This is a genomic window from Ruminococcus sp. 1001136sp1_2201st1_G3_2201SCRN_220225, assembly GCF_040924365.1.
Lineage (GTDB): Bacteria > Bacillota > Clostridia > Lachnospirales > Lachnospiraceae > Blautia_A > Blautia_A faecis.
In genome coordinates this window covers 1-46682 of the sequence record NZ_JBCOME010000034.1, presented here as the reverse complement: position 1 = coordinate 46682, position 46682 = coordinate 1, and the positions used below count along the sequence as shown (strand labels likewise).

At 42.7% G+C, this 46682-nt stretch carries 44 protein-coding genes, 1 tRNA gene and 2 pseudogenes; 8 read left to right on the top strand and 39 right to left on the bottom strand.

The window, feature by feature from the left end; all coding sequences use genetic code 11:
* From AB5642_RS11970 to AB5642_RS11905, 14 genes are all read right to left on the bottom strand, one after another.
* The coding region (locus AB5642_RS11970; RefSeq protein WP_368371643.1) for a recombinase family protein at positions 1–1234 on the bottom strand (1234 nt) is incomplete at its 3' end.
* Positions 1231–1353, bottom strand: a complete 123-nt coding sequence (locus AB5642_RS11965; RefSeq protein ID WP_255610631.1) for a hypothetical protein — start codon at positions 1351–1353, stop codon at positions 1231–1233. The genes AB5642_RS11970 and AB5642_RS11965, both read right to left, overlap by 4 nt.
* A gap of 168 nt (positions 1354–1521) precedes the next feature.
* The gene (locus AB5642_RS11960) at positions 1522–1758 is read right to left on the bottom strand and encodes a hypothetical protein (RefSeq protein ID WP_118581393.1); all 237 of its coding nucleotides are present in this window, start codon (positions 1756–1758) and stop codon (positions 1522–1524) included.
* Between the two features lie 63 nt (positions 1759–1821).
* The gene (locus AB5642_RS11955) at positions 1822–3192 is read right to left on the bottom strand and encodes a DUF4832 domain-containing protein (protein ID WP_173718591.1); all 1371 of its coding nucleotides are present in this window, start codon (positions 3190–3192) and stop codon (positions 1822–1824) included.
* Positions 3189–3860 (bottom strand): DUF4956 domain-containing protein, encoded by a 672-nt coding sequence (locus AB5642_RS11950; protein WP_118581390.1) that lies wholly within the window; start codon positions 3858–3860, stop codon positions 3189–3191. The genes AB5642_RS11955 and AB5642_RS11950 overlap by 4 nt, the downstream gene beginning before the upstream one ends.
* Before the next feature lie 106 nt (positions 3861–3966).
* A complete protein-coding gene (locus AB5642_RS11945) occupies positions 3967–4695 on the bottom strand; it encodes a polyphosphate polymerase domain-containing protein (protein ID WP_173718592.1) in 729 nt (242 codons plus the stop codon).
* Positions 4685–6490, bottom strand: coding sequence for a CotH kinase family protein (locus AB5642_RS11940; protein WP_237925810.1), 1806 nt, complete (start codon positions 6488–6490; stop codon positions 4685–4687). Before AB5642_RS11940 ends, AB5642_RS11945 begins: the two co-directional genes overlap by 11 nt.
* Entirely contained in the window at positions 6477–7946 is a 1470-nt protein-coding gene (gene pelG / locus AB5642_RS11935) for an exopolysaccharide Pel transporter PelG (protein ID WP_173718593.1), read from the bottom strand. Before pelG ends, AB5642_RS11940 begins: the two co-directional genes overlap by 14 nt.
* Positions 7927–9351 carry a GT4 family glycosyltransferase PelF gene (gene pelF / locus AB5642_RS11930; protein ID WP_173718594.1) on the bottom strand — a complete coding sequence of 475 codons (1425 nt, stop codon included), beginning with the start codon at positions 9349–9351 and terminating at the stop codon, positions 7927–7929. Before pelF ends, pelG begins: the two co-directional genes overlap by 20 nt.
* Before the next feature lie 84 nt (positions 9352–9435).
* Positions 9436–11277 (bottom strand): DUF2194 domain-containing protein, encoded by a 1842-nt coding sequence (locus tag AB5642_RS11925; protein WP_202017093.1) that lies wholly within the window; start codon positions 11275–11277, stop codon positions 9436–9438.
* A complete protein-coding gene (locus tag AB5642_RS11920) occupies positions 11253–12158 on the bottom strand; it encodes a hypothetical protein (RefSeq protein WP_173718595.1) in 906 nt (301 codons plus the stop codon). The genes AB5642_RS11925 and AB5642_RS11920 overlap by 25 nt, the downstream gene beginning before the upstream one ends.
* Positions 12155–14269 carry an NAD(P)-dependent oxidoreductase gene (locus tag AB5642_RS11915; RefSeq protein ID WP_173718596.1) on the bottom strand — a complete coding sequence of 705 codons (2115 nt, stop codon included), beginning with the start codon at positions 14267–14269 and terminating at the stop codon, positions 12155–12157. The genes AB5642_RS11920 and AB5642_RS11915 overlap by 4 nt, the downstream gene beginning before the upstream one ends.
* A gap of 330 nt (positions 14270–14599) precedes the next feature.
* Complete coding sequence (locus tag AB5642_RS11910; RefSeq protein ID WP_173718597.1) at positions 14600–15325, bottom strand: hypothetical protein; 726 nt, start codon at positions 15323–15325, stop codon at positions 14600–14602.
* Positions 15326–15620: 295 nt separating this feature from the next.
* Positions 15621–16361 (bottom strand): DUF3825 domain-containing protein, encoded by a 741-nt coding sequence (locus tag AB5642_RS11905; protein ID WP_118581369.1) that lies wholly within the window; start codon positions 16359–16361, stop codon positions 15621–15623.
* Between the two features lie 300 nt (positions 16362–16661).
* Between AB5642_RS11905 and AB5642_RS11900 the strand changes: the two genes are divergently transcribed.
* The 4 genes from AB5642_RS11900 (at position 16662) to rfbD (ending at position 20953) form a co-directional block, all read left to right on the top strand.
* Entirely contained in the window at positions 16662–17858 is a 1197-nt protein-coding gene (locus AB5642_RS11900; protein ID WP_118581366.1) for a methyltransferase domain-containing protein, read from the top strand.
* 195 nt (positions 17859–18053) lie between these two features.
* The gene (gene rfbA, locus AB5642_RS11895; RefSeq protein WP_118581363.1) at positions 18054–18950 is read left to right on the top strand and encodes a glucose-1-phosphate thymidylyltransferase RfbA; all 897 of its coding nucleotides are present in this window, start codon (positions 18054–18056) and stop codon (positions 18948–18950) included.
* Between the two features lie 27 nt (positions 18951–18977).
* On the top strand, positions 18978–19997 hold the full coding sequence (gene rfbB, locus AB5642_RS11890) for a dTDP-glucose 4,6-dehydratase (RefSeq protein WP_021926781.1): 1020 nt from the start codon (positions 18978–18980) through the stop codon (positions 19995–19997).
* A 14-nt stretch (positions 19998–20011) separates the two neighbouring features.
* Entirely contained in the window at positions 20012–20953 is a 942-nt protein-coding gene (rfbD, locus tag AB5642_RS11885; RefSeq protein ID WP_173718598.1) for a dTDP-4-dehydrorhamnose reductase, read from the top strand.
* Between the two features lie 153 nt (positions 20954–21106).
* Here the strand turns inward: rfbD and AB5642_RS11880 are convergent, their stop codons facing one another.
* From AB5642_RS11880 to AB5642_RS11865, 4 genes are read right to left on the bottom strand one after another with little or no spacing between them, the layout of a single operon-like run.
* A complete protein-coding gene (locus tag AB5642_RS11880; protein ID WP_173718599.1) occupies positions 21107–22087 on the bottom strand; it encodes a DUF4203 domain-containing protein in 981 nt (326 codons plus the stop codon).
* 21 nt (positions 22088–22108) lie between these two features.
* A complete protein-coding gene (locus AB5642_RS11875) occupies positions 22109–23353 on the bottom strand; it encodes a transglutaminase domain-containing protein (RefSeq protein ID WP_173718600.1) in 1245 nt (414 codons plus the stop codon).
* Between the two features lie 9 nt (positions 23354–23362).
* Positions 23363–24874 carry an AAA family ATPase gene (locus tag AB5642_RS11870; protein WP_173718601.1) on the bottom strand — a complete coding sequence of 504 codons (1512 nt, stop codon included), beginning with the start codon at positions 24872–24874 and terminating at the stop codon, positions 23363–23365.
* Entirely contained in the window at positions 24871–25029 is a 159-nt protein-coding gene (locus tag AB5642_RS11865) for a DUF6783 domain-containing protein (protein ID WP_308768409.1), read from the bottom strand. The genes AB5642_RS11870 and AB5642_RS11865 overlap by 4 nt, the downstream gene beginning before the upstream one ends.
* Here AB5642_RS11865 and AB5642_RS11860 point away from each other — a divergent pair.
* Positions 24961–25167, top strand: a complete 207-nt coding sequence (locus AB5642_RS11860; protein WP_308768481.1) for a DUF6783 domain-containing protein — start codon at positions 24961–24963, stop codon at positions 25165–25167. The genes AB5642_RS11865 and AB5642_RS11860 overlap by 69 nt on opposite strands.
* Here AB5642_RS11860 and AB5642_RS11855 read toward each other — a convergent pair.
* On the bottom strand, positions 25127–26587 hold the full coding sequence (locus AB5642_RS11855; protein WP_173718602.1) for a VWA-like domain-containing protein: 1461 nt from the start codon (positions 26585–26587) through the stop codon (positions 25127–25129). The genes AB5642_RS11860 and AB5642_RS11855 overlap by 41 nt on opposite strands.
* Positions 26584–27471 carry a leucine-rich repeat protein gene (locus AB5642_RS11850; protein WP_173718603.1) on the bottom strand — a complete coding sequence of 296 codons (888 nt, stop codon included), beginning with the start codon at positions 27469–27471 and terminating at the stop codon, positions 26584–26586. The genes AB5642_RS11855 and AB5642_RS11850 overlap by 4 nt, the downstream gene beginning before the upstream one ends.
* Before the next feature lie 130 nt (positions 27472–27601).
* Between AB5642_RS11850 and pduL the strand changes: the two genes are divergently transcribed.
* On the top strand, positions 27602–28240 hold the full coding sequence (gene pduL / locus AB5642_RS11845; RefSeq protein ID WP_173718604.1) for a phosphate propanoyltransferase: 639 nt from the start codon (positions 27602–27604) through the stop codon (positions 28238–28240).
* A gap of 226 nt (positions 28241–28466) precedes the next feature.
* On the opposite strand, the gene AB5642_RS11840 is transcribed toward pduL, so the two are convergent.
* Positions 28467–30671, bottom strand: coding sequence for an NlpC/P60 family protein (locus tag AB5642_RS11840; RefSeq protein WP_237925816.1), 2205 nt, complete (start codon positions 30669–30671; stop codon positions 28467–28469).
* Positions 30672–31015: 344 nt separating this feature from the next.
* Entirely contained in the window at positions 31016–31612 is a 597-nt protein-coding gene (locus AB5642_RS11835) for a zinc dependent phospholipase C family protein (RefSeq protein ID WP_118581340.1), read from the bottom strand.
* A 411-nt stretch (positions 31613–32023) separates the two neighbouring features.
* Between AB5642_RS11835 and AB5642_RS11830 the strand changes: the two genes are divergently transcribed.
* Positions 32024–33457 (top strand): polysaccharide deacetylase family protein, encoded by a 1434-nt coding sequence (locus AB5642_RS11830; RefSeq protein ID WP_173718606.1) that lies wholly within the window; start codon positions 32024–32026, stop codon positions 33455–33457.
* A gap of 202 nt (positions 33458–33659) precedes the next feature.
* Here the strand turns inward: AB5642_RS11830 and AB5642_RS11825 are convergent, their stop codons facing one another.
* The 3 genes and pseudogenes from AB5642_RS11825 to AB5642_RS11815 form a co-directional block, all read right to left on the bottom strand.
* Positions 33660–34586 carry an SH3 domain-containing protein gene (locus AB5642_RS11825; protein ID WP_227199258.1) on the bottom strand — a complete coding sequence of 309 codons (927 nt, stop codon included), beginning with the start codon at positions 34584–34586 and terminating at the stop codon, positions 33660–33662.
* A 52-nt stretch (positions 34587–34638) separates the two neighbouring features.
* Positions 34639–34710, bottom strand: a tRNA-Arg gene (locus AB5642_RS11820).
* A 137-nt stretch (positions 34711–34847) separates the two neighbouring features.
* Positions 34848–34943 (bottom strand): annotated as a pseudogene (locus tag AB5642_RS11815) (DUF6783 domain-containing protein); the annotation flags it as partial.
* Here AB5642_RS11815 and AB5642_RS11810 point away from each other — a divergent pair.
* Positions 34899–34994, top strand: a pseudogene (locus AB5642_RS11810) (DUF6783 domain-containing protein); the annotation flags it as partial. The pseudogenes AB5642_RS11815 and AB5642_RS11810 sit on opposite strands and share 45 nt — an antisense overlap.
* A 222-nt stretch (positions 34995–35216) precedes the next feature.
* Here AB5642_RS11810 and AB5642_RS11805 read toward each other — a convergent pair.
* The 14 genes from AB5642_RS11805 to AB5642_RS11740 all read right to left on the bottom strand — a co-directional run.
* A complete protein-coding gene (locus AB5642_RS11805; protein WP_173718608.1) occupies positions 35217–36452 on the bottom strand; it encodes a site-specific integrase in 1236 nt (411 codons plus the stop codon).
* 82 nt (positions 36453–36534) lie between these two features.
* A complete protein-coding gene (locus AB5642_RS11800; RefSeq protein ID WP_118581334.1) occupies positions 36535–36714 on the bottom strand; it encodes an excisionase in 180 nt (59 codons plus the stop codon).
* A 259-nt stretch (positions 36715–36973) separates the two neighbouring features.
* Positions 36974–37600 carry a single-stranded DNA-binding protein gene (locus AB5642_RS11795; protein ID WP_173718609.1) on the bottom strand — a complete coding sequence of 209 codons (627 nt, stop codon included), beginning with the start codon at positions 37598–37600 and terminating at the stop codon, positions 36974–36976.
* A gap of 35 nt (positions 37601–37635) precedes the next feature.
* Positions 37636–39789, bottom strand: coding sequence for a PcfJ domain-containing protein (locus tag AB5642_RS11790; RefSeq protein ID WP_173718610.1), 2154 nt, complete (start codon positions 39787–39789; stop codon positions 37636–37638).
* Between the two features lie 25 nt (positions 39790–39814).
* Complete coding sequence (locus AB5642_RS11785) at positions 39815–40948, bottom strand: hypothetical protein (protein WP_173718611.1); 1134 nt, start codon at positions 40946–40948, stop codon at positions 39815–39817.
* A gap of 62 nt (positions 40949–41010) precedes the next feature.
* The gene (locus AB5642_RS11780) at positions 41011–41991 is read right to left on the bottom strand and encodes a DUF5688 family protein (protein WP_173718612.1); all 981 of its coding nucleotides are present in this window, start codon (positions 41989–41991) and stop codon (positions 41011–41013) included.
* Between the two features lie 46 nt (positions 41992–42037).
* On the bottom strand, positions 42038–43039 hold the full coding sequence (locus AB5642_RS11775; protein ID WP_173718613.1) for a DUF5688 family protein: 1002 nt from the start codon (positions 43037–43039) through the stop codon (positions 42038–42040).
* 82 nt (positions 43040–43121) lie between these two features.
* Positions 43122–44147, bottom strand: a complete 1026-nt coding sequence (locus tag AB5642_RS11770; RefSeq protein WP_368371642.1) for a DUF5688 family protein — start codon at positions 44145–44147, stop codon at positions 43122–43124.
* Positions 44144–44671 carry a hypothetical protein gene (locus AB5642_RS11765; protein ID WP_118584265.1) on the bottom strand — a complete coding sequence of 176 codons (528 nt, stop codon included), beginning with the start codon at positions 44669–44671 and terminating at the stop codon, positions 44144–44146. Before AB5642_RS11765 ends, AB5642_RS11770 begins: the two co-directional genes overlap by 4 nt.
* Before the next feature lie 2 nt (positions 44672–44673).
* Positions 44674–45369, bottom strand: coding sequence for a Cas9 inhibitor AcrIIA9 family protein (locus AB5642_RS11760; RefSeq protein ID WP_118584266.1), 696 nt, complete (start codon positions 45367–45369; stop codon positions 44674–44676).
* Positions 45370–45387: 18 nt separating this feature from the next.
* Complete coding sequence (locus tag AB5642_RS11755; protein ID WP_118584267.1) at positions 45388–45795, bottom strand: hypothetical protein; 408 nt, start codon at positions 45793–45795, stop codon at positions 45388–45390.
* Positions 45785–46042, bottom strand: a complete 258-nt coding sequence (locus AB5642_RS11750; protein ID WP_227199254.1) for a hypothetical protein — start codon at positions 46040–46042, stop codon at positions 45785–45787. Before AB5642_RS11750 ends, AB5642_RS11755 begins: the two co-directional genes overlap by 11 nt.
* 100 nt (positions 46043–46142) lie before the next feature.
* Positions 46143–46520, bottom strand: coding sequence for a DUF4313 domain-containing protein (locus tag AB5642_RS11745; RefSeq protein WP_173718615.1), 378 nt, complete (start codon positions 46518–46520; stop codon positions 46143–46145).
* Positions 46495–46682 (bottom strand): hypothetical protein (locus AB5642_RS11740; RefSeq protein WP_207746652.1); only part of this gene is annotated, 188 nt, incomplete at its 5' end. The genes AB5642_RS11740 and AB5642_RS11745, both read right to left, overlap by 26 nt.

Genomic DNA, 46682 nt, shown 5'->3' with positions numbered 1-46682 from the left:
GTTGCTGGTATTTAATCTTTTTTTCCAGCTGTTCGTACTTTTCCAAATTCTTCTTTTGGTTTTCTTCCAGACTTTCCTTCAAAAGCTGCATGAAAGAATCCGTAATCTCCCTTTCCTGATCTAGCAGGATTTCTTTTCCTCCGGACCTTTCCAGAAGAAGAAACAATTTTTCCTCTTCCAGATGGATATTGGCACAGCCGCCTGGCTTTTCCTCCTTTTTTCTCCCCTGTTCCAGATAAGTTTTACATTTCCATTCATGGATTTTATGGTTTTTTCCCTTTCTTGTTGTCCGGTAAAAAGGAGCCCCGCACAAACCACAGACCAATTTTCCGCTAAACACATGCTTTCCCGGATTTACTCCAAAGCACCTGGCCGTTCTCTCCTGGTTTCCGACAAGTTTCTTTCTTTTGTCGATTTCTTCATTGGCAGCCTTCCACAGTTCTTCTGACACAATTGCCGGAATCCGGTTTTCATAAATATAAAACTGTTCCTGTGGATTTTTTACCACCTGCCTGGTATCAAAATCATAATGCTTCCGGTTCATGACCACAGTACCTTTATTGACAGGATTTCGGATCATACGGCGGATATCAGAATCGGTAAAAAAACTTCCATTTCGTTTCCGCACACCGTCCTCCCGCAGAATCCGGGCGATACATCTGCTGCCAAGACCTCCTGCACAAAGCTCATACATTTTTCTTTTCACCTGTGCCTCTTCCTCTATGAGCACCAGACTTTTATCGGGCAGCTTCCGGTAGCCATAGGTATTGGAAGTAAGCATCAGGGCACTTCCAGTCTTTTGCCGGTTCCGGTGGGCGTTATTGATCTTACGGCTTAATTCCCGGCTATATTCCTCTGCCAGAATTGCCTTGATTCCAGTGATCAGACTGTCATCTGCACTGTAAAAACGGTTTTCCAGATAGAGATACAGCCGTTTGCCACAAGTCACGAGACGATCCACAAAAACATACCAGTCCTTTGTATTTCGCATCAGTCTGTCCTGGGATTTTATCACCACAATCTCAAATTTATCTCTAAGAAGGTCAGAAAAAAGCCGCTGGTACTGTTCCCGTCCCCGGGTGCTGGTACCGGACCTGCTTTCTATATATTCATCCTCTAAGGACCAGTTCAGGCGGCAGACGCATTCTCTTGCCTCCGCCGCCTGTCTTATAAGCGCATCCTTCTGGCACTCCTCTTCTGTACTGCACCGGCAGTAGATCACTGCCCTGGTCATAAAGTGCCACCGTATTTTTCTATTTTTTCCTTCAAAACCAACAATTCAGCTGAGGTAATCCATTTTTCCTCTGCAAGAATATCTGCGATTTTCTTTAATAATTCCTTTTTCTCTGACAATTTTAAATTTTCCTGATTTTTCCGGTTGGTAACAGACCGTGGAAAAACGGATGTGCACTGCTCTTCTTGCTCCCAATTTAAGGATTCCGCCAGACTCATACTATCAACTCCGGTTTTCATGCCTTATGGTATAATATGCAGTTCTTCCTGTCTCTGCCGTAATTTTTTCTATCTTCCAGGCGGATTGTCCAGCATATGCCACTCCCACTCCGGATCAATAACGGCATCCGCACTTTCCATAACTGCACAATCCTTATCACAGCCATCCACTGCACAGGAACAGGCCATACCCGCTTTCTCAAAATGCCCTGGCACACCTTCATAACGCACGCACCATAATCCACGGTAGTGCATCCGTTTACACAGGCCATATTCATACTCGTATTTCACTATTTTTTCTGACATTTCTCTACCTCTTCCAACTTTTTATTACCGGTTCTTCCGAAAGCAAAGGGACCGAAAGCCACTCTATTTTTCCTTCTGCCATAGTATATTTCTGCCATTCTGATAAGCACATTCCATTGCCAGCCTTACGCCAGGCTTTTCTGTCATGGGATCTTCAATTCCCACAGACAGAGCATATCCCTCCTTCAAAAGTGCCGGAATATCCCGGGTTTCAAATACAGTCCGAGTAATAAGCTGTGTATCTGGTAAAACAGAAGAAAGAAGCATATTGATTTCAGTCTTCTCCACTGTATTTCCAGAGGGATCCTCCAGATACAGATATACCGGCCATTTTTTGTAAAGCGGAGCAACGCCGTCATTATTCCAGGTCAGGCACAGGCAATCTTCCTGCCCCTCCCTTTTCCAGGCAGCTTCTGAGATCCACAGGCGGTACCCCATATTCAAAAGCACTTTGTCATAGCCATCTTTATACTGACTGTCTGCATATTTCGGACCTAAAAATGTAGTGTGAGACTTCCGGACCAATTCTACAGTCTGTTCCAGATCTGTCACCAGCATCTGTTCCATGGAAACAGAGCTGGTAAATTCACCGCCCGATGGAGCTGTCTTCCAGAAGTCTGGCAGACTGCCAAGCGCATCTTTCTCCTCTGCCTGTCCATAATCTCCACCTTCCTGAATCCAGGTCAGCCATTCTTCTGTGGACTCTTTATGCCCGGTCATATCATTATAAAGCCCCATTCCATAAGCTTCTGCAATATGAAAAGGTCTTCTCATAAGCATGTTTACGCCGGGAAAAGCTTCCAGCCAGGGCATAATATACTGGTTTCTTACAGCTTCCTCAGGGATTCTCGTAATCCCATCGCTGTAATTTACATGCCACTCTCCCCAATGTCCAAGACTTCCCAGCTCAATATAACTGATCAGCCCGTCTTTTCCAAAATGCTCTCCAAGGGCTTTGATTGCCTTCTCATGCTCTTCTATAAAAACCTTATTGTTGTAATCCGGTGAATATCCTTTTCCATATTCACCGTCATACCAGGTTCCGTCTTCCCCCGTCTTCTCATACAGCCACCGGGGGATATCCATATGTTTCTCATCACCTGGAATGTCACAGACAAAACGAAGGATCAGATGCTTTCCTTCTTTTTTCCACCTGTTTATCTGGTTTTCCTCTTCTATGGAATCCCAGGCATACACCCCTTCTTCCGGCTCTAATTCTGCCCAGGTAATGTCCATATACAAAAGCGAAATATCCTCTGACACATTCTCATACCAGGCACTTGGTGCATATCCCATAAGCGGATTTCCAAAAATCTCCTGGGATTTCTGAAACTGCTTTTTGTTTCCATTTCCGGAAGACCACCATTGATAACCTGCGCCAGCTGCCAGAATGACTATCAGAATCAGCAACATTGCTGCCAGAATCTTTTTCATCCGTGATATTCCCCATTATACTGAATCAGAGTGACATCTTCTACATCTTCAATGCTGCGGATTTTTTCCATAAAATCCATGTCATTTTGTCGGCAGTACAATTCCACTGCCATCTCTGTTTTTTCTTTGCGCATGGTCTTGGATTTGACAAAATACTTTCTTTTTCCAAAGCAGCGGATTACCTCATCCCCTGCCTGGTCTCCTGTATAGTGGATCACTGCAATATAGATTTTTCCTCTCTGCTGTTTGTGATAAAACAATACAATCATCAGGATCATAATCGCAGCCGCCAAAAGCGCCAGGACATACATTCCCGCTCCAGCCGTAATTCCTGTGGTGATTGCCCAAAACAAATACAAAAGATCCATAGGATCCTTAATTGCTGTACGAAAACGGACAATGGACAACGCTCCTACCATACCAAGTGAAATTACCACATTGGTACTGATAGCCAAGGTTACCATACAGGTAAGCACTGTCATTCCAACCAGAGTAACAGCAAATGTTCTTGAAAAAACAACTCCTGCGTAAAACTTCCGGTATACCAGATAGATCAGCGCCCCTAACAGCAGAGCCGCCGCAAGAGCTGTGAGAATCCCCGGAACATCATAATTGGTAAACGCTCCGGATTCCAGAACTGATTTTTTGATCATGTCCTTTACACTCATAAAAAATTCCTCCACTTATCTCTTTGTGCTTTTTTGTAATTATTCAGAAGGCAGTATTTTGCGAGATATTTTTTGTGAACATAGTTCACAGTTATACGTTTTCTTTTTATGTCTCATACCAGTACTCGAATCCATTCATATACCTGGTTTTCTCATAACAGAGTACATATTTGGAAACTGCTGTAAATTCCGCTGCTGATGGTGGCAGAACATCGCGTAAAAGCTGGGGAAGCATTTCTGTAAACTTCACTTCCAGAATCAGTTTTCCAGGTTCCAGCACAGACACCGCAGGCAATCCAGGATCAAAAATATCATAACTGCCAATAGCCGCTCTCACATCCGAATCAAAGGTGATCCTTACCGTTCCGGCATCCAGGATCCAGGGAATCCGTTCGTAATCCACAATGGTCCTTGGCCGCATCATATTGCAGGTACATTCTATATAAAATTCCCGGCATAGAGAGTGGGGGCTGCGCAAAAGGAACGCATAATCCCCCTTCAGGATTTTCTCCACCTCTCCTCTTGTAAGCGGTGCACTCTCTTTGTAAATATAACTTCCAAACTTCTTTTTCCGCTCCAGTTTGATAAATTTGTCATTATTGTTATAAATCCGGATCCTGTATTTTTTTCGCATCAGTACCCCGGCTTCCTTTTCCGCGTATGCACTGCTCCAGTAATCGTCAAAATACAGACTGCGGATGTAATATCCCCCTTCCCCGGCATGGGGATCCGGCTGCAGAAATGGCTTCAGCCTAAGCGTAAGCATTTCTTTTTCACTGGTACTGATCAGATACTTCCATTCATTTCGAAATGCTTCCCTGCTTTTATTCCTCATAAATATCTTCCTCGATCTGACCATCTTCTGTTACATAGATGCACTTCATGCCATACTGCTTTCCTTCATCTGTAACATAATAATCAAAAGCATCCTGCGTATTTCCTTCTTCGTTGGCTGCACGCACACGGATAAAATACTGTCCAGCTTCCGGAAGCTCCAGCTCCGTTTCCGGGATCAGAAGGCCATCCTGTGTATAGATCACATCCTGAAAAAGATAATCTTTTGCGATCTCTACAGAATAAGTAATATCCTCCGCGTCAAAGGAATAGGAATTATCCCAGTTTATTTTCATTTTATTTCCCACTGCGGCAGGAACACCAATGTAAAACGGCATGGGCTTACTAAGACTTTCTACATAGAGCTGATAATTTTTTTCTATTTCTTCCGGAAGTGCTGCAGCAAGCTCATCATATTGTTCACTGGTAAGAGGTGCATAAAACACATCCGGCATCTCATAAAGATACGGCTTCACCACAGTCTTGTATTTTTCAATCATAGTGCCCAGTCTCTCTTCACTGAGATATTCTTTCAGATCCAGAATCGCTTCGTCCAGCTTTTCCCGGAAACGCTCTGATTTCAGACATCTCTGGAACAGTACATTTCCCCAATAGTTACTAACGCCGGATTCCCAGCTTTTCTGATCACTAAAACCGGTTATCTTATATTCAGGTCTCATCAGACTGCCATCATTATCCCAGGGAATAAAATACCAGATATCTGAGTTTAATGGACTATATAAATACACGTTTCGGTTCTGGGTATCCACATTTCCCATCAAAATCTGAAATCCCATCCAATATGTAATATTTTCCTCATCAAAGTATTCTTCCAGAACCGTATCAATTGGAATACTGTAGTCATTTACTGCTTCAAGCATCTGAATCAGTTTCCTATGATCGGTACTTCCCTTTATCTCCAGCAATTTTTCAAAAGCAGCACTGTCATAGGATGGATCATCCTGGAGTTTTATCACATCTTCATATCTGTAAAATTCAAAAGAATTAATTTTATACAGCTGTCCATTGGAATCCAGTCCATGATTCTTCAATCCAGTCTTATTCAGCTGCTCTACCTGGGTATACAATCCATAATCCTCAAATTCAGCGTCAGCAGAACCATCTGTAGTATCTTTTACATACAGGTGGACGAACTGTGTTCTCAGACTGATCAGCTGTGGAATGCCCTTCAGCAGGTCATAGGCAAGCTTGTTTCGAAACCGCATTCCTTCTGTCATATGCTTGTTCAAATTAATGGTTCTCTGTCCGCGCCAGGTTCCTTTATTTTTCTTCAGCTCAATCTTATAGTTTTTCTGGGCATTGCGGCTTGAAGTCTGCCCACGGATCTGTACCGTGGCATTAGGAACATTCTCCCCATATCCTACCATTCCCTCTGTCGGACCATTTTCATCCCCTATCTGCAAAAGTGCAGCCGCCTGATATCTGTCCACTCCCATCTCTTCATAATCATAGACAGAATAACTATTGATTTCTTCCCATGTATGATCTGTATTTTCTGAAGAATTCCCCTTTGAAACAGTGAGGTACATGGTAACCACGCTGGTATCGTCATCGTTTTCATAAAGACTGTCCTTATCTCTTAAATGAACCTGGTCAATATCCCGGGAATCTGCTTTTTTTATCTCCTGTGACGCTTCCGTTGCTGCCTGTTCTTCTGTATCTGTGCTCTCATTTTTTTCTTCCGGCACTACATCTCCATTCCCTATACAGCCTGCGAATAAAGACATGGTCATACTTCCGGCAAGAATACATGCAAGTTTTCTATATTTTTTCACTATTCTGACTCCTTTCCAGTTTTTCGCTGAGGAAAAAACCAAGTCTGGAAAACTTTCCTCTTCTTTCCCTGGCCACCACAGGCTGTACACTCAAAATATAATAGGGCAGCCTCTTTGTGTAATAGTCCAGACGAAAGGCTGCAATCAGAAAAAACACTGCGCTGCCTGTGAGAAACCCGAAACCATAATATACTCTTGGAAAAAACAGGGATATTACTGTAAACAGCACAGTTCCTCCTGCAAAACATCCAGAGGCCGCCAGCGCTCCTTTGTAATCTGTAAAATATAAAAGCAACAGAAGCATGGTATTTGCCACCGCATAAATGCCATATCCCACACAGAGGGTTCTGAAATACCCTTCCATAAGATCGTTAAATCCAAGCGGCACATACTCCAGGAGCAGTCCGCCAAGAGAAATAGCAAGTGCTGTAGCAAGGAGCTGCTTCAAGGCCGTGTATTTCAATTCCACATTCAATACCTTTAACATTTCCTCACCTGCCTGGGTAATATCTCCTACAGCACCTTTATCATTAAATAAACTGTAGTAGTTTTTATATTTCGGATAAAAATTCACCTCCACAGAAACCACAAAGTTTACTGTTGTTACCAAAATCGTAAGAAATGCCACAAGAGCTGGCACATCATGGTAGGGTGCACCAACAAACAGTCCCTGCACCTGTACCTGAAGCGGTCCGACCCACATGATCACCAAATGGGCAAACAGTCCAATATTGATAAAAAAACCGGTAAATGCCAGAGGCAGAAACTGATCCACCCATCTTAGGAAAAGGAAGGCACCCTTTTCCCCTTGTGGAAAATACTGATACAAAAGGATCACATCCCACAAAAGCATCACTCCGTATCCCACAGCCACTGCAATCAGAAGAGCTTCCACATGGGGAATTCCCAGCATCAGCAATACCCAGCCGGATATAAATGTGATCACAATAGCAGCTGTAAATGACAGCATGATTCCTCTGTAATCTTTTATTGCAGTGATATAACTCATTGCATTCCAGGTAACGGTCAGCTCTCCAAAAAGCCACAGACACAGCAATCCGTCCAGAAGTCCTGCTCCGGAAAAGATAAGGAAAATTCCATACAGGATCCCGCCGGCCACCAGCATGATCCCTGTAGAGCCCCAGAAAGAAGGCAATACCATATCGTATTTTTCTTCGTACAGCATATCCGCAATAAACCTGGTAACTACCATAGACAAAAAACTGGTAACTGTCAAGGAAAACAAAAGGGTATACGTGATCATACACACCAGAAGTTCCCGGCTGTGTCTGCTGCCTCCTGTTTTATCACAAAGATACATAACGCCAAGAAGCAATACAATTCCAAGAAGCATCGGACCGGTACATACGACTCCCGCATATCCGTAAGCTCTGAAGGAAGCAAAAAGTCCCTGTCTGTTAAACAGTTTTTTTAGTTCAAATCCGATTCCAGCCATTCTTTTGTATCACCTCCTCATAAAGCTCCCGGTACAGACGGATCATGCGTTCCTGTCTGTAATAAGCCTTTACCCGCGCCTGTCCGTTTTTCCCCATACGAAGCCGCCTGCTTCTGGATTCACACATTTTCTCCATGGCAAGAGCCAGTCCGTCACGGTACATAGGTGCCACATAATAACCTGCCTTTCCATACACATCCTCTTCCTTTCCCTCCAGAAGTTCCCGACAGCAGCCTACATCTGTGGTAACACAGGGACGTCTTGCAGCAAAGGATTCCAGCACAGACAGGGGTTGTCCTTCTGAAATGCTGGTAAGGATGGTAAAATCCAGTTTCTCCATATATTTTACAATGTCCACACGCCCTGTAAATATAATGTTTTCCAGCTTCAGCTGTTTCACCAGCTCGTAACACTCCTGTGCATATTCTTCATCATCGACTCCTCCCATAATGTGAAGGCGTACATTTTTTACATGTGCAGACAGTTCAAAAAAAGCGTAGATCATGGTCTTGATATCTTTGATAGGAGCAAGCCTTACTACTGCTCCAATATCCACCCAGCCATCCTCTTCTTTCAGGGGGATTCCAGACAACCTGTCATAGTCGATCCCATTTTCGATAACCCGGCACTTCCCAGGTGCACAGCCCATCTGAATCTGAGTGCGCATTGCATTTGTAAAAAGACAGGTCACACGAAATGCCCTCTGATAGATCATATCTGACAGCATATAAAAGAAAGCAATCCACTGTTTCTTAAAGGATGGAACCACCCACTTGGCACGGATGATCTCCTCCTCTCTTTCCCGTGTATAAATTCCATGTTCTGTAAGAAGAACATCCTTTTTGTGCACATAACCGCCCAGACAGGCCAGAAGTCCGCCGTACCCGGTACATATGGCATGATACACATCCGCCTCTGGCACTTCACTTCCCATAAGATACAGAACAGGAAGGAGCATGGAACGCATGGTGTGAAAGGCATCTGCAAAAGCAATATACGGATACTGTTCTTTACAGATTTTTATAAGGAGATCAAGGAAAGTCTCACTTTTCAAAAAAGCCATAGGGTTTAAATGTTTATCATGATACAAGGAAAACAGCGTCTCCCAGTCCGGTCTCCTCATCTGCATCAGCTCGCTCAGACTTTCTAGTTCTTTTTCGGAAAAAATATGGGACATTTTCCCCTTTTCTTTCACCTGGAGAGCATCATCCAGAAAAACCTCATGAACCTCCACAACATTCTCTGGAAGTTCATAGACAAATTTTCCTCTTTTTTCTGCATTTGCCCCAATAACCCAGAGCACAAATTCATGCTCCTGCATCTGATTGATATACTGGTGCATCCATGTAGAAACACCGCCGAACACATAAGGATAACACCCTTCCAAAACCAGACAGATTCTCACTGTTTTCTCCTTTTATCTGCATTTTCAATACATATGTTTATGTTACCAATAGTAAAAGACCTTTTGACACTGCTGTCATTATATTTATTCGAACTCAATGTACACATCTTCCTGTTCTGCGCTCAGCAGATACAGATTCCCAGCAGCCTGAGTCAAGTCTCCACCAGTCACACGCACCGGAGTTCCTTTATTCATTCTCACCATCAGATACGCCTGATCGTAAAAATTTCCCAGATGAAGATGCACTTCCTTGTCTGTAATGTCTTTCTCCACGGTCAGGGCATCATATCTTTCAATGGCACCGGATAACTGGGAGCCTGTAAGATTTCGGAGTGCCGGTGCTGCTTCATTCAGCCAGGTCATGTACTCATCCAGACGGTTTTTCAGCTTTTCCCAGCCAAGGGCAGCGCCTCTGTCCTCATCCAGAAGGTCATCCGGATGCATAAAATGTGTATTTACAAAATGCATATTCAACTCAGACAAAGCAGCCATCTGCATATAATCGTCAATGATCGCACCGGAAATAATACGCGGCTGTTCTACGATTCCATCTTCAGCCACTTCAAACTCCTGCACATAAGCATAGTCGCCGGAAAAATAATTGCTGGCAATAGTACGAATCTTGGGATACAGGGAACCCAGCAGTTTCCTTCCCGCTTCTGACAAAACATTAGAAGGAGGAACATAAACAGACATGGTAGTCTCCGGAAACATTTCCTTTCCAAAATCCATCAGCTCTTTCATTGCTTTTTCCATGGCAGAAAAGCTTGTCCAGGTCTTATAGGGAAGTGCATCTCCATAATCCGTGTCTGACAGGCTGAGCGGCTGATGATTATAACCGTGATAACCCAGTTCCCCGCCCTGATGAAGGATCATATTTCCAAAATACTGGAACCGCTGTACATCATCCTGGCGTTCCGTCTCTCCGTCTGTTTCATCCTCATAATTTTCTATTATAACTCCTGTATATTGCACATTGTGAGCCGTAGCAAGGGCGATCATATCCGGCCACCAGATATTGGTATAGAAATCCGCAATACTGGTGCCATAATCCCTTTTTATATAAGTTCCATCTCCATTTGGAACTGGGGAGGGAAAATCATCCAGATAAAAGACGGATCCGTTAATCACCGGATATACCCCCACATCTGTAAGAAGACTGTAGGATGCAGCAAAAAAGCCTCTGAAAGCTTTTTCATAAAACCCAAAATTATCTACTACAAACTTTCCGTTTCCATAATCAGCTTCCCAGATCAAAGGAATGCCTGACGTATCATCCGCCCAGGCGTATACCCTTGCACGCTGACTCAGCTCCACTGCCCAGGCCGATTCGTAGCCGTCTGTGACTTTGTATGCTTTTCCTCCTCCGACGAGAAACCCACTGTCGAAATAAATGCTGTTTACCATGGCTTCTGTGTAACCCGAAGATACAATTCCAAGCTTCTGCTCAATAAGGGATACATAAGTATCTTTTTGAAGAGTAAGGGCGAACATGGCACTTCCGCCTTCTTTTACCCAGTCGCTGATCTTCAGCACATTTTCTTTCAGCGGACTTAAATCGCTTAAAAGAACGACCACAGTCTCATAATCAGACAGATCATCCGGTATACTTTCATGATTTACATCAACCAGATCAGTACCCACCTTCATGTCCTTAAAGATCTGCTCGAACTGGATCCACGCCATGGTGCTGTTCGCCTGACTGCTGTCTGTAAGAACAAGGCAGGTTGGCTTTAGTGTCTTTATCGCAGTTTCTTCCGTAACCACTTTATCTGCATCCAGATAAGTCAGTTTCTTTGCCTTTTCCCGGTAGGACAGACCGGATCGTTCTGCAAACAGAATGGCTCCTATAAGCAGAAAACAGCCCAGGATCACCAGAATTCCCTTAAATTGAAAAGCTTTCACTTTTTTGATCCATCCAGCCAAAATCCCAGTGCCTCCTTTCCTCTGGAAGAAAGATAGATATGCTCTTCCTTCAATGCCTGTAAGCTCTGTTTCAGTTCTTTCCCCATTTTCCGTTCTGCCAGATACCGAATTTTCCAGATCCAGTATTCTTCACCTCTGTGCCAGTTCTGATCCATGATTTTCAATACTTTTTCTGCCAGAAAAAAATCCCTTTGCACCATAAGATTTTCCATCAGGCAGACACAGGTATGGAGATTCACCTTTTGTTCCAGCTGTTTTAACAAAAGCTGGGTATACTGGTTTCTGTAAATCTGTTCCATCTGCTTCTCCATAAAGCCCTGACTCAGATATTCTTTCAGGAAATCACAGTACTCCTCCAGAATAACAGGATCATCTGGATCATTCGTATATTTTTTCTCAATTTTTTGTAATCTGTAATCATATTCTTTGGACAGTTCCACCATGGCTGTAATCGCATAATGGACTACCTCCACATCCTCATTCATTCGTGCCTGCTTTAATAATTCCACATATTCCCCCGGGTTATCATTCAGAACGTTCATGATCAGTTCCCGGCGCCTGGAAGGGTCATTCAGAAGAAGAGCCTCCTCCAGAGGAACCACATCCCTGTCATTTTCCTCCATGGCCGGAAACATGTTCTTATAAATTTCCTCGTTAACCCTGAGCTTTTCAACTCCCACTGTTTTCACCTGATCCGTACCGGAAAAAAGCTGAAAATGTATGAGCAGGACACACACCGGTCCCCAGACTGGTACAAATACGGCAAGAGACAGCATGTACATCTTTGCTTTCAGAAATCCTGTGCGTATTCCTGACCAGATCAGTATGCAGATGATCAGATGAATCGCCAGTGCCGTGATTCCAATTGCTGTTTTTGTCATGATTCCACTCCTGCTGTCTCTTTTCCTACCGGAACATCAAGCACCTTTCCCTCAAATCCATTTCTTTTCAGACGTTCAAGGATGACTGGCAATGCCTTGTCATCTGCCTGGGTCAGGATCAGATACAACTCCCCTTCCGGAGAAATACCACGGATATCGTTTTCTCTGATACAGCGGTCCAGTGCCTCATCCGCATCCTCAATGGTCATATTCCCATACTTCAGTTTCAGAAGGATATAGGATGCCATCTTCTGCTCACGCATAGAATGCTGAAGCTCCAGACTTTTTTCAAAGTATTCCGGCTTCAGAATCCTCGTATTCTCTACATATTTCTTGTATTCCGTGGCTTCCTGATATTCAAGAGCACGTAAAAGTGATGTTTCTACCAGACCACATAAAATCTGAAACAGATTCATATAGTATAAAGTCAGCTGTCCGTTTTTTACCTCCTGAATACAGATCAACATCACCAGACTGCCTTCTTTCCTGATACCAGCCATATACATGGGATAACCTTTTATAAAATCCCGATTTGCCCATACCTGCCCTTTTTCCAGGGTTTCCAGGGCAAGCGTATACTCACTTAATCTGACAGAAGCAGAGTACATTCCCTGAGACTTGGGAGATGCAGCTTCCAGCCTGCCATAGCCGTTTTTCTGACTGAGGGAATAAAACGCAAAGGTTTCATTCTCCAGAACCTCTTCCATAATGTGCATCGTTTCAATAAACAATTCCTCTGGCTGTACAATATCCAGCTTCCTGGTAATGTCAAAAATCTTTCCAAAGCTGTCTTTACTGCCCAGAATTTGTTTTTTGTATCTTTTTTTGTCCTGAAGGGTCGCCTGGTACAGATCACGCATAAAGAGAAATTTTTCCCGGATCAGCTGATTCTCCTCTGATATAAATTCCAGATTTTCCCTGTTTTTCATTCGCACATAACCACACACGGCACCTGCAGCAAAATAAAAGATAAATGGGATCCAGTTAGCTGGTTCGTAAAAAAGGGTATACCACTTTGTTCCCTGGCTTTCATATGCCAGAAGCAAGGATACTGTCTGGGCTGCTGCTCCGGCAATTCCATATCCCAGACCGTAAAGACTTCCAAACAAGACAATAAACACAAGACGCAGATCAATCATCTTAAACTGAGCCTGATTTCCCAGAAGACGCTGCAAAAATTCGAACGCCAGAAAGCAGACCACAAACTCACATACCCGCAGCCATCTTTGGTTCTGATTGAAAAGTCTGGTAAGCCAGCTTACTTTTCCCCCATTGTTTTTTGTGTATTCATTATATTCTTTATACATTTCCGAAATATGATCTAATACTGAAATCTTTGGAAACCAGTTATAGTTTGTTCGGATCTGTCTGTCGTCTTCTTTTATTTTTTCTACAACGGCACTGCTTTTATAGATAATGGAGACCGGGGATAAAACCTTTTTCAGTTCTTCGGTCACATCCTGAAAACAGATGTCAAATACATCTGGAACATTCAATACCTCTTCCTCATCATTCCAGTTATCAAAAAGCTTGTACATCAGTTCTGCCAGATCCATAGAATATAAAAAACAGGCTTTCTGCTCCGGAGCTTCCTGAAAAAACAGCTCCTGGCTCTCTTTCGAAGCTTGGAAAATTCTGTAAAAGAAATCTTTTTTATAGGTTCCGGAATATAAATAGGGTACCCGCAGTATTTTTACCTTCAGACCGTACAGTCCCGCATAGCGTCTGCACACATCCTCTGCATTTTGCACCAGCAGAGTCTTGCCTGTTGGTACATCATACATTCCCTCTGGTCCTGTCACGTAAAGGAAATGGCTTTGAACCCCTTTCCTGCAGTATTGCAGGATCTTGCGCAGATTCTCTGCTTCCCCTTCCAGTTCTCCATGTAAGGTCAGATAATTAGAAAAGTATACCACAGCTTCAAATTCGTATGTTCTGAAAATATCTCCAAGTTCCAGTTCCGTCCTGGGAAATGGTCTGGAAATAAGTTCCCTTCTCCGGACTGTCTTTATCATTTTATTTCCAAGTACCGTTATCTGACATTCTGGAAATGCTTCTTCTACAAATTCTTCTGTCACATAGCCGGTATTCCCGGCCAGCAAAACCTTCATATTCTTCTCTCCTGTTATCCTTTAGAATCTCTTCTGTCTGTTTAGGATACCTTATTTCGGTCAAATATCCTATTGACATTTTTACAAAATTTTTTCTGAATTTTATATAGTTTTCTTTCAGATTGCAGACACACTTCTTCAAGCTTACCTGGGTGCTGATGTCCATTGTGGTTTTGTGTCTGATTGCCATGGGGCTATATGGAGTTCTCTCTTTTATTGAAAAACACTATCTGAAAAAGCTTTGATGTGAAATGCACCCAGAAAATCCGGCATATTTTTACAGAAAAAGGAAGGGGGACGTGGCAGCTTTCACACGTCTCCCTTCATTATTTACGATAATTCTTCTGCCAGTTTCGTCAGCCATTTCACTGCATTCTCCACATTCTCTGAATTAGCGAGAACTCCGATCTTAACAGGCTCATAGGTCACCTCAAGTTCCTCTGCCAGTTCATCAGAATCAATGGTAATGCTGTATTTGTCATTCTGCTCCCCAAATACCTGGTAAACATCCTCTGGCAAAAGCTCTGTCAGATCCATAAAATACTCATCTTTGAACTCAAAACCGTCCATATAATCTTCGGAACCAATAAGCACATCCACTGCCCTGGCAGATACTTTGGTGGTAAAGGCCATCTGGCTGTAGGATTCCAATGCAACTCCGTCTTCACCGGTGCGCAGGCTTTCGTCTACTGTGACAATTTCATATGGATCATCCTGGATTCCCAGCGCTTTCTGTACCTTTTCTTCGGCTTCCTCCTGTTTCGTTCCGTAGGAGTCAATTACCATAACCGTAAGTGCTGTATGGATCCTGGAATTTTCGTAAAGATCTTTTACAAAAAAGGCTATAGCGATCACCGCCACAATGGCTGCCATCTGTGGCTTATAATAGGCCCAGATATACTGAAGCTTTCCCTTCCAGCCCATACTGGCAAGCTTCATTTTCTCAAGTTCACGCTTCTCTTTCTTCGTCAGATCGGTCTCGTGTTTGTAACGGATGTCGTTCTCATCAATTTTCTGCGGTTCTTCCTGATTTTCGTCTTTTAATTCGATTCTCATACATTCTCCTGTGTTCTGTAAGAAAATCCAAGGTCTGACGCCTGCCTCTTTGATCGATCCAGGACTTGCTGTCTTATGTAGTCCTTACCTCTGATTTTCTCTCTGTGATAGTTTTATATTGTAACACGTTTTATATATTTTGAACAGTTTTTCCGAAAGAAAGTCACAGTTCTTTCACACTCTTTATCCCTGTTCACAATCTGCCCCATAACAGCAGGACATTGCCAGGAAACTGCAGCTTTCCGATTGCTGTTCCAATATCCTCTTTGAAGGTATTTCATTTTCTCTAACTTCTTCACGCCCTCAGCCAGCTCCCGTCCAGCCTTGCAAGCAGTCTGGCATTGTGATAGGCCATCCGGAGAGTCAGACAGGTTCGTCCCAGATATTTGGTCCCATCCGGAGTTTTCATACAGGCCAGTGCCAGATCCGGAATTCCCGGATTCTGAAGGCAGATTGGGATTAAAAGCTGAATGGAATGGTTATAATACTGAGGAATGGCAGCCTTGTAGTCTGACTCCAGTATCCGTCTGGTCTGCTGTAAGGCTCCATCAAAAAGCTGTACCCGCATGCCGCTCTCCCTCACTGCAGAAGGAAGCCGCTGCACATTTTCCTCATCATCAAAAATATGCTCATACTGAGGCACCACCGGCAGCTTGGTATCAAACACCAGATCGGAAGGATTTTCCACATAAGCAGCCCTGGGCGGCAGATCCGTAATTTTTATTTTTAAAAGCGAGTAGTCTGTATAAAATCCTTCCAGATACCATTTCTGTCTGTCCGGTACTACATTTGGAACAAAATAAGCATAAATTGGCTGATAATATTGATTAAAGAGTCCTGTATGAAAAAGGGCATATTCTTTCTCTTCCCGTACTTTTCCTTCCTCATACAGTCTGCGGAATGTATTTTCCAGATAACCTTTCAGGATCCCGTTATCCCCGGACTGCCCAAAACTCCACTTCTCAGGGGATATCCTGGCCAGGTTCTGGATCTGCCGGTTATAATTACCGCAGTAGGTAAAATCGAATAGGTTCATGTTAACCTCCTGTCCTTTTTTCTTCTCTTCCTTACATTTTATTGTGGAAAAAGACTGACAGAACTGCCAGTTTTAAGATTCATCTTCGGCCCCGCTGGCCTTGCTTAAAGGGTAGCACACAGATAAAAAAAGCACAAGGAAAAGCGTTCGCCTCTTTGCGACAGGATCTGCCAGTAATATTCCGCAAGCTGTTCTTTTGTAAGTGTAATAAACCATAACCTGCCTCAAACTTTCCATTGCACCCCAGATAAATTTTCCCTATAATATAATATAACATTTGGCAATCCAGGAGGTGTTTTTTTGAAAAAAGACGGCTACTACTCTTCCGGTCAGTTTGCCCGGATGGCTGGAGTAACACTGCGGACCATCCGCTATTACGACCAGCACGATATTCTGAAACCTTCTCTTGTATCCGAGTCCGGCGCAAGATTTTATACTGACACGGACTTTGCAAGGCTGCAGCAGATCCTGCTGCTAAAATATCTTGGATTTTCCCTGGAGGATATCCGGGAGATGACTATCGAAGACCCGGACAGCCATTTTATGCTCAATGCCCTGAATGTACAGCTGAAGCTTGTACAGGACCGGATTGAACAGATGCAGCTTGTGGAAAAAACACTGAAAGATACTGCCCAGGCCATTTCTGAGGAGCATACCGTGGACTGGAGCCGTATGCTGGACCTGATTCATCTGACTGTTATGGAAAAAAGCCTGAAAAATCAGTACCAGAATGCTTCCAACATTTCTTCCAGGATCAACCTGCACAGTCTTTATTCTGTAAACCAGGAAGGCTGGTTTCCCTGGATCTGCCAGCAGTGCCAGATTCATGAGGGAATGAATATTCTGGAGCTTGGATGCGGTGACGGAGCTCTCTGGACCCAGAACTTATCAAAACTGCCAGGGAACATACACATTACCCTTTCTGATATTTCCGAGGGTATGCTCCGTGACGCCAGGCGTGCCATTGGCGGAGAAGATCCCCGTTTTTCTTTCAAAGCTTTTGACTGTCACAACATTCCTCCAAGGATTGGCACCTTTGATCTGGTCATTGCCAATCATGTACTTTTTTACTGTGACGACATTGGAAAGGTGTGCAAAAATGTAACAAAAATCCTGAAGCCAGGCGGACGTTTTCTTTGCAGTACCTACGGTTCCAGACATATGCGGGAGGTCAGCCTTCTAGTCCAGTCCTTCGATGAAAGGATTGCCCTCTCCGCAGATAAACTGTACGAACGCTTTGGCAGGGAAAATGGAACGGATATCCTTTCCCCTTATTTTCAGCAGATTACCTGGAAATCCTATGAGGACGAACTGATTGTCACCGATGCGGAACCTTTAATTTCCTATATTCTCTCCTGCCACGGCAATCAGAACCAGTATCTGCCAGACCGTTACAAGGATTTTCGCGCCCTTGTTAAGAAAAAAACAGAAAATGGGTTCCATATCACCAAGGATGCAGGGGTATTTCTTTGTGAAAAAGTAACAAACTTGAAATAATTGTAAAAAAGGTCTTGAAGGTAACGTAAGGTCACCTTTTATAATGTAGCTACAGACTCAGGTCAGGGCAAACAAATGCTGCCCAAAATCCGGCAGCATTCATGAACGACTACGAAATTATGCACCTGACAGCATAAATCAGATATTGTTCGCAATAGGAACAATATAGCAAATCCAACAAAGGAGAACGAAATTATGAAGGGAATTATTTTAGCCGGTGGATCCGGTACCAGACTTTACCCATTGACTATGGTCACATCCAAGCAGCTGCTTCCAATTTATGATAAACCAATGATCTACTATCCAATGTCCGTTCTTATGAACGCAGGGATCCGTGATATCCTGATCATTTCCACTCCACAGGATACCCCACGTTTCAAGGAGCTTCTTGGTGACGGTCATCAGTTCGGCGTATCTCTTACTTACGCTGTACAGCCAAGCCCGGATGGACTTGCACAGGCATTTATCATCGGCGAAGAGTTCATTGGAAATGACACGGTTGCCATGGTTCTTGGAGACAACATTTTCGCAGGACACGGTCTTAAGAAGCGTCTGAAAGCCGCTGTTGAGAATGCAAGCTCAGGAAAAGGTGCTACTGTATTCGGCTACTATGTAGACGACCCGGAACGATTTGGTATCGTTGAATTCGACCAGGAAGGCAAGGCCATTTCCATCGAAGAAAAGCCGGAGCATCCGAAGAGCAACTATTGTGTAACAGGTCTTTACTTCTATGATAACAAAGTTGTTGAATATGCAAAGAACCTGAAACCAAGCGCCCGCGGTGAGCTGGAGATCACAGACCTGAACCGTATTTACCTGGAAAAAGGTCAGTTAAATGTAGAGCTTCTTGGTCAGGGCTTCACATGGCTTGACACAGGTACACATGAGAGTCTTGTAGACGCAACTAATTTTGTAAAAACAGTAGAAACCCATCAGCACCGTAAGATTGCATGCCTTGAGGAAATTGCTTACTTAAACGGCTGGATTTCCAGAGAAGAAGTTATGGAAGTTTACAACGTGCTGAAGAAGAATCAGTATGGTCAGTATCTGAAGGACGTACTGGATGGCAAATATATGGACGTACTTCACTAATTATAAAAATCAAAGGAGAATTATATCATGAATATTATCGTTACCGGCGGTGCCGGATTTATCGGAAGCAACTTTATTTTCCACATGTTAAAAAAGTACCCGGACTACCGCATCATCTGTCTGGACTGCCTTACCTATGCAGGTAATCTTTCTACTCTGGCACCGGTTATGGATAACCCGAATTTCCGTTTTGTAAAAGAGAGCATCACAGACCGTGAAGCAGTTTACAAGCTTTTTGAGGAAGAACATCCGGACATGGTTGTAAACTTCGCGGCTGAGAGCCACGTTGACCGTTCCATCGAAAACCCTGAAGTTTTCCTGAACACAAACATCATTGGTACTGCTGTTCTTATGGATGCCTGCCGCAAATACGGAATCAAACGTTACCATCAGGTTTCCACTGACGAGGTTTACGGTGATCTGCCACTTGACAGACCGGACCTGTTCTTCACAGAGGAGACTCCGATCCACACAAGCAGCCCATACAGCTCTTCCAAGGCTTCTGCTGACCTTCTGGTACTTGCTTACCACAGAACCTATGGACTTCCTGTATCCATCAGCCGCTGCTCTAACAACTACGGCCCATATCATTTCCCTGAAAAACTGATTCCGCTTATGATCGCCAACGCATTAAATGACAAACCGCTTCCTGTTTATGGAAAAGGTGAGAATGTTCGTGACTGGCTGTATGTTGAGGATCACTGCCGCGCCATCGACCTGATCATCCACAAAGGACGTGTTGGTGAGGTTTACAATGTAGGCGGACACAACGAAATGAAAAATATCGACATCGTTAAGATCATCTGCAAAGAGCTTGGAAAACCAGAGAGCCTGATCACATACGTAACAGACCGTAAGGGTCATGACATGCGTTATGCGATCGACCCAACCAAGATCCACAACGAACTGGGCTGGCTGCCAGAAACCAAATTTGCAGACGGTATAAAGAAGACCATCCAGTGGTATCTTGACAACAAGGAATGGTGGGAGACCATTATTTCCGGAGAGTATCAGAATTACTACGAAAAAATGTACGGCAACCGCTAAGGAGGGCTGTTTTTATGAAACTGTTTGTAACAGGTGTGGCCGGTCAGCTTGGTCATGATGTAATGAACGAACTTAACAAACGCGGATACGAAGGGGTAGGCTCTGACCTTGCCCCGGAGTATAGCGGAATTCAGGATAGTACTGCTGTCACCACAATGCCTTATATTTCTGTAGACATTACAGATGCTTCCGCTGTGGAAAAAGCCATTACAGAAGCAGGCGTGGACGGCGTGGTACACTGTGCAGCCTGGACAGCTGTAGATGCAGCTGAAGATGAGGACAAACAGGAAATCGTCCGCAAAGTAAATGTTCTTGGTACTGAAAATATTGCAAAAGTCTGCAAAAAGCTGGGCATCAAAATGATGTATCTTTCCACAGACTATGTATTCGACGGTCAGGGCACCACTCCATGGGAGCCAGACTGTAAAGCCTACAAGCCTCTGAATGTTTACGGTCAGACGAAACTTGACGGAGAGCTTGCAGTTTATAACAATGTTGACAAATTTTTTATTATCCGTATTGCATGGGTATTTGGTAAAAATGGCAAGAACTTTATCAAAACCATGTTAAACGTTGCCAAAACGCATGATACCTTAAAGGTTGTCAACGACCAGATCGGTACTCCAACCTACACCTATGACCTTGCCCGCCTGATGATCGACATGATTCTCACTGACAAATACGGTTACTATCACGCAACCAATGAGGGTGGTTATATCAGCTGGTATGATTTCACTAAGGAAATCTTCCGTCAGGCTGTTGAGCTTGGACATACCGAGTATGCCGAGGATAAAGTAACAGTTCTTCCTGTTACCACCGCTGAATACGGAGTTTCCAAAGCAGCACGCCCATTTAACAGCCGTCTGAACAAAAAGAAGCTGGTAGAAAATGGATTCACCCCTCTTCCAACCTGGCAGGATGCTCTGGCAAGATATTTAAAGGAAATCGAATTCTAATTCACAAAACAAAGCGCAGTCAATTTCAAAATCAATTGACTGCGTTTTCTTTATAAGTCAAAATCCTGAAGCATTATTGACTCCAGGATTTCATAGTTTTTATTTACTTTCTTCTGCCTTTCTCTCTAGAGCGTGTTTGAAAATGGATTTCATCTATCTGTTCTTCTGATAAGGGCTGGCACTGTTTTTCCGCTTGTTCTTACTTTTCCGTCTTTTCTGCGGCTTTCTCTTGTTCTCGCCATAATAATCTTCCAGATATTCCTCAATCACATCTTCCTCGTCCACGCCATACTCATCCAGAATCTCATCAATTTCCTTGTCATCTGCATCAGACAGATCATCATCTAAATCATCATCTTCATACTCTTCCTGATACTTTCTGTACTGCTCCCTGGAAGGATTCTTTTTATCATCACGTTCTTTTTTCCCTCTGCGCTTTGTCTCGTTTTCAACCTCCTCCCAGTCAGCTTCTTCCCGTTTCTGTCGTCTTTCTGGTACTTTCCCCTGATCCTCATCTTCCTCGTCATCGTAATCATCGTCATATTTCGGCTTATTAATGGCAAACTGGATCAACATTCCCACAAGGGCGAACCCAATGGAAAAAATAATTCCAAAAGGAATTTCCTCCATTTTTGCCAGCTTGGCAGCAGAAAAGCCACTTAAGATACCACCCAGAATACTGGTTCCCACAATGATCACTTCTCTTTCATAGCGAAGCGCCAGCATTCCGAGACCTACTCCCGCCAGAAGACAGATGAAAAAGCTGAAAGAAGTAGTCGGATGGATAATATATACAGTAATCGTCAGCCCAATTCCTGCTCCCATAATAAAAATACCGGCCTTAAACACTGCAAAAGAAAGAATGGCAAGTACCAGTCCTACCCCGATCATTCCCACTGCATAATACATCTTTTCCCCGAATCCGATCTGATGAATGGCAAATAATCCGATTCCTGCTCCAATGAGAAATCCAAAGATCATCATCCAGAATCTTAAAAGACGGTATCCGAGTACACAGTTCATAATTCCGAACACAAGCACTACTCCAAATAACGCCATGGACAAAGTACCCGCGATCTGCATATCCCGAACTCTGTATGCAATATTCATAATATTTTTTAAAATATCAACCATATCTGTTTATACCTCTTCCTTTTAAAACATATAATAGATAGTTTTCATGTTTTCCAAAATTCCATAATGATACTCTACCTGACTCATTCCATATATAGTCATATAATATCTTGCAGCCTCCTGAATGGCATCTCCATTGATCCAGTCTGCTCTGGCCTGTTCAAAAGCTTCCTGTGATGAGAATTTAAACCTCACTACTGCAGCCCCGTTATTCAGCCTCATCTGACAGTATGCCAGAATTTCCTGATAGTCATAACTGTCAAAGCAGCCCTGGTTCAGCACATAAAAATTCATATCTGTTGCAGAACACGCCGGAACCGTAAATTCATCAGAGGGTGTATATGTCATCTCATACTCCTCCGGGAATGGACACAAATAATCATATAGGATTGTCTTATGTTCTGCAAGCTGGACTGCATCGCCCTCCAGAAATTCCGGCTGGTCACCGTTGGTCGCATCAAAATAGTAATCATTTCCATTTAAAGTAATAATGTTCCAGGCATGTCCCTCTGTACTTCCGGCAGTACTGCCTTCCACGTAAATACAGGGCACTCCAAGATATTCCAGCAGATACTGAGCAGCCCCTGCATATCCGGCACACACTGCCTGCCTCCTCCAAAAGATTCCTGCCATGCTCTGGTCGTCCTCAGATTCCTGATATTCGGCAGTATCGATCAGATAAGTATAAACTGCTTTCGCCTTTTCATAATCATCCGCCTCCTCTGAGACCAATGCACTTACCTCCTGACAGGCATTGTCAGCAGCTGCCTGTATCTCCTGGATTTCCTCATCCGTATAACTGTAACCAGGAGAAAACATACAATAATTGGCATTTGAGAAGGTTGTTTTATATACCTGCTTCCGGTTATGCACCCAGAACAGCTCCGGATGATCCATAAGCACCGCATGGTAAACCTTATTTACAGTGTCATCCTCATAGATCGTAAGGTAAAATTCTTTCTCTTTTGCCCGGATTCCTTCTATTATTTCCCGATAGCCCCGCTGTTCTTCTTCATTCAGCTGACTAAAATAGTATTCCTGGCGCAGTCCCTGTGTGTCGGTATCTGCCACCTCCTGCTTCCGCAGTTCCTGGACTTCTTTCGGCTCTCCGGAAAAAATCTCCGGAGCGTTATCCAGAATTCCCTCTCCCACCTTTACAAACAAATCGTCCGGCTCATACTGCTGCTGATAAACATAGACTCCCAGGGAAATTGCCACTGCAAACAGAAGAATAAAAATAAATTTCCATGGTTTTCTTTTTCTCATTCAGCCTCCTTACCCAAGCTGCCGGATCCGTTCCAGAATATCTCTGGTGTTTTCCCGGAATAAAAGTTCCTTATTGTAGCGGTAATATCTTTCACAGGAATATTCCTGAAGAAAAGCCACTGCAGGACTGCTGGTATTCAGTTCTGTAATAAATACCACAAGTTCCTGTCCACCCGCAAAAGCACTCTCCATAAAATCAAAAGCATATTCAAGCTGCTTCGCCGCCTTGTCAAAACCATTGTCATATTCTTCTTTTTCCGCATTAAACCAGCCTCTGAGAAGGGAAAAAGCAGACTGGCCATCCTGTACATTCTCTTTCTTCAGATCCATCACATATTTTTCCAGGGTATCCAGAACCTGCTGGTCATGATGGAGGTCCTCCCTGGACAAAAGCCCTGCTTTCTTCTTTGCCAATGAGTCTGACTGGAAGCGGTTCTTTACATCCTCCAGATAAACCAACGGCTGCTCCTTCTGCGCTCCCATAAGAGGCTCTTTCGCCTCTTTTAAAATATCAAAAATGCTGACAAGCTTTTCTTCCTCTTCCTTCACCTTTCCAAAGGCTTTGTTCAGTCTGGAAAGAAGAAGTCCGGTGACACTCAGCTTTTCATCAAAGGAAGCATGTGCCGCCTTTTTTACCAGAATATCATCAATATGGCCGCTTAAAACCTCATCGATCTGATAATCCGTACGGTACTTGTAGAAAAGTTCCAAATAGCTGGCGAAATCTCTTGCAATCTGCGGATGCTGGATATACTGGACTACCACGTCCTTATCCACGGTTTTCTCCAGTTTTTCATATACCCGTATCAGTCTGGACAGATCCTCCCATCCTCTTGGAGTAGCAAAATTTTTGCCATCTACTGTGCTCTCCATCTTATAAAAATTAGCCGGTCTTGTATTCAGATAGGAAATCACTGCAGGGTGAACGCCTTTTGCGTAAGCATACTCTCTCCATGCGTCAAAATCCGGCTCCACCTGGATTTTCTTCACACGGTCCATGGTCACCACATCAAATTCACGGACCGATTTATTGTACTCCGGCGGATTCCCGGCAGCTACGATCAGCCAGCCTTCCGGGATCTTGTGGCTTCCAAAGGTTTTACACTGAAGAAACTGCAGCATGGCAGGTGCCAGTGTCTCGGAAACACAATTGATCTCATCAATAAACAAAATCCCCTCTCGAAGGCCGGATTCCTGGATTTTCTCATAGATGGATGCTACGATCTCGCTCATGGTATATTCTGTAACTGCCATCTCTTTTCCGTCAAAATTCTTTCTGGAAATAAAAGGAAGTCCAATTGCACTCTGTCTGGTATGGTGGGTAATGGTGTAAGAAACCAGTCCCACCTTACATTCCCGGGAAATCTGCTCCATGATCTGTGTCTTGCCGATTCCAGGGGCGCCAATAAGAAAAACAGGGCGCTGGGCCATAACCGGTATCTCATACTCCCCGTATTCATTTTTCAAAAGGTAAGCTTCTATTGTATTGCGTATTTCTTCCTTCGCTCGCTTGATGTTCATAATATTATATTCTCCTCGTCTTTACAGATTGGCTGTACTATTCTAGAGCATGTTTGAAAAAGGCTTTCTGCAAGATGTGCGTCACAATTTGTGGGAGATTTTGTCCGGATGAGGGCGCCGTAGCGGGCTACGGCAACCGAATTCGGGCAAAATATACCGCAAAGTGGGGCGTGCAGATTGCGGGAATGATTTTTCAAACAGGCTCTAATCTACATATCCTGCTTTACATGAGATCTGACACAGAAAGACTTTTTAAACAGACTCCAGATCCTCTTCATCAAGGATCAGCCTGATCGCCCATGGCGGCACATCAATGTCCTGATAATCCTCCTTCATAAATACAAAAGCTGTCTCATACGGAGGCATTTTTGCCGGATAAATTCCATAACCATCTGTAAAATAAATCAGTCCCCGAAGTTTTGTAAACTTCTTCGCTCTCATAAGCTGTTCCACATAGGCAAAAGCAGGGCGAAAATCTGTGCCGCCCCCTCCTTTCACTGTGAAATGGGACATATATTCCTTCAACTGCATGGCATTTTCAATCACCACATCAGACTGGATTTTCTCGTCACACTGAAGAATGTGTACGTGAATCCGCCTGAAAAAGCTCTCAGATTCACTGAGCACACTGTAGGTTTCCTCCAGAAACTTCCGGACAAGCTCTCCTTTACAGGACATGGAAGTGTCAATAACGATCACAAAATCTTCCACCTTCCGCTCTTCTTTCGTTTCTAAGGGCTCGATCAGCGGCATATTGCCATACAGATTCATTCCATAATTGTAAAATATATAATCGAAAGTGTCCATATCAACTTTCATTTCTTCTTTCAAAACAGAAAATTTCCGCAGAAATTCTTTATAATCATAGCGATTTTGATTCTGGGCACGCAGCTGGTCTACCAGAGTTTCTCCGCCTTCTCCCGCTTCTTTTGAAAAAGTTTCCATCTCTGTCTGCATGCGGTTGCGGATGTCGTCCCAGTTCTTTTTCCGCTGGGACATCTGAGGACTGTTTGGATGGTTTTCATACCACTTACCATGGTCATCCTGAGTAAACTCACGGCGCAGCTCCTGCATTTTATTTTCCGGCAAATGAAGAGTCTGAAGCCTTCGGTAAATTCTCTGAGCCGTCATTACCTTTCCCTCTTCCAGTATCAGCTTCAACGCCTGCCTCTTCACCATAGATGCCGGCTGATGCACACATTTCAGATAAAGCCCGTCAATGATATTTTCCACTGTAATGTCACATGCAAGATTCCAGTACTGGACATCCACAGCAGGATTTCCTTCTTCATCCTTCTCTGGAAAACAGTGGAGAAAAATGCAGTGTAAAAGGCTGTGAAGATAGATTCGATTCACCTTTTCCTGGCTTCTCCTGAACTGTTCCATCAGTTCTTCCGGCTGATAGTACAGGACAGTTCCATCCGTTCCAACAGGATGAACGCCCATATCTCCCTGAAAGAAAAGTGCTGACAATGCGCAGTCCATAAAGCGCATATTCAGGTACAACTGGTTTCTGGCACTGGACAAAATATCCTGGCAGATGCTTTCTGCCGCCAACGCACGATCCCAGGCGTCATGTACCGGATTTACCTTGTACAAAGTATTTTGCCCATATGTCGGACTTATCTGGTAAGCAGCTTTTCCCCCCTGCGCTTTATATAACGAATCTTCCTCATGTAATGAATTCAATTTTTTCTCTTCTGAACCACTCATAGTTCAAAACTTCTCCTTTTCGATGGAAAATGCAGTCTCTGGTACTCCATAAGCATACTTAAAATCTCCGGAGATTTCACTTTGTCTGCCAGATTTACCAGACCTGTAAACAGTTCTTTCTGCCCAGGTTCCAGGGGATACGTGTGAAGAAGCCATTCCAGCTCTTCTCCTCTTTTCTGACGGATAAAATCAGAAGCAATCTGTTCTATATGCTCCTTCAGGTACTGCTCGTACTGTATTTTCGCCTGTTCTGTCAGCCCTGTCGGCCAGTTCAGTCTGCCATATACCATTTCTCTCAGGAAATCTGATGATTCCTGGGCTCTCGCCATCTCAAAACGCTTGTCATACTCCAGAAAATGAAATACTTTTCCCTGAAAGCAGTTTCTGTAATACAGACCGCTTCCATGCACCTCAGTCATCAATATCCTGGCAGGAGTATTTTCCACACCTTCCTCATAATATTCCGGAAACCAAAGCATGGCTTCCACTTTTCCATATAAATGTACCCGCAGCTCCTCCCCAACTTCTGAAAGGATCTCTTTCAGCCCGGATTGTTCATCATTCATCAAAACTTCCATTCTTCGGATCCTGTGGCACCCTGTAAAAGCTCCACTTCCAAGATCAGTAAAATCACTGGAAAACCATAGCTCTTCCAGATTCCGACAGTTATAAAAACCGTAACGGCCTATTTTCTGAACTCCCAAGGGAATCCGTATGACCTGACAGCTTTTCCCGGAAAAAAGATATTCAGCCAGTTCTGTGACCGGTACTCCGTCGATCTGTTCCGGAATTTCCACAATCTGGGGATCCCCATCAATTTCCATTACTGCAGCATGATCTTCCTTAATATCAAAGGTAAAACCGCTGTCTGTATGTTTTTTCATTTCATACACTCCTGTATATGTGCCTGTAAAAAAAGGCTTGCTATTTTTTCTCATTAATATTAAACTTAATCTATTGCAGTGTTAAAACAGTACTGATGTTCACACTCTATATAATATCGGAGGAATTTCCATGAGCATTAAAATACCGATTGAAACCTCAGCACGGCATATTCATGTTTCCCAGGAGGATTTCCAACTCCTGTTTGGAGAGGATGCCCAGCTTCATTACATAAAGGAATTAAGCCAACCTGGACAGTATCTCTGCCAGGAACGTCTTACCGTAAAGGGGCCTAAAGGTGAGTATAAGAATATGGCCATTCTAGGTCCTTTTCGTAAAGAAACCCAGATTGAGCTTTCCCTTACAGATACCCGCAAGATCGGTCTTCCCGGTCTTATCCGCCAGTCTGGTGATACTGTCGGCTCCCCTGGCTGCACTCTCATCGGACCCAAGGGCGAACTTATCCTTGATCACGGTGTCATTGTTGCCAAACGTCACATTCACATGACTCCGGCAGATGCTGTTACTTTGAAGGTCAAAGATAATGACGAAGTTTTTGTCCTGACCAAAAGCTTCGGCCGCGCTCTTATTTATGCAGATGTGGTAGTACGTGTAGACTGGAGTTACCGCCTTGCCATGCACGTAGATACCGATGAGGCCAATGCTTTTTCCAATGAAAAAGAACCTTATGGGGTAATCGTAAAATTCTTTGATGATAACTATAATACGGATAAATGGATTGAAGACGTATTGTCCGGTATTAACCGCTAAATGTCAGGGCATACTCTGTGACTCCATTTTATTATTGTTCACTGGTGACATTCCGCAAGGTGTTTTTTGTGAACAGAGTGAACAGTAATTCCATTTTCTTGCAGCAGCATATGCCAGTCACAGCCTCCCGGAGCCTGTCTGAAAATCAATTCTGTAATCTGTTCACTCAGTCTATACAAATGAAAAGTGCTTCCTGCCCGAATCCGGGTGTGGAAGCACTTTTGCGTCACTGAATTCCAATTGTCGCCGCCAACAGCTCCTGAAGAGAATTGGTAACCATAATTCTGGAAAAATCTACTGTCTGGGCTTTATTAACTCCCGCAGTACCTGCTGCCTCATTACTGCCAGCTTCCATCTCTGCGGCATCTCCGTATGTCACCTTACTAAATACACTTACGTGCTGTCCTGCATCAAACAATTCCTGAAGGCTGTTTGCGACATAGAGGCTTCCCGGTGAAACAGTTCCGTCTCCGGAAGCATCTATGGTAACCGTATCCATATCTCCTGTTGTAACAAGGTTCGCCTTAATCAGATCCTGAAGGTTATTGGATACGTCAATTCCTGTGATATACTGGGTATTGGCTATAGCTTTACCACTCTGCCTCATTTCTTCTACCTGCTGTGCATTCGGATAGAAGGATGGCTGACGAATGTAACGAAAGCTTGCACTATAAGCCTCTCCTACTGTAACTCCATTCTTGCTGGAAGAACAATGTACAACGATCCAGTCTCCTGCGTCAGTTTTTCCACAGATAATACCCACATGGTTGGCACTTCCGGCTTCTGGTCCTCTCTGGAAAACCAGGTCACCTGGCTGGGCATCTGCTTCACTTACCACGTTCGCTCTGCCCCACTGGTCTGAGGTACCGCTTCCTACAGCTGCGATCATAGCCTGATTCTCATAGCCATTGATCACTGCCCAGGTAACAAAACCGCTGCAGTCAAGGCCATACGCACGTAAAGTACCGGTACTCTGACTTCCTTCTGCGCTTACCTGCTGTACTGCGCCCCAGCTTGGATCCATTCCGATTACAGTAGACTTGCCGCCCCAGAAATACCCCACCTTACCAACCAGTGAATAAGCAGCTGCAATTACATTTACACGCTCTTCTGAAACGTCATCGCCAACACTCTGTCTTACAAAGCCCTTGGCTGCTGTAACGGTTGCACAAAGAAGCTTGCAGTCTGTTTCAAGATATTTCTTCAAAATTCCCCTCTCATCCTTGGGGATCTTATTTTCTTTAATGTAATGGTTAATATGGTAATTTCCATATGTAACTCTGTTAGAATTACTTTCGTCCTTCACAACAGGATTCATTCTGGCAAAAATAGCTGCCAGATCATCCTTACAGGAAGAATCCAGCGTAAAAGAAGTGGCACCATCAAGGCTCTTCTCATAGACATATATGGCAAGTATATCCTGCCAGTTGCGTACAAGAAGGGTATCTGCGGATGTGGTAACACCACCTTCGGAATCAGATACATCTGTCAGTTGATTGGCAGCCTTATACTCTGTCTCAATCTGCTCCATAACATCTGCAAAATCATCAGAAAATGACAGCTGATAGTTCTCCTGCAGGCTGTTCAGATAAAATTCCTTGCCTGCGTGAAGATTAGATGCATAGTAGACTGGGGTTCCATTAAGTGCCTGCGTTGTAGTGCTGTCAATCTTATCTGCATCTTTATCGTCTGCTGCCCCGGACAGCTGGCTGATCGTCTTCTCCATATCGGTAAGAAGCTTGTAATTAGTAACAGCAGCCTTCTCCTGGTCTGAAAAGCTGTTATAGGTCTTTCTCAGGGCTTTGACTTTTTTCTTCTTTTTCTTATCTAATTCCTGCTTGAAGGTTTTATCAATGTCTTTGATTAGGGCACTTACCTTCTTCTGGCTCTCTGCTGAAAGTCCAGGAGTCACAGTGGGTGTCACCTCAGGTGCGGCACTAGGCTCTGGTGTCACTGTGGGGGTATCGTCCGGCGTTGCACTAGGTTCTGGTGTCACGCTTGGTTCTGGTGTCGCACTTGGTTCTGGTGTCACCTCAGGTGTATGATCTGGCGTCACACTTGGAGCCGGTGTCACTGTAGGTGTATGATCTGGTGTTTCACTTGGAGCCGGTGTCACTGTAGGTATATGATCTGGTGTAGTAGGCTCTGATGGAATCTGTGTAGGCTCTGCTGGTGTTTCTGTGGGCTCTGATGGTGTCTGTACAGACTCTGCAGGTGCCTGTGCCGGCTCTGACGTTGTCTCCGGAGGCGCGGAAAGCGTCTCTGCCGATGCCTGCTCTGATGAAATCGGCTCTGCTGCCGCTTCTCGGGCAGCTGTTTCTGTTTCTGACAAGGCTGTCTCTTCTGAGGCAAAAACACTGGCCGTTCCTGTAAAGGATATAGCAGCTGCCATAGTAATACATAAACATTTTGTCAGATATTTATTTTTCATATTCAAAAGATGCTCCCTTCTATTCATGAACATCCCTTTACTCCCCTATATAAAGGTATGCATTTTTACCTTAAAGACAGTTCGCATTAAGTATTAACATGCATTATTGTAGCATACTAACCCTTCTAAATCAACTATCCTCAAAATATACAGATGTATTTTCGTGATTTTTTATTTTTTCTTCACAATTTCTGTACAGATTTAAGTGAAAGCGTTTCCCACTTGCTAAATGCCGCTTTTTTCGCAGCAGCGAAGAATTCATTTTTCCTGCTGTACAAAAAAATACCAGTGCCGGTACTCACAGACAAACTGCTGTGATCTCCCGGCACTGGCTCTTCCCATTATCAGCATGCAGCCGGAATCAGAATATCCTCTCTGCCAAACTGCTTCGCAGCCAGCTGCAGGATTCCATGAATAACCTGTGAACAGATTCTGAGAATATACTGAACATCCTCTGCAATATTACGCTCCTTAAGAAGATATCTTTCATGGGCATTTCCAATGTACTCCACCAGTTCCCTGAAGCTTCCGAAATTCACTGGAAGAATGACCATACGATCTGCTGCCCCACTCTCTATGTAACGCTTCAGATGGTTCTTAAGATGCTTCTCGTATTTATTATGCTCGTACAGATTCCCGGTAAAGTTCTTATTATGGGGAAATGTAAAATAATCTGCCATATAATGCATCACTTCGCCAAACCTGCGCCAGTAAACGCGCTCCTTGCTTTCTTTGGGATCATTGTCAATAAGAGCTTTCATCTTACCCTGGATTTCTTCGAAGGTGCCGAAATATTCATGCTTCTTTGTAAGAAAAGATGGCTTGATATCCGGAAGAATGCTTCCAAGGCAGAACGCCTTTCTGTGGGACTGCAGACTCTTAGTGGCAGGCATCTGGTCTGCCAGATATCTGGCTACCAGTATATGGGATTTTTTACGCAACCGCTTCCTCTTCTTTCCTGTTCTTATCCATTGTAACAGATAAAAAACAATAAACTGTAAAAAGCTTTTGTATCTGCTTTTCAAATCATCGTTATCACAACTTAATATAGCAGAATCTCTGTCAAATTTCAAATAAACATTTTCTGATTTTCTGTGAAATATTTTCCAATATATCGTTAAATTGCACAATTAGATTCAGCGCGTAAGCCGGTCTTGTTTTTTTTCGTCATATATTGTATTATTAGGTTACTGTACAGCTGAAAATCATGCAGACCCATGATTTCTGTACATAACAAAGCGTGTTGCTGGTCACGAAATGAACCGTAACATGATCAAAAAAATGAAATGCTGCCAGTGAACAGTAATGAAATACACTGGCATCATGAAATCGTTACATAAAGGAGGAATTATATGCCTGGCCATAAACCACGGACGAATAAGGGGCTGGCTATAGCTGCTGTTCTTATGTGTCTTGCATGCGGAGTTTCTTTTACCCAGTCTTCCGCTTCGCACTCACCCATTACAGATACCCAGATCCCGGACATGTTCGTAGCTGGAAATACAGATGATTCCCAGATTCAATCTGGTGGTGCGGCAGCTAAAAATACCGATGCAGAAGAGGAGAACACACCGGAGGATGTCATTCCCACCGAAACGCCTGCCGCAGATACCCCGGCACCTGATACCCTTTCAGGTTCAGACACTTCTTTCGAAGTCTCTCCGGAAGCTTCCCAGGGGGTGTGGACGCCAGTTGACAGTAACTGGTATTTCATGGTAAACGGAGAAGGTTATAAAGGCTGGCTCACAGATACAGACGGACACCGCTATTACTTCAATGACAAAGGCGTTATGCAGACCGGATGGCTTGAGCTTGATGGCAAGCGCTACTACCTCAATGCAGATGGAGTTCTTCAGACTGGTGACGTGACAATAGACGGCAAAATTTATCACTTTGGCGCTGACGGTGCACAACAGGGTGAACCGACGACGGCAGATGATAGTTCCAATCAGGATCTTGTATTCTACATGAATACTACATCAGATTCTTCGAATGCTGACAATCTCACAGCTTCTGCGACAGGTGCTTCCACACCGGCTGCAGAAGCTGATATTTCTTCTGATCGAAATGAAGATTCCAGAAAAGCTTCTTCCGAAGTCGATGATCCTTCTGAAGCCTCTTCTGCAGCATCAGAAGTCTCCCCTGTACCGGAAGCCTCCGTTACTTCGGAACCGACTGTTTCTCCGGAGCCAAAGGGGATGATTGCCCTCACCTTTGATGATGGACCCAGTGATTTTACAGACCGTCTTTTGGATTGTCTGGAAGCAAACAATGTAAAAGCTACTTTTTTCCTGGCAGGTCAGGAAGTGGAATATTTTCAGGAACCTGTAAAGCGTATGGAGGAGCTTGGATGCGAGATTGGAAACCACTCTTATGATCACCCGGATCTCACCACGCTTTCCGCCGATGATGCTGCAAGTCAGCTTTCCCGCACAGATCAGCTGATCCAGGATCTCACAGGGCACATTGCCACTGTTGTGCGCCCCCCTTATGGTTCTTACAATGACACCGTAGCAGAGACTGCAGCAAGGCCTCTGATTTTGTGGTCTGTGGATACTCTGGACTGGGAAACACAGAATGCAGATTCCACAGTACAGAATGTAATGGACAACGCCAGTGATGGACAGATTATTTTAATGCATGATATTTTCAAAGAATCTGTGGATGCTGCTGAAATTTTTATTCCGCAGCTGCTGCAGGAGGGCTATCAGCTGGTAACAGTAAGCGAGCTGGCTGCTGCAAAGGGAATTACATTGGAAAACGGAACCGCTTATGGATCGTTTTGATTTGGCGTGTCCCAAGTTCAAACGCCTTATCGTGCAAGCACGAACGGCTTTTTGACCTTTTGACACTGGTATCATAATATAGCACTACATAAAAACCAGAGTATCGTTTTCAGGAAATCAGCAACTATACTCTGGTTTATTCTATATATTTTTTCAAACACGCAAAAAAGGAACTGCCATCATGACAATTCCTCTTTTATACTTATTCAGTTTTCTCTTCCAGAAGGCTGCTGTGAACATACGCCTCAGAGCCTTCATAGTCAATCTGGATCCAGTCTCCGCTCTCACCTTTCTTGACTACTTCTGTCCCAGCGGACAATCCACCAATCACTTCTGCATCACTGCTGGCTGCTGCACGGACATTACAATCCTCTGTCACTACCAGCGTAGTTCCATCGGCTGTCTCTGCAGATCCTGTGACATCCTCACCAAGACCATCAAGGAAAGCAGCAAGTGCAGGATCTGCAGTCTGTGCATCCTCATACTGCTTCTGTACCTTGGCCTTCAGCTCCTTCACGTCGTCATCCTGACGCAAAGAAACTTCATATTTCGTTATCTCGTCGCTGTCATCGTGAGCAGCGCCGTCAATCTTCCAGTTCCCGTCTGTGTCCTTTACCACATAGAACTCAGCAAGCGCAGGTACCTTTGTATCAATCCCCTGACAGATGTAGTAAAAACAGGAATATACTACATAGGAATCGTCATCAAGCCCCTTTTTCGTGTAGATATCACCAGCTTCATACCCTTCAATGTACTTGGCATTGGTAATCTTAGACTCGTCTGCCGGTGCAAGATTATCTACCAATGTACGCAATTTGGTAATATCTTTATCCCCCAGAGCTGTGTAATAGCTCTTGATCAATGAAGTAATCTCTTCATTAGCTTTTTCCATGGGATTGGCGTCTTTCTTCCCGTCAGTCTCCCCATCATTTGCCGGAGAAGAAGGAACATTTCCCTGGTCGTTGTCTGCTGTTACCTGCTCATCGGCTGTATCCTTGCTGGAATCGCCCTTCCCGCTTCCCATAAATGCACGGATACCGAAAAACAGGACAACCACGATTAACAGAATCGCTCCGCCAAGCATAAAATAGCGAAGGTTATCTGATAACCATTCTCTGAAATTATCCAAGTTCTTGTCCTCCTTAATACAACGCACCGGAACGCCCGATCGTTCCAGGCAATACACCTGAAGGGAATCGAACCCCCGCACATGGTACCGGAAACCACTGCTCTATCCACTGAGCTACAGGTGCATAAATTCGAAAGCTGCATTATCATTAGTTACTGTCTAACATTTAAACAGCAACCTCATATACAACCACTTCGACTAAAAAATTATAGCACAATATCGACTGGATGTAAAGTTTTTTCTTTTGACGGAATAGTTATGTCAGTTTTGAAAAGGGGCTGTCGGGAAATAGACAGCCCCGCCCTCATCCGGGCAAAATCTCCCACAAATTGTGACGCACATCTTGCAGAAAGCCTTTTTCAAACACGCTCTAGTACTCCATTTTTACTCCATTTTCGTAATAAATAGCTTGAAATTATAATAATTTACGTGGAATACACCACTCTCTCAACCCCTGGAAATACTGGAAAAATCAGGTGTTCCGTAGAGGTCGTATGGGGTGCTCTGATAGACGTAATAATTACATTTATTTGCACCCCATCTGGTTACAATAAATCCAGTAAAATCAAGGGATTCCAAGGCTCTACGCCATATCATTTTTCTGCACTACCCCATTTTTACCCCACGGTATCATCCACAAAATTTAATAACTTTTTCATTACTAGCTAAATTTATCTCAGCTGCCGGATCAGGGAGATCAATTGAATCTTCAAGAAGTTGCATATCATTCACTTTTTTATGCTCCATAACCGCAGTATATAAATCCATTGTCATCTGAAGAGAAGCATGGCCAAGATACGCTTGCACTGTTTTTGGTACAATTCCAGCTTCAAAACATCTAGTAGCAAATGTATGTCTGAAGCAGTGTCCTGAAAAAGTTTCCATCAAATCCAACGGATCCCTCATCAGATTCACTTCCTGCACGATTCTTTCAATTGCATCGCAATATAATTGTGCATTTAATGGAGTCCCAAGCTTCGTAGTAAACAGGAAATCAGGAAATTCCAAATTCTTCCTACACGTTTTCGCCATTACAATTTTATGCTGAATAATCTGTTTTTCTAGTGCTTTACGGCAATATGAATTAATCGGAACTGTTCTTATGCTTGTTTCTGTCTTTGGGGGACCAAGATGAAATGTCTTACACTCATCACCCTCCAGTTTCTGATACAACAGCGTACGATTCACATGAATAACATTATTTTTCCAATCAATATCCTCTTCCGTAAGCGCATACAATTCTCCCGGACGTAAACCAGTATTTACAGCAACAACAAACATATTATTATAGAATGTACCGGCGGCACATTCAAAAAAGTCTGTCTGATCCTCTTTGCTGAGTGCCTTAATCTCATTCTGCGGCTTATTCTTTGGCAATCTTACACCTTTTGCTGGATTGCGGATAAGGAACTGATCTTCCATTGCTCTATTAAGCATATCAATAAGAAGAACCTTCACTTTGTTCAGAGACTCATACTGATATCCTTTTTTTGACATATTATTCACTAAATCTGTAATCATCAATTTGGTGATATTTACTAAACGAGTTTTTCCAAAAACTGGTGAAATCAACCTTCTATACATTGAATTGTATGTAGTTTTTGTACTGAGCCTGACAACAGGCTCTTTATAAACCCGCATCCATTTTTCGTACCACTCATCCAATGTTATTTTTTCATCAACAATATTTGACAGCTTTTGTTCGTTTAGTTCCGCCTCTGCCAGCTTCGCTTTTACTTCTTTCACCGTTGTACCATAGACGGATCTTCTGGCGCCAAAACGGTCTACATACCTTCCATGATACACCCCGTTTTTTCTTTGTGTAATGCCTTTTCCCAATTCCTTTCCTTTTAAATTTTTTCCCATTCTTTCACCTCTTTTTAACTAGAGGTGCGTAAATGTTATTTTTTATAGCACTAATCTTATCACACACCTCCGTTTCCTGCAATCATAAATAAACAGTTTCATCTAAATATGATTCCAGTCTGTTTTTTTTGATAAGCGCTTTCTTACCATTGAAAAGCACAAAATTGCAGCAAGGTTCTTTTATCATATCGCGCAGTTTGTTTTTACCAATGTTGAAATATTCAGCAGCCTCATCAATCGTCAGCAAATATTTCTCAGACATAATAATCACCTCCCAAATCAAAAAAAGCACCCAAAAATCAACGTTTTCGTGATTTTTGGGTGCAATTGCACACACTACCGTTATTTCCATTCATCCCGAACCTAACCGAGATAAGAGTTTATGCAGCATCTACTGCCAAATACCATTTTTATAATATCATCCATGAAACTATGTGTCAATTTCATCACAGTTTCAAATATGTAGCATTAAAGTTTTATTATTATCGCTTAATTATCATAAAAAGTTATAAACTCAACATTTACGCTACCTCCAGCGTATTTATTGAAACCTCATATACAATTCGCTTCTGAGTTTCATTTTCCTCGATCCGTTTTTTGTACTCCCGGCTTTGGATTCTGCCCCAGACCATCACACGGGTTCCCACTTTAAGATCAGCCGCATAGCGGGCGGTACTCCCCCAACAAATGCAGGGTATGTAATCTGATTTTCCAAAAGACCGGTTCACAGCCAGAAGCAGATCCGTAATTTCTTTTTTCAGAGGGGTTTTTCGGTAAACTGTAGGTTTACAGATTGTACCTTCCAGAAGAATTCGATTTGTGTAATCCGTCTTAGAGTCATTTACCTCTACAAATTTCACTTCCCTGGCAAATACATAAAGCTCTAATCGAGTATGGTTTTCTTCACGTAGATTATGTGAATGAAATTCCCCATAAATTTCCGCAAATTCACCAACGCGGCTCTTCGTAATATCTGCAATTTGTTCCGATATCAGCACCGGAATTGTATCTACAGAATCGCTGAGGCGCTTAACCTGAAGCTCCGTCTTATAAAAGCATTCTCCACAAATCTTATGACTAAATGTAAAATCCATTACAATCTTACCAGTGATAACAACCTGGTTATCATCAAACATTATATAGGCCATAGTATCTTTATCCTTTCTCTCTTTTGTTTACCATTTTATGCGGCGTTCTCCATCAAATCCTCTTCCAGAATATCCGCAAGCAGCTTTCCAGTGAATCCAAATCCATTCACTTTTACTTTCTTTTTCCGCAAATCTTTGATTTCTTTTTTCCGAAGATCCCGGCTCTTTAGTGAAAGGATCTTATCTTCCTTGTTGAGCTTACGCACAAGCTGCTCCTGCCATTTTACCAAAAATTTTTTTGCTTCCTCAATGTCAGGATTTTGACGGTCAAAATAAGTCCGCTTCTGGCGTACTGTTCCATCAGGTTCCACCTCCAATGTATAATAGGGTTTCTCTGGAGTATCTGTTTTTCGTAGAAACAAAAGATAGGATTCCTGTTTTGCCATACGGTCAAAATAAGTTTCCTTTCCAGTAATGCAATGCTTTAGTTCATTTCCCTCTACAAAAATATCCCTGACGCTTCGCGGTGCTACAATCTGATATTTTTGATTTTTATATTCATATTTTTTCAGACTTTCGCAAACCGCTTCTATTGTAGGAAACTTTTCCACGATCTCATCTGCTTTCAAATCCATTTCTTTATCTTTCAGCATTTGGATCACTTCATTATGCCGCAGTTCCAGCTTTCGTACCCGATATACAATGGAATCTTTTACATTCAGGCCTAGTTTTTCAGCCATATCAAGATAATCCTTCCAGGTACCCACAAGATCTTTCGGTTTCTTTTCACTTTCTTCTGCCTGTTTTTCTAAATAATTCTTTATCTGTTCCGGGCTCATTCGATCTAGTATAAATGATAGTTCTGTCGGGTTAATCTTACATTTTGAGAACCAGGCAATCACGTCATCTTTGATCACCTTTCCCAATCCTTTTTCAAAAATCAACCATTCAAGAAATATGCGTCCACCCTTGTTATTCCGAAGTCTGTTTAGCCGGAATTTATCAATCCCCAGTGCATGTCCTAAAGAGTCTGCTTCTTGGAAATAGATAGATGTTCCAGTACTCAAAATGTCATCCACTAACTGATCCAGTCCGGCTTTTGCCAATTGTTCAAAATAGGGATACCAGCTTAACCGATCTAAATAATAGATTGGCTCTATCTTTTCACTTTTTCTAATTAATTCATAAAATCCACTTCTTCTAAATTGCTTATTTTGAATTCCATGAAGGGATTTTTTATAGATACGTCCTGGATAACGCGGTTCATAGCCCCAATAATACGGACGGTTCGGATAGAGTTCTCCCTGAATCCACCTATGTTCATCTGTTCCACGGTAGTATCCATAATAAAACTCTTTTTTATTAAGATCTGTATCATAGACAAATCTGCGTTGTTCCCACCAATTATATATTGGTTTCGTATATGCCAGCATATCATATTTCACACTAGCTCTGAATTCACGAACGACAAAATTCTGTCCGCACGTTTGTAACAGATATGCCGTTTCCTCACGCGAACTTACCATACGCTGTTTTCCGATTGCCTTATACTGGATCTTATGCCCGCAATTAGGGCATTTTCCTGTTTTGTTATGTTTTACAGCTTTTACAGGCACATTCTTTTCGCACCAGGTACAATAACCTGTCATACTTTCTTTCCGGGAGTATTTATAGAAAATATAATTCTGTGTAATCCCTACTTTTTTCATCCACCGATCCCAGTCTTTCGGTGTATTCTTCACACAATTCATCACCTGATCCCAGGTCTGTGTACGCAATCGGTTTTTCTGTATTCTTTTTCTTCTGCGTACTCCTTCTTCAAATTGTAAAATAGCATAATACACATTATCTTTTTTGTACTCCTCGCCCAGAATTTCCCATATCTGATCCAGACTGTTTGCAGCACACCATGCATGACTATATTTTATGCCGCTTGGCCATTCAATTTTATCCAACATTTTATTCGTCCAGCCTTTTAACCGGTAATCATACCCTATGAAGCAATCTTTTGCCTTATCAATGAACAGGGTATATAAAGGCCTTCTTCCTCCTGCGGTCAAAATATCTGTAATAAAAAAACCTATTTTTAAAATATTTTCGTCCATTTCCGCCTGAATGAACAAACCAATTGGATATTTCATTCTCTCATAAGCCATATTTCCGATAACTGGTATATCACTTTCTGCCGCCAAAACCATCTCCTTTGATGGTTCCAATACCTTCATTTTTTTAAGCTTTCGTTTTTCCATTTCATTCATCCCTTCTGAAGTTATTTTATAAATCTAAGGTTAACTGCTCAGCCTCATCCTTATGCTCATTTGCCGTAACCCACTCCTGTTGCAACGCTTCAATCTGTTCAGCAGACAGTCTCTTCTTCATAAATCTTTGTTCCGTATCGTTCAGAGACTCCCAGCCCTTTTTCACAAGCTTTCTTTTTACCTGCTCCAGGCGTTTCTCTTTTCGTTCCTGTTTCCACTTCTTCTTCGCTTTCACAGAATCTGCTTCATATCCAACATTTATTCCAGCTTTCTCATCCTCAAGATCCTGTGCCTTATCGCGCGTCAATCGTGCAGCAACTCTAATGTTCAAAATTTCCACCTTCAAATCCGGATCATACAACGCCTGCATAGAATAGCCATTGAACCATTCTTTTCTAAAAATATCCTCCCGGTTTCTTTTTGCAATTTCCTCACAGATATCGACCGGAACCTTGCCCTGCAGAAATTTCTTTCCCCTTGTGATCGTCACTACAGGTTCACCAGCAAAAAAGGTATCGTCTTTTCGGATTGTAGATACCTTTACATCATAGTAGATATTCCCTGTCTTTTCGGAAAGAGGTCTGCCCCGCAGCGTACAGTAATCTCCTGGACCGCATCTGCACTTCATCGGATCATACTGCAGGCTCCATTTCTGCTTGTCGTAGTTATAGAACATGTGCAGCTTACAAATTCGGTTTTTATGCTGTTCCTTAAATTTTTGAAACAATTCTTCTTTTTTCCTGTCTGCCTGTTCTTTCAGATATTCCACGCTTTTTTTATACTGGTAATCCGATACCATATGGCAGACGCAAAATTCATCTTCCTTTAATAATGGATGATTCCGTTCACAATCTTTCTTATGCCATGGGCATCGGAATGCCACATTATCGTTTTCAAAGCAAAATGTCTCATTCATATACTCCAAGCGGTCTATACAATTTTCCCATTTCACATACAGCCCACAGCCGGACATAAAAGTTTTCTCTTCCAGATACTCGTCGGTATAAACAAATCCACCATCCGAATTTTCAAGGGGGGATTTTCCCATCTTTCCGATTCCAATTCGAACATAGTCGGGATGGTTTTCTGTCGTATATCCTTGAAGAAGCAGCTCCTGCGTCAATAAATTGTATTTGTATTCCTCGGACATTTTCATCTCCTCTTAACGACAGATACGGCAGGAAATTCCTGCCGTATCCCGTTCCTTGTCATTTAATTTTCCTCATCCATACGGATTGTTGTAACTAACATTTTCATACTGCCTCGAAGCATAATAAATTTATCCTCTTCCTTGCAGTAATAATAGACCTTATCCGTTAAAAACTCCTTTTGGAATGTCATTCTTGCATTAGAAGTTCTTAGTAAATTCTCAAGTTCTTCCAGGCTGCAAAGTTTTGAACTGTATATCAGGGCTTCATGGACACTGCTAAATACCACATAAAAACCCCCGTCCATGAATTCCACCAGTTTCTTTATCACGCCTGGATACAGAACTGCCACAGCACCATTTGAGAGTCCTTTTACGCTAAGACAGATTCCCTCCTTCTTTTTCTTATCCGAAATAAAATAAGGATCCATATTCAGGAAGTCCTCACCAGCATAACCCGGAGTGTACATCATTTTTTTGAAATCATAGATTCTTGGAGGCAATATACGATAACTGTTTAAAAGAGCCTCGTGTAAAACATCGTCTTTTTCCAGGCCCCATGCTTCCAAATATTCCGATCTGACTTTCAAATATGTAATCCCATTCTTCAAGGTTCCTGCATGCACATATAACGTGATTGCAATGTCTCCCATTGTTTTATATACGGCATTTTTCAGTTCATGTCTGTGCTGATCCAGGTTCAAAAGCCCCAGAAAAAGATGTTCCTTGACTTTTTCATAATCATTCAGATATCTGGTATTTTCCATATTTCCTACTCTATCCAGATCACACTTCACCCTTGCTTCTATGTTTTCCATGGAAGTCCCTTCCGCATAATCCTGGTAAAGCTCTTCCACAAAAATCCCACAGATGTCTTTTCCAGAATCCGTTTCAGCGCAGACTACAAATAACCGATCCCCATTTGCGGTTATTCCGGTTTTCTCTTTTTTCTTAAAGAAAACATAGTCCTCTGGGAGATGAGTAGCTTTTATGATCCAGTTTCGTAATTCCTGCACAAACTGTTCGTATGTTAAATTTACGTGCATACTAAGTTTTCCTTTCTTATAATTCTTCAAATGTTTCCGAACATTCTCATACCGGAACAAGTTCAACACGGCCGACAGGTAAGGTTACCCTTGATACCACCTTATCCCATTTTGCAATTTTCCTGGTGCATCTGTCATAGTAATATATTTCATCTGCCAGAAAATCTTCGTCTGGGGTAGCATCTTCAATTGTCTCTTTCAGGATTCTTTCCAAGCCTTCTGGATAACACTTGCTCTTCGGATGAATCATCGCTTCGTGAATGCTTGTAAATACAATATAAAAATCATCATCCAAAATTTCTGAAAGTTTTTGTGCCACTCCAGGCAAGAAAACAGCCACAGCTCCATTTGTACGCTTATCCGTTGATAAACAATAGCCTACGCGTTCGCCACACAACCTCATTCCATAATTATCGTAGCCATAGGCCATAAAGTCCTCTCCATCATAATCAGGATTTAAAACTAAACGTTCCCACTGATAAATCCTTGGTGGTGTAAGAAGATAGGTATTTAAGAGTGCATTTTCATAGACCTCATTCTCATCCAGCCCCCATTCTACCAGGCTATCTTTGCGGATTTTCATGCTCGAAATACGGCCATTACACTGACCCACTTTCATATACAGAACACAGGCTATGCCGTCCACCTCTTTATACACCGCATTTTCCAATGCCTTTTCATGTTTTTTCTTATTCAAAAGACGGATAAAAAGATCCTCCTTCACTTTTGAATAATTATTTACATTCTTTGTTTTTTCGAAGAATCCTGCTTTACTTAGTTTTTTAATTTCTTCTGTAACAGTATCTCCAATTTTATCTATCGAAACACCATCCAGATAATCCTCATATAATTCTTCTGTATGAATTCCACATACTTCTTTCCCTTCTGAACTTACACGACATTCCACAAATAAACGGTCTCCATTCGGAGTCATTCCCTCTTCATCTTTTGCTTCAAAGTAAATCTGTTTTTCTTGCAGATTTAAAGCATCTAACAGATACCCTCTTAAGTTTTCAATAAACTTCTCATAACTAAAAATTTCACTCATAGTATTTTCATTTCCTTTCATTAGGATTCATACACATAATGCTTACTTAACTATTGTGCAGCCCTACCTGCTTTTCCAATAATCAGTGCTCTTCCGCTAAATTAACCGTAGTAAAGCTAACCTTTACTTTTTCCATATATACAGAAATCTTATCTTCGATTCTGCTATAGTAGTAGAGTTCTTCTGACAATAAATCGTCTTCATACACCATACCATTTCCATACTTGATTACCATTTCATTGAGTTCAGCCTTAATATTTTCTAAATTACTCTCATTTACACTGTAAATTACCCCTTCGTTCCTGCTTGTAAATACAATATACAAATCACTTGCCATAAGCTGTGCCAGTCTTTGAAGAACGCCAGGATAAAATACAGAAACAGCTCCATATTCTTCAGCATTTGTAGAAAGCTGAATTCCCCTAACTCTGTCACTTTTCGATAAGCAGGATGCTCCATTCTCCATAAAGGGTTCTCCCCATTCGTTCCCATGATTTGTATAAAGGAGAGGGGGTGCCATCTGGTAGGTATTTTTAAATGCCTCTTCCATAACAGCCTCTTTTGTCATTTCCCATTGTTCCAAATGCTTATTTTTTATCTTTATGCCTGTAAAATACTCGTTCGTGTTACTACGCATCATATACAGGACACAAGCGATATCGCCAACATCCTCATGCACTGCATCTTCCATCTCAAGCGAATGATTTTTCTTGTTAAGAGGTTTTACAAAAAGGTATTTTTTGATTTTTTGATAACTGTCAGGAGTCATCTTGCCCTCTAACATGCCAACCGTTTTTAGTTTCTCAATTTCCTCCTGTACAGAATAAAAAATTGATTCCATTGAACTTCCTTCCATAAAACGCTCATATAAATCTTTCACATCAATACCGCATAGTTGCTTTCCACTTAAATTTTCAAATGTCTCCACAAACAAGCGGTCCTTATTATCTATGGCTTTCTTTTTAAAAAATATTTGCTGTTCCTGTAAGTTCAAAGCATTCAAAAGCTGTTTACTTAATACCTCAACAAATTCCAAATATCCTAACTTCATCGTAATAATCCTTTCTGCGGTTTCTCTATGACCGCTGATCCAGCATCCAATTTTCAATCTGCAATTCCGTACCATTGATCTTCCTTATATCTTGCGCCATCCACACAGATCTGATTTATAATGGTGATCTCATTGCTATCTGGTTCTTCCTGGACAAAAATAAGAAGATCATTTTTCCGCCCTTTTGCTCTGGGGTTTTTTCCACGTACAACTACAAACCCGTTTTCCCCTGTGCCAGTTTCTTTACAAACCAGGCTACACCATGAGCGGTCCGGATGTATTGCCATATACGCTGCCCCTCGTAACAAAAGCGTTGGAAAATCCAATTCCTCTATCAGTTCTATCTTGGTGCATGAGATTTTCGTATCCTGGTCATCTTCATCCAGATCTCCAAATGCTTTCACAATAAAGTAAGTGGATTTTTTCCAATTTGGATAGTGGACCAGACAATCCAGCGGATTTTCCGCACAATGGAATCCATTCTGTCTGCAATTTGCTTCCGTTGTCTCATTGATCCCATATCGCTTAAATTGATAACCCCTGCAACTTAAATTTTTTTCAAACCCTTTGTATGCAATCATATTCAGGCTCCTAAATTAAATAAAGAAAGCTGCTCCGGTTCTTCTTTCTTTTGCGTTGCTGGCTTTGCTGCCACCTTTGCATCTTCCGAAACATCTTTCTTCGTATCTGAATCTTTTGATTTTGCTGACAATGTCCTGATTGATTCCGCTCTTTCCCAGGCTTTCTTTATTGTATCTTTTTCTTCCTGCGCTTTTTTCTCCATGTCTTTACGGTCATCCAACAGGTAATAGTCTATTACCCAGGCAAATACCTCTGTAGAGCCAATCGCTATACCAGCATTTTGCCCCACACCAGTTTTTCCCTCTTTCTTTGCTTTCTCCAGTGCCGTCTCATATGCTTTTTCATGGACATATTCGATACAGTGTCTCAGCGTCTTATGGGGCTGGAGGATCACATCTTTCATAACAGGATCTTTTCTGGCAAGGTCTAAAAGATACGTGCCAAGCACGGTCGCATACCCTGAATCCTGCAAAAGAAGCATTTCTTCTGTCAGTTTTTCGGTTACTGAACCGGATTGCCCCATTAATGGAACTTTCAACAGACAGCAGCTTTTTCCTGCTATAAATGCATCCGTGTCCTCTTTGGATATGAAACATTCTTTTGCAAGGCTTTCAATTGCCGCTACATTTTGACAGGTCCGGTAATGTTCTGCCAGGACATTTACTTCCTCTATGCTTTTCGCCAATTTTTCCAGCATATAAAGCTCCTCCCGTCATTATGCCGCTTTGGATGCATGATTTTCTACATTTCCTCCAGCTGCCGCTCTTTGCACTTCCTGGGATTCCTTATCAAGCTCATTCACCAGATTCAGTATTACCCGGCGTACCCAAAGGTTTCCATTCCACTTCTTTTCAAGGGTCTCCGCACTCTCAACAATGTTTTTCCACACACTATCATCCAATGCACGATGTCTGTATTTCTTGTAAAATGGATAAATCTCATACATGGCCTTTTTAACATCCACATAAATAACAGAATCCACATTAGACAACAATCCCATCAGGACCGGATGCCTGTCATATTTTTGGATCAGCTCATGGATTCCAACAGGTCTTTCTCCTGTGTACAAGCCTAAAAAGTCATTAAATATCGTTCCAACTGTATTTATATTTCTATGTTCCATTCATGTCCTCCTCTGCTCTTTTGATTCTCGCCGTTACGGTTTCCGGTAAGCATTCAAACGCATCTGCAATTGCGTTTTTACTGTAGCCTTCCAGAAACAGCTTTTTCATCATTTTCTCCTGCTCTTTTTTCTTCATCTTTTTCAGGGAGGAATCCCTGATTTTGCGCTTCAGTATCTTTTTGCTTAGTGGATGATCCGGTCCATACTGATAGATTTTCCAGGCCTCCGCTGCGTTCAGCCCACACACGATTGCCAGTACCAGACAATAATAGCCTGCATACTCTTCATTTCTTATGCCATCACCTTCTTTATAGTTCTAACATTTTTCGGTTTCCGGCATTTTCCATTTACGCGTGTTCTCCTTTCTGTTCCGCAAGAAACTTTTCCACACCTTCCGGATCGTATTCTGCCAGCTTTTTCAAATTAAACTGAACCAGACGATAAGTACAATATCCGGAATGTCCTACTCTTCGCCGAACTCTCCCAAGCTTATATTTGCGGATAAACTTAATTTTATACTTCCAATTAAGGTCCGAAATAAATGCTTCATTTCTCTCTACGTCTTCATAGGGCAGGTTTATGGTCAGATCACCATATGACTCCTCTTCCTCGCCTGGTCTCATCATTCCAACAAAAAGCTGGTTTCCATACGCATAGGAAGCTACTTTCAGAACGATTTCTTCGTTTCTAACCGGTCCTTCATATTGCAAAATTTTCTGTTCCATGTTCATCCTCCGATATTCTTATATTTTTTGAACTATCAATCTTCTCCTTTCTTTCGTATTTGCGCCCTTTGTCTCTGAAATTCTTGGTAGAGTAGGCGGATGAAATTTTCATCCGCCCCTCATCAAACCGTGCATGAGGTTCTCCCTCACACGGCTTTCCGA

Bases quoted from the DNA above. Each gene is read 5' to 3' on its own strand.
- pduL (WP_173718604.1), top strand. From the start codon at position 27,602: ATGAGCATTAAAATACCGATTGAAACCTCAGCACGGCATATTCATGTT.
- AB5642_RS11830 (WP_173718606.1), top strand. From the start codon at position 32,024: ATGCCTGGCCATAAACCACGGACGAATAAGGGGCTGGCTATAGCTGCT.
- AB5642_RS11755 (WP_118584267.1), bottom strand. From the start codon at position 45,795: ATGGAACATAGAAATATAAATACAGTTGGAACGATATTTAATGACTTT.
- rfbD (WP_173718598.1), top strand. From the start codon at position 20,012: ATGAAACTGTTTGTAACAGGTGTGGCCGGTCAGCTTGGTCATGATGTA.
- AB5642_RS11870 (WP_173718601.1), bottom strand. From the start codon at position 24,874: ATGAACATCAAGCGAGCGAAGGAAGAAATACGCAATACAATAGAAGCT.
- AB5642_RS11745 (WP_173718615.1), bottom strand. From the start codon at position 46,520: ATGGAACAGAAAATTTTGCAATATGAAGGACCGGTTAGAAACGAAGAA.
- AB5642_RS11915 (WP_173718596.1), bottom strand. From the start codon at position 14,269: ATGAAGGTTTTGCTGGCCGGGAATACCGGCTATGTGACAGAAGAATTT.
- AB5642_RS11880 (WP_173718599.1), bottom strand. From the start codon at position 22,087: ATGGTTGATATTTTAAAAAATATTATGAATATTGCATACAGAGTTCGG.
- AB5642_RS11920 (WP_173718595.1), bottom strand. From the start codon at position 12,158: ATGACAAAAACAGCAATTGGAATCACGGCACTGGCGATTCATCTGATC.
- rfbA (WP_118581363.1), top strand. From the start codon at position 18,054: ATGAAGGGAATTATTTTAGCCGGTGGATCCGGTACCAGACTTTACCCA.
- AB5642_RS11910 (WP_173718597.1), bottom strand. From the start codon at position 15,325: ATGAGAATCGAATTAAAAGACGAAAATCAGGAAGAACCGCAGAAAATT.
- AB5642_RS11945 (WP_173718592.1), bottom strand. From the start codon at position 4,695: ATGAGGAATAAAAGCAGGGAAGCATTTCGAAATGAATGGAAGTATCTG.
- pelG (WP_173718593.1), bottom strand. From the start codon at position 7,946: ATGGCTGGAATCGGATTTGAACTAAAAAAACTGTTTAACAGACAGGGA.
- AB5642_RS11775 (WP_173718613.1), bottom strand. From the start codon at position 43,039: ATGAGTGAAATTTTTAGTTATGAGAAGTTTATTGAAAACTTAAGAGGG.
- AB5642_RS11790 (WP_173718610.1), bottom strand. From the start codon at position 39,789: ATGGAAAAACGAAAGCTTAAAAAAATGAAGGTATTGGAACCATCAAAG.
- AB5642_RS11795 (WP_173718609.1), bottom strand. From the start codon at position 37,600: ATGGCCTATATAATGTTTGATGATAACCAGGTTGTTATCACTGGTAAG.
- AB5642_RS11800 (WP_118581334.1), bottom strand. From the start codon at position 36,714: ATGTCTGAGAAATATTTGCTGACGATTGATGAGGCTGCTGAATATTTC.
- AB5642_RS11905 (WP_118581369.1), bottom strand. From the start codon at position 16,361: ATGAACCTATTCGATTTTACCTACTGCGGTAATTATAACCGGCAGATC.
- AB5642_RS11805 (WP_173718608.1), bottom strand. From the start codon at position 36,452: ATGGGAAAAAATTTAAAAGGAAAGGAATTGGGAAAAGGCATTACACAA.
- AB5642_RS11850 (WP_173718603.1), bottom strand. From the start codon at position 27,471: ATGAAAAAACATACAGACAGCGGTTTTACCTTTGATATTAAGGAAGAT.
- AB5642_RS11780 (WP_173718612.1), bottom strand. From the start codon at position 41,991: ATGCACGTAAATTTAACATACGAACAGTTTGTGCAGGAATTACGAAAC.
- AB5642_RS11955 (WP_173718591.1), bottom strand. From the start codon at position 3,192: ATGAAAAAGATTCTGGCAGCAATGTTGCTGATTCTGATAGTCATTCTG.
- AB5642_RS11760 (WP_118584266.1), bottom strand. From the start codon at position 45,369: ATGCTGGAAAAATTGGCGAAAAGCATAGAGGAAGTAAATGTCCTGGCA.
- AB5642_RS11840 (WP_237925816.1), bottom strand. From the start codon at position 30,671: ATGAAAAATAAATATCTGACAAAATGTTTATGTATTACTATGGCAGCT.
- AB5642_RS11855 (WP_173718602.1), bottom strand. From the start codon at position 26,587: ATGAGTGGTTCAGAAGAGAAAAAATTGAATTCATTACATGAGGAAGAT.
- rfbB (WP_021926781.1), top strand. From the start codon at position 18,978: ATGAATATTATCGTTACCGGCGGTGCCGGATTTATCGGAAGCAACTTT.
- AB5642_RS11960 (WP_118581393.1), bottom strand. From the start codon at position 1,758: ATGTCAGAAAAAATAGTGAAATACGAGTATGAATATGGCCTGTGTAAA.
- AB5642_RS11950 (WP_118581390.1), bottom strand. From the start codon at position 3,860: ATGAGTGTAAAGGACATGATCAAAAAATCAGTTCTGGAATCCGGAGCG.
- AB5642_RS11765 (WP_118584265.1), bottom strand. From the start codon at position 44,671: ATGATTGCATACAAAGGGTTTGAAAAAAATTTAAGTTGCAGGGGTTAT.
- AB5642_RS11875 (WP_173718600.1), bottom strand. From the start codon at position 23,353: ATGAGAAAAAGAAAACCATGGAAATTTATTTTTATTCTTCTGTTTGCA.
- AB5642_RS11785 (WP_173718611.1), bottom strand. From the start codon at position 40,948: ATGTCCGAGGAATACAAATACAATTTATTGACGCAGGAGCTGCTTCTT.